The sequence below is a fragment of the Streptomyces sp. 7N604 genome, from assembly GCF_052245475.1.
GTDB lineage: Bacteria > Actinomycetota > Actinomycetes > Streptomycetales > Streptomycetaceae > Streptomyces.
The window spans coordinates 169,702-226,242 of sequence record NZ_JBQQBX010000001.1 but is presented as its reverse complement, the minus strand read 5'-3'; the positions used below and the strand labels follow the sequence as shown (position 1 = coordinate 226,242).

Here is a 56,541-nt window from a genome sequence, read left to right as displayed (position 1 = left end):
GCTGGCCGGGCATGGGCGTTCCCTGCGCGGTGAGGTGTTTCCCCAGCCCCAGTGCGGTCAGCGCGCGGACGCTGTTCCCGGGCAGGAAGAGCCCAGCCCCCATGGCTCGGCTCTCAGGAGAACGCTCGATGACGTCGACGGACATTCCCTCGCGGTGAAGCGCGGTGGCGGTCGCAAGGCCGGCGATGCCGGCTCCGACCACAAGGACTTCAAGGTGACTGGACATGCGAATCTCCTGTACGGCTTACGGGGGTACGTTTTGCACTACGACCTGTTCAGCGGCCCGGTTCTCGGTCGATGGCTGCCAGTTGCGGTCCACGGGCTTGGCCGCAGTGACCAGCACCGTGGGAGAGGACCTCTGGATAGGTGACTGGCCCGCGGAAACTCCGCCCTCAGTTCGCTCAGTTGACGTCACAGGGTCCCGGAGCGCAATGCGAAGGCGACCGCGTGGGCCCGGTTACGCAGTCCGATGCGGTTGGTCATGCCGCTGATGATGTTCTTGATGGTGCGCTCGGAATAGCTCAGCTTCTGGGCGATCTCTGTCGTGTCCAGGCCGTCCGCCAGCAGCCGCAGCACCTCCACTTCGCGGACCTCCAGTCCGGACGGCGTCAGCCCCATCGGCCCCAGCACGTCGCCGTGGACCGTGCCGATGTGGTTGATGAGCCAGCCCTGGACCGAGGCGGGCAGCACGCCGCATCCGTCGGCGACACCTCGGATGGCCTTGGCGATTCTGTCGAGCCCGGCATCCTGACGCCATATCACGCTGCGCAGGCCGAACTGAACCGCCCGCACCACCTGGCCCTCGCACACACTTGCGGTGACCAGCACGATTCCCATGCCCGGATTGACCGAGCGGGCGGACGACGCTTCCATGAGCAGCGTCGTCTCGTCGGTGACGTCCACTGTCAGCATCAGAATCACGTCCGCCCGCTCGTGCTCCTGCGGGGGCAGCACTGTCAGTTCCCGCTGCCTGCTCAGGCAGGAGGCGGCTCCCTCCCCGGTGACCGGGTCGCTGGCGAGGATCGCGATCGAGATCACCCTCAAACGTCCTTCCTGGGACGCATCGCCGTGGCGATGCCAGGGCCACGGCCCGTCGCGGAACATCCCTGAGGGGTGAGGTCGAAGGCACGGAAGTTGCCACCGTCCTCAGGGCCCTCTTCGACTGGTTGCCGGAGGCCAGGCCCTGCCCGTCCGCCTCCGTCCCCACGACCGCCTGACCACCACCGACGAGGAACCCGTTCCGCCACGATCGCCTCCAACGAACAGATCACCCGTCTCTCGCCCGCCGGGATCCGCTTCGCCGAACACCTCGCCGCCGGAACCTTCGACGTCGAGGGCGCGGCCAAGCTGAAGATCACCACCTTCAGCGGTCGTCTGGAGTTCACGCCGCGTGGATTCCCTGGGGCATCAAGCCTTGGCGCAGTGCCCGCAACGCATGGCTGGTGCGGGACTTCACCGTGCCGATCGGGAGATTCAATGCGGCCGCGGTGCCCTCAACACTGCGATCGAGGTAGTACCGGTGAACAAGTACCTCGCGGTGGGGCGGAGTCAGGTCCGCCATCGCCTTCTTCAGCACATGCGAGGTGAGCATGCGCTCGCCTACATCGGGCACCACGTCTACGTCCACGTCCGATGCGCACAGCTCGACCGGACGCGCGTGAGAGGTCCGGACACGGTCGATGGCCAGCCGCCGCACCACGGTGAAGAGCCAGGGACGCGCGAGTCCTTGGGTGGAGATGAGCCGATCCGCGTGGCGCCAGGCCCGTAACAGCGCCTCCTGGACGAGGTCTTCAGCGCTGTGGACGTCACCCAGGGTGAGTGTCTTGGCGAGGCGCAGCAGGTCGGCTTCCGCCGTACTGATCGCCCGCATGAAGTCCTGGCCTCTGTCCGGGACCACCTTCTCGGAGCCTGCAACGTGCTGTGCAACGCTGCAGGACAACGAGGCGACCGCGGGCAATTTCCCGTCTTCCTTCAGAGCGATTGAAGACGACGTGACGTACATGGTGGTTCGACCGAGCCTTTCAGACCACGCCGACTGCTCGAACGGCAGCGGGTCGGCGTACGGATGACAGCTGGGAACGTCCCCTGATGAACCGCCGCGTCGGAACGCCCGAGGACGTCTCGCATGCTTCCGGCCCTCGATGGACGCGCCGTTGCTTTCTGATACTCAGTCAGTTGGTGACGGGCGGAGCGGGCGGCTGAACCCCGGCCGACAGCGGGCCGTAGTAGAGCACGAGGCGGACCGCGCACCGCTGACATGGCGTCTCGCTTCAGCAATGTTCCGCGACGGGCCGCGACCCCGGCCGCCACCCCACATCAGCACGGTCCACGGCGACGTGCTGGGGCCGATGGGGCTGACGCCGTCCGGACTGGAGGTCCGCGAAGTGGAGGTGCTGCGGCTGCTGGCGGACGGCCTGGACACGACAGAGATCGCCCAGAAGGTGAGCTATTCCGAGCGCACCATCAAGAACATCATCAGTGGCATGACCAACCGCATCGGACTGCGTAACCGGGCCCACGCTGTCGCCTTCGCATTGCGCTCCGGGACCCTGTGACGTCAACTGAGCGAACTGAGCGGCGGAGTTTCCGCGGGCCAGTCACCTATCCAGAGCGTTGGCGCTACCTGCCCGTGAGCTCTTTCGACGGTCTGATCCCTACCCAGCGACTCCCGTCGCGCCGCAGCCCCAAGCAGGTCACTCATCTCGAACTGCACCCAACTCGCTTCCCAACTCGCCTAGCCGGGTCCTCCGTGGCAGAGGACCCGGCACACTGCTGGGCAGCCGCCCACTGCGCACCTCGGCATCCGCGTAGCGGATGCCTCGATCATGCCGTCGGTGCCCTCCGGCAACACCAGCGCCCCTTCGATCATGGTCGGCAACGAGAAGGCCTCCGACCTCATCCTCGCCGCTTCCTGACACCGCATCACTCGCGCAGGAGGAGAACCAGCCATGCGTACCGGCATGCTCGTCGGCGGCGAGTGGACCGCTGGGAACGGCACCACCTTCACCACGGTCACCCTGGCCACCGGCGAGGTTCTCGCCGAACTTCCTGCCCCGAGCCGGACGTCGACGCCGCCGTACGGCCGCCGCCCGGGCATTCACCTCTAGCTGTCGTGGACGATCGCGCAGGTTCGCTGGACGCTCGATCATGGCCTGCCCGGCCTGCGGCCCGTAGCATCGCAGGCAGCCGTGGTCACGGCCGCAGCGGCGCGCCGACCGCAGCCCGAACGCGGATCAGCGGAAAGCGGAACATGCGATATCGCCACAGCGAAGGCGCCGCCATGGAGCCCGGCGCGGAACGTCAGTGCTTTTCCTGGGATCAGGGCGGCCGGGCGGCGAGGCCTTGTGCTCGATCTGAGCAGGGGAGAGCCTGAGTGCCGGAACAACTGCGGTTCAGCGTCCTGGGGCCTGTCCGCGGCTGGCGCGGGCCGGACGAGGTGGACCTCGGGCCTCCGAAGCAGCGTGCGGTCCTTGCCATGCTGCTGCTCGGTGAAGGCGCACAGGTCTCGGTCGAAGCGCTGGTCGACGCCGTCTGGGGGACCGGATCGCCGGGGTCCCCGGTGGTTTCGCTGCGTACCTACGTCCATCGGCTGCGTCGGCAGCTCGGCCCCCTGGCGATCCTCTCGGTGGGAGACGGTTACCAGATGCATACGTCGCCCGAATCGCTCGATCTGGCTGCCTTCCGGGACCTCGCTGCCCGTGCCGACCGGGCGCGCCGCGACGGTGATGTCAAGACTGCCGCACGGCACCTGGACGATGCCCTCGCTTGCTGGCAGGGGACCGCGCTGGCCGGAGTCCGCGGTGAGTATGCCCAGGCACAGCGCGAAAGGCTCGGCAGGTTGCGACTGGCGGCCCTGGAGGCGAGCCTCGCGATCCGGCTCGAACTGGGCGAACACGCCTATGTCACAAGTGAGTTGGCGGACTTGGTGGCCGAGCACCCGCTCGACGAACGGTTCCGGGAGATGCTGATGCTCGCCCTGTACCGGTCGGGACGCCAGGCGGAGGCGCTCGCGACGTACAGCGAGGCCCGCACAGTTCTCGCCGGCGAGCTGGGTGTCGATCCGGGACCTGAACTCCGGCACATGTTCGAGCGCATCCTGCGGGCGGACGCCGGACTGACCGCCCCTCCCACGCCCGTGCACCCGGCCGCGCCGGCACCCGACCAGCCGACGCCGACACAGCTCCCCGCCGACCTGCCGGCCTTTGTCGGGCGTGCGGCGCAACTCGCACAGATGGACCTGCTGCTTGACGGCAACGGCGAGGCGCCCACGACCATCGTCGTCAGCGCCATCACCGGCATGGCAGGAGTCGGCAAGAGCACCTTCGCCGTGCACTGGGCCCACCATGTCACCTCCCGTTTCCCCGACGGTCAGCTCTACATCGACCTGAGGGGCTTCGACCCGGCCGGACCGCCGGTCTCCCCGGACCGGGCGCTGCGCACGCTTCTTGAGTCACTCGGGGCCGATCCGCTGAGCCTTCCGCAGGACACCGACGCGCTGGCGGCCTGCTACCGCACACGGCTCACCGGGCGGCGGTTGCTGCTCCTGCTGGACAACGCCCGCGACGCTCAGCAAGTACGCCCGCTGCTGCCGGCGAGCCCCGGCTGCCTGGTGATCGTCACCAGCAGGAACCGGCTGTCCGGCCTCATCGCCACGGACGGAGCCCAGCCCATCACCCTCGACGCGCTCTCTGTGGCGGAGGCGCGCGACTTCCTCGTACGCAGGCTGGGCGCCGACCGAGTGGCTGCCGAGCCCTCGGCCGTCGACGAGATCATCGAACTCTGCGCCCGGCTGCCGCTCGCCCTGTCCATCGCGGCTGCGCGGGCGCTGACTCGCTCGGCCTTCCCTCTTGCGACCCTCGCCGGCGAACTCGCCAACGGTCACAGCGGTTTGGATGCCTTCAGCGACACCGACACGGCGGTCGACGTACGCGCCGTCTTCTCGTGGTCGTACCACGCCCTCACCCCCGCCGCCGCGTGCCTGTTCCGACTGATCGCCCTGCATCCGGGCCCGGACACCTCGTTGGCCGCCGCCGCAAGCCTCGCAGGCCTCACGGTCCCGCACACTCACCAATTGCTGAGCGAACTGGCCCACGCCCACCTCGTGGACGAACCCGTGCCCGGCCGGTACGCAGCCCACGACCTGCTGCGCACCTACGGCGGCGAGCTGGCCCGTACCGCCGACACGCCGGAGGAGCACCACACCGCCCGGGTCCGCGTCCTCGACCACTATCTGCACAGTGCCCACCGCGCAGGGCGGGCGTACTCTCCCGACCGGCCCGCGATCGTGCTGCCTGCCCCCTCCCGGGGCGTCCGGGCCGAGGAATTCGCCCCGGAGCCGGGGCACTCCGGCCCGGCCGCGGCCTGGTTCGACGCCGAACGGGCGGTGCTGGTGGCGGCCATCAGAACGGCGGCCGCTCATGGGCTCGACACGCACACCTGGCAGCTCGCCTGGGCCGTCGGACACTACCTGGACCGGAAGGGGCTGTGGCACGACCTCGAAGCCATACACCACATCGCGATGGAGGCGGCAGACCGTCTCGTCGACCCCTGTGCCCAGGCACACGTCCACCGGGGACTGGCGCGGGCGGCGACCGATCTGGGCCGGGTCGAAGAGGCACGGCACCGCATGGAGCGGGCGGTGGAGCTGTTCACCGCTGCCGGTGACGTCACCGCCTGCGCCGATAGCCACCGGCAGCTGAGCTGGGTGGCCGAGCGGCAGGGTGACCTGAAGGCAGCGCTCTCCCACGCCCAACAGTCTCTCGCTCTGCAGCGAGCTGCCGGCCACAGTGCGCGCACCGCCGCGGCACTCAACGCCGTCGGCTGGTGCCACACCCTGCTCGGGCAGCACCAGCAGGCGCTCGACCACTGCCGGGAAGCCCTGGCGACGGCGGAACTGCACCACCGTCCCTACCTCAAGGCGGACACCTGGGACAGCATCGGCCTCGCCCAGCACCATCTGGGGCGGTACACCGAGGCCGTCACCGGCTACGAACAGGCCCTCGCCCTCTACCGCGAACTCGGCGTCGCCTACGCCGAAGCGGACACGCTGAGCCGCCTCGGGGACACCCACCACGCGGCGGCCGGGGTGGAGTCGGCCCGTGCGGCATGGGCGGAGGCTCTCGCCATCCTGGAACGGCTCGGCCATTCGGGCGCGGAGGCCGTCCGTGCGAAGCTCACGGCCCTCACAGAGAACCGGCCTTGTCACTGACGCGCTCATACAACTCCCTCGCCGGCTTACCCAGGCGCGGCCCCGCGAGCCAGGTGCTGTCGGCCGGACCGATGGACGTGTTGCTCACCAGCGCGAGGGCGCCGTTCGGACCGCGGGCGAACCAGCCGCCGCCGGAGGAGCCTCCGGTCATCGTGCAGCCGATCCGGTACAGCACCGGCTGGTCGGAGTGGATCGACAGACGGCCGGGCCTGTCCTGGCACGAGAACATCCGTTCACCATCGAACGGGGACTCGGCCGGATAGCCCCAGACCGCCATGTCCCCGATGCGAGTGGCCGACGGTGCGCCGAACCAGACCGGCGCCGCCTGACCGATCGTCTCCTGGAGCGAGGCCGGTAGCCCCTGGCGCTGTACATGCATCACCGCATAGTCGAACGGCGAGCCACCACCGCCGGAGGGGGCACCCTCGGCGACCCACTCGGGCGCTACCTCCGCCCAGTCGGCCCACCAGATTCCGAAGGGCGCGATCCGGTCCTCGTCCGCGGCCTGCCGGCCTGCTGCGTCGAGCCCGAGATCGTTGTACGAGGGTACGAAGACGAGGTTGCGGAACCAGCCGTCGCCGGCCCCGGCGTGCATACAGTGACCCGCCGTCCACACCAGCCCCGATCTGCCGGGGCGTGCCGGGTCCTCCACCGCAGTGCCGGAGCACACGCTCGGCCCGTCGGGGGTGTCGAAGAAGATCTTCCCGATCACCGCGGCATTGTCGCGGTACGCCACCTTCTCCGCCGTCGCGGGCACCGGGTCGGGTTCGGGATCCGTGGTGCCGGCGTCCTCGCCGATGCCGTTCGGCACGGCGGTGTCCGCGGCCCGGGCTTCCGACATGCGCTGGGCGGTCCACAGCCCTGGCACGACGGGGTTGGAGAAGGCCGGCAGGCGTGGCGGGGAGTCACAGCCGGCACCTGCAAGGACGAGCAGGAGCGCGGTGACGCAGGCGGCGATCGGTGTGCGGCGTGTCACGGCCCTTTCCATCCTTCGACTCGTGTGGTGCCCGGGGCGGGCGGAACGTAAGGGGGAGTCACCCCACCCGCCCCGGAGAACAGCGGTCAGCCGGCGAAGCGGATCGACCTGATCGTGGTGAACCCGATGTCGGCGAGGTTGCTCACGTTGCCCTCGACCGTGGCGGACCTGCCCTGACAGTCGGCTTCCTCCCAGATCTTGACGGAGCCGTTCGTGCTCAGTGAGCCGAAGTCGCTTCCCCGCCTGACGTTCTGGCAGCCGGGGCCCGCGATGCCCTGAGAGGCGCCGCTCTCGGAGAAGTCGGGCGCGTCGAAGAGGATGACGCTGCTCGCGGGCCTGACCTCCGATGACGCACCGGAGCTGGGCTGGTTGCCGGATTCCGCCTCAGTGGGCCGGCCGGCCCGCTGCCCGTTGGGCGTGACGCCGAACCAGGTGCCGCCCACACCCTGGCCGTTGGTGTCGCCGACCTTGAGATCCTTGCTGAAGAGGTGGACAGGCCAGCCTCCAATGGTGACCTGGAAATTGCCGTCGGTCCGCTTGATGACCCCGATCGCCGAGGGCTTGACCCCGTCGACGAAGATCCGTCCACCCGGAGCGATCAGATACGGCGGCCAGGTGGCGGCGCACTCACCTTCACAGGTGGACTTCGAGGGGTTGGCCGAGTCGTCGTCGAACCGGTACAGCGTGAACCCGGCCCCGTTGACCACCACGGGATTCAGCGTCCCGGCCCGACCGGCCGACAGCTGCACCCACTTGCGAACCACGGGCTTCTTGACGGCTGCTGCTGGTGCGGCAGCTTTCGCCCAATCGCCGGTGTTCTGCTGCGCGTTGTTCTCCTGGGCTGTGCCGCGCTTGAACGCCAGCTCGATCTCGCCGGACGAGGACGCGGCGGCCGGAGCCTTCTCGCCGGTGGCGCCATCGCTTCCGGCGTCGCCGCCGCAGGCGGACAGCAGAAGCATGCCCGTGGCGGTGAGCGCGGCGAGCATGGCGGCACGTCTGTAGAACATGGGAACCCCCGTTTGAGGAAGAGACCTGTTGCTGCGCGGCCTTCGAAGGGAAGGCCGACGGTCCCTGCTACGGACCCGGCCCACGCGGGGTTCTCTCGTGGCGGCCCGATACACAACCGTGACATCCTCTGCGCCCCGCGCTCAGCTGCCGCGGAGCCGCCCGTTACCCGCTACCGATGGCATTTCATTCGGCCAGCGGGGATGGCCGAATTCCCGCTAACGTGCAGGACATGAAATCACCGGTTGACCCGCTGTTCGATGTTCTCGCCTCGTTGAACGTCAGGGCCGGGTCGCTGTCGGGCCTGGAGGCGTGGGGCAGTTGGGCACTGCGCTTCGGTGTCCACGAGCACATCAAGATCGGGGCCGTACTCGGCGGCTTCTGCTGGCTCGGCGCCGACGGAGCCGAGCCGGTGCGTCTCCAGGCCGGTGACTGCTTCCTGCTGGCGGCGCGCGAGTCGTTCGCGCTCTGCGGGGACCTGGATGTGCCATACCAAAGCGGGGAAGAGGTGTACCGAGCCTCCTCCAGCCGCATCGTGCGGATCGGGGAGACGTACCGCACCGCCGACCAGGAGGGGACGCTCATCGTCGGCGGCAGCGTCGACTTCCTCGACGCCACCGTCGCCCTGCTGCTCGACGGCCTGCCACCCATAGTCGCCATCCGCGCCGGAACCGCTCAGGCAAAGGCGATCCAGCCGCTGCTGGAGGTGTTCCTTGAGGAGGTGGGCGCCGTGCGCCTGGGCACCTCCGTGATGTCGGAGCGGCTCACCGAGATCTTGTTCATCCAGGCTCTGCGGGCCGTCGTGGCGGGAACGGGCGCGCCGGACGGGACGGCCCCGCCGGGCTGGCTCGGTGCGCTCGGCGATCCGCGCATCGGCCGTGCGCTGCTGCTGATGCACCAGCAGGCCGACCGCCCATGGACCGTCGCCACGCTCGGTGCTCAGGTGGGCATGTCCCGGGCGAGCTTCGCCGCCCGCTTCAAGGAACTCGTCGGGCTGCCGCCGCTCGTCTACCTCCAGCGCTGGCGGATTCTGGCCGCCGGCCGGGAGCTGCGCCGCAGTGAGCGGACCGTGGCCTCGATGGCCGCCGAATGGGGGTACTCGTCGGAGAGCGCGTTCAGCACCGCGTTCAAACGGGTCACCGGCATCTCGCCGACGCAGTACCGCAGCGCCCCGCTCGCAGCGGTGACGGCGAGGCTGGACGGCTGGCCCGCGGTTCCCTTCCGTGTGCCGTCCGCCATGGACGAACGCGAAGGTTCTCCAGACGCTTGATCATGGTCTGTTCGGTCGGAGCCTCCTAGCGTCGGAGGCAGCCGTGCGGACGTCCGCAGCGCCGTCCACGACCAGAGCACGGATCATCGGAAGGCGGAACATGCAATACGAGCAGTTGGGCGCCACGGGGGTCTTCGTCTCCCGGATCGCTTTGGGGACGATGACGTTCGGTGGGGCGGGGACGCCGCCGTGGAGCCTCGTCGGTGGTCTGGACGAGAAAGCTGCGGACGAGCTTGTCGGCCTGGCTCTCGACGCAGGTGTCAACCTCGTCGACACCGCGGACATGTACGCGGCGGGTGAGTGCGAGGAGATCCTCGGCCGGGTGCTGGGCTCAAGGCGCCAAGGCGTGCTGCTTGCCACCAAGCTCTTCGCCCGCATGGGCACCGGCACCGGTCCCAACGACGTCGGTCTGTCACGCCTGTGGGTCACCCGGGCGCTGGAGGACAGTCTGCGCCGGCTGCGTACCGACCACATCGACCTGTACCAGATCCACAGCTTCGATCCGCTGACCCCGGTGGAGGAGACGCTGGCCGCTCTGGACGACGCCGTTCGGCAGGGCAAGATCCGCTATATCGGCGCCTCGAACCTGGCGGCGTGGCAGATGATGAAGTTCCTCGGCGCCTCGCAGCTGCGCGGGTTGGAGAGCTTCGTGTCCCAGCAGGTGTACTACTCGCTGGCCGGACGGGACATCGAGCGGGAGATCTTGCCGATGGCTGCGGATCAGAAGCTCGCCACGCTGGTGTGGAGCCCGCTTGCCGGCGGGTTCCTGTCCGGCAAGTTCGACCGCAACGGCGCCAGCGATGAGACCGCGCGCCGCGCCCTCGCCGACTTCCCGCCCGTGGATCGGGAACGCGGCTGGGACATCGTGGATGCGCTGCGCGAAGTCGCTTCGTGGCATGGCGTGAGCGTGGCCCGCGTCGCCCTCGCCTGGGTACTCGCCCGGCCGGGAGTCACCAGCGTCATCATCGGCGCGAAGCGCCCCAACCAACTCACCGAGAACCTGGCCGCCGTCGACCTGGTCCTCACCGAGCAGGACCTGGCAGACCTGGACGCGGCCAGCGCACTCCCGGCCGTCTACCCCGACTGGTGGGCGCAGCTCGCCCTCGCGGACCGGCTGCCGCTGCCCGCCTGACCGACGCCGGCCGCGACCGGAGCAAGCGGCAGTCGGCCGTATTCCGGTCGCGGTTCGGCCGCGACCCCGTTTCTGCTCCGCATCCGCCGTCTGCTGACGGCACTACGGACGGAGCGCGACGCAGCCGTGGTCCGCTCGGACGAACGCCCGGTATGAGGTGCTCCAGGAGGAGACACGGCACCTGGTCTTCACTCGGCTTCCGGCCTTGGTCGCCCACCTCGCCCACCGGCATGTCCCGGTTCCCGAGCCGGCGCATCGCGTGTTCGCCGGGACCGAGGTCGAGCAGGCCCACGGCGGCCCTGGAGCAGGTGACTCAGGCTGTGGTGGCTGAGCGTCATCGCGTGAGAAAAGTAACGCACGCGGGATGACAACACGGCCGCCACTGGCGGCACTCCGGTCGAGTCGGTGCGCGCCCTCCGCCACATCCTCTCGACATCACCGCTGGGGACGTTTCAACACCGATCGTGGCGGGCCGGAGGAGCTGTCTCAGCGGGACTCGAGTCGCGTACGCCGGGCGTAGGCACGGGCCGCGCGGACGCGATCGCCGCAACGGGTGGAGCACCAGTGGCGGCGCCCGTGGCGCAGCAGGTAGCGGTTGCAGGGGCTGGAGCCGCAGGCGGCGAGGCGTTCTGCGTCGGGGCAGGTGAGCAGCTCGGCGGCGTTGTCGGCGAGGGCGGCCAGGGCGTGATCGACGTTCTGGGTGATCGGGTGCGAGGCGGCCCGGAGCAGCCCGCGGGTGGGGTCCCAGTGCAGCAGGGCGGCCGCGGGAGCCCTGGAAAGGGCGCCGTTGACGGCGGCGAGAGCGCTCGGCGGGGCGGGGTGCCCGTCCACCCGGGAGGCGAGCAGCGCCCGGATCTGCTCACGCAGCGTCCGCAGCTGCGCCGCGCACGTCTCCTGCAGTCCGGCGCCGGTCGGGGCGAGGTCGTGTTCGGTGAGCCACTGGTTCGCGGCGGCGGGGGTGCCGAGGAGGTCGAGGAACCGGCCGCCGGGCAGAGCGACGGCGCTGTTGGCGAAGTCGAGTGCGCGGTACTGCGCCGCGCCCGGTGCGGGCGGAACTACGGGCTCGGCGGTCAGGGTCTCGTCCATGATTCTCATGTTACGGCTTGTATTCATCCGTGAGAAGCCGTTACGGTCTCTCACGGATAAACCGCTAACTATCCGTGAGGTGTTCCTTGTATACGGCTGCTGTCGGCACGCCCCCTGAGCAGATCCCCGTCCGCGTCTTCGGCGGCCCGACCGCGCTCATCGAGTACGGCGGGCTGAGGTTCCTGACCGACCCCACCTTCGATGCCCCCGGCGACTACCCCCTCGGCCCCGGCCTGGTCCTGACCAAGACCGAGCCCTCCTCCGCCGCGCCCGAGGACCTCGGCCGCATCGATGTGGTCCTGCTCTCCCACGACGAGCATCCCGACAACCTCGATCACTCCGGCCGGGCCCTCCTCGCCGACGTGCCCGTCACCCTCACCACCCCCAGCGGCGCGGGCCGCCTGGGCGCCGACGCCAAGGGTCTTGAGGACTGGGAGTCCGTCGAGCTGGACCGTCCCGACGGCGGCACCGTGACCGTGACGGCCGTACCCGCCATCCACGGTCCTGGGGCGCGCGAGGAGGTCGAACCGATAGCGGGCGAGGTCGTGGGCTTCGTCCTCACCGCAGCCGACCTGGCCACGGTGTACGTCAGCGGCGACAACGCCTCGCTCACCCTGGTCAAGGAGATCGCCGAGCGGTTCGGCCCGGTCGACACCGCCGTTCTCTTCGCAGGTGCTCCGCGCCTGCCCATCTTCGACTCGACGGTTGTGCTCGACAGCGTCCAGGCCGCCGATGCCGCTCAGCTCCTCGGGGCGCGCCGGGTCGTCCCCGTCCACTTCGACAGCTGGGCCCACTTCACTGAAGGCCGCGGCGATCTGGTGGCCGCCTTCACCGCCGCGGGACTGGCCGACCGCCTGCAGCTGAACTGAGCGAACCCCGGCCCGCATCGCGGCATCAGGCCTGTCACTCCTGTCGGCCTCTCTGATGGATCGCCCCTCACGGCCCGCACGTTCCGCCACCCCGGCGAATCTGCGCGGGGCCGGAAAGCTCGTTCGGCTCCTGCACCGCGGACAGCGCGTGCGGGCCCCCGTTCTGTGCTTCCGGGGTCCCGGCGAGCAGTAGCCCCCACGCGGGGTGCTGGGACCCGTAGCGCAGTTTGAGCGCCTTGCTCCGTGCCTTGATCTATGCCGACGACGCCAGCGCGCTGGACAAGCCGCGGCTCGGGGCCGAGCGCGTCCCGAGGATCGCGAACGACCGGTTTCGGCACCGGGGCCCGGACCCTCCTTCGAGGAGTACCTGGGCCACATGGCCTGGTATTTCTGACCGCTGGGAACGTTCCGAGGTGCTCGGTGCAGCCAACCGGTGGAGCTGGTCGCCGCGGCGGCGCGGTGCTGTCATGGGTGGGGGAGACGGCGGGGACGAGCCGGCAGGGCCGCGGAGGCCGGCGCGCCGCTGTCGTCGGCCAGGCGGTCCGACCGCGGCCGCCCCGTCGCACAAACGGAGGAGGCCGATGCCATGCTGCACCGCCGCACGGTCGGTGACGTGATGACCGAGGAGGTCCTCACCCTCCGCCCCGACACACCGTTCCAGGAGGCCGCCGCCCTGCTGGACGCGAACGACATCGCTGCGGCCCCGGTCGTCGACGACGACGGCGCTCCCGTCGGCGTCGTGTCCGCGTCCGACGTGCTGCGGCACGAGACCGGGATGCCCGATCCGCTGGGGCGGGAGGGGAGCGACGAGCGCGCCTGGGGCAAGGCCCGGGCCCGGACGGCGGGCGCGCTCATGAGCAGCCCCGTCTTCACCGCCCGCGCTGACAGGACGATCCCCCGGGCCGCGCGGGAACTCCGCAGGCGGCACGTCAAGCAGCTGCCGGTGGTCGGCGACGACGGGCTCCTCACCGGCATCGTCAGCCGCAGCGACCTGCTCGAGACCTTCGTCCGCTCCGACGCCGAGATCCGCAGCGAGGTCGAGCAGGACGTCCTGGGGCGCATCCTCGGCCTGGACGAGGGCACCGTTGCAGTCGAGGTCCGGGACGGGGCCGTCACCCTGCGGGGTCACGTCCCGGAACCGCGTCTCGTCCCGATGGTCGTGGGCCTGTGTCAGGGCGTTGACGGTGTCGTCGCCGTGGACGCCCAGCTCGCCGCCGCCCGGGAGGGCCTAGGTGTGTTGTCCCGGGCCCGGCCGACTGGTCGGCGCGCGTGTTGAGGTGTCGCGTATTCGTCGCCGCGCGGCCGGAAGATCACCCTGTGTGCTTGCCGCTGTACTGCTTGGCCTGACGCTGAGTTGATCGTCGTCGAAGACGCGGGCCATCTGGGCAGTGCAACAACACGCGACCACGTGCTCCAAGCCCTCGGCCGATTCGCAAGCAGTGATCGACTCAAGGCCCCACTACGCGACCACCGACGAGATCGACACGGCCATGACGGAGGGCTGTGCCCTTTCGACGGGGCCCTTCGAGCTCCTCGACGTGGTCGGCAGCGACGTGTCGCCGGCGATCCAGCGCGAGCTCTACCTGGAGTTCCGCGACTACAGCTGAGCTGCGTCAGTCCAGGCAGAACTCGTTGCCCTCGGGGTCGGTCATCACGATGAAGCCGGCGCTCATCGGGGGAGCGGGCTCGTAGCGACGTACCCGTGTCGCTCCCAGCGCGACAAGCCGGTCGCACTCGACCTCCAGCGCCGCCATCCGCTCCTCTCCCTGCAGTCCGGGAGCCGCACGGACGTCGAGGTGGACGCGGTTCTTGGCGACTTTGTCCTCCGGCACCTGCTGGAAGAACAGCCGTGGGCCGTGCCCGTCCGGGTCCTCGATGGCCGATCTCGTGTTGCGCTGCTCCTCCGGTACGCCGACCCGCGCGAGGAAGTCGTCCCACGCGGCTAGCGGGTCGGCGTCCTCGGGCAGGTCGACTCCGGGCGGGCCGGGGTGGACGTAGCCCAGTACGTCGCGCCAGAAGGACGACAGCGCCCGCGGGTCGTGGGCGTCGAAGGTGACCTGGATGTGGCGGCTCATCGGGTTGCTCCGTTCGTAGCGGTTTCGGCAGGTAGAGGTCGCGCAGCAGGCAGACGTCGGACAGGTGGTGGATCAGCTCGCGGTGGATGTGCAGCACCAGGTCGGCCGTAGGCGCCTCGGGGAAGGGCTCCTTCGCGCCGACCGGGACCCGGAGCCCGGCCTCGCCGAGGCCGCGCACCCGGCCAGCCAGACGTCGAGCTGGGCGTCGAGCTGGTCGAGCGCGGTGGCCGCGCTGCGAGCGTATTCCCAGGTCTCGTACGACGCCGCCGGCGCGCCGAAGTGCGCCGCGTTGCGCGCGGCGAGCACGCCGACGATGACGTGACGAGTCGCCAGGCGATCGTCGGGAAGGCCGCGGGGACCGGCTCGGGAAAGGCGTAGTCCATCGTGAAGTCCCCGGCACCGACCTGCACGGGCGCTGTCGAGCTGCCGCGCGGCCGCACGCTCCAGGCGTCCGGCACTGGCGACCAGAAGTACTCGTCGTCGGTGAGGCCCTCGATCGTTCCCAAGCCCCGCGCCGCCATCAAGGCCGATGTTCTGAATGATCGGTAAGTGGCGCTTACCGAACTCCGCAAGATAGAGGCCTTCCTGGCCGCTGCCGAGGAGTTGCACCTCGCCAGAGCAGCATGACGGCGCCAGTAGATACTCCGAGCTGTGGCTGTGACAGCAATGCCTGGCCCCACTCGGCTCGCGAGTGACCCGAGAAGGAGGAGGCGCCGCTTGCGGACCTCACCTGTCCAGTTCTCCTGGCTGACGCCGTACGGCCTGTCGGGCGTGTCGAGCGGATTCAATCGGCCTGGCAGACCGGGGCCGAGGGCGATGGTCTGCCGCCCAGTTCCTGGGCGACGATGCTCCATTCGCTCTTTGGATCGCAGGGCACATAGATCCGGTATCCGAAGGCCACGGCCCGTACTGCGAGGGACTTGGCCAGGGCAGATTTGCTCATGCCGATTCCGGCGAGCAGGATGGCTTGGCCTCAGCGCCAATGGCCCGCCTGCGTGGACGGGAAGGGTGGCGGCCCATTTCTTGATGTGGCTGTTGATCGGCACATTGCCGAATCGAGTGATGAGGAAGGACGCGAAAGCCAGCAGACCTGACGTGCCGGCGAGCAGCCGTGGGCGGCCTCGCATCAGGGCGGCGAGAGTCAGGGAACTCAGCGTCGGCAGCCCCATCGCGGTCTGCACGGTGATGCCGTTCATCTTCATCAGCTGGACGTGGAAGTCCAGCCGCATGTCGAGTGGTACGGCGTTAAAGGTGGGGATGAGGTCGGCCGCGCTGTAGCCGAACGTTCCGGCGAGCAGACCAGCCGACAGGAGGGCCTATCAGGGTGCACATCGGTGCGTCTCTTTGGAGGTCTCGTGTCAATTCGAGAAGGGGCTGAGTTGGTTGCCCGTGACACATGCCCGTATCTTCATCCGGTGCGGTCCGGGGATCACTTGGCACCTCCGTCCCGGGCCTGCGCCGGCAGTTCCGCCACGACGTCGGTCGTGCCGTCCTCGGTCCGGCGGATCAGGTCGTTCATCACCTCGTCGCCAGTCCCGTCCAGGACTGCCGTGTGAGGCGTTCCATCAGCTCGGGGTCGGTGCCTGCTGTCGGGTCCGGTGATCCGTGCGCGGGCCGGCCTCCGGGAGCCGATGACCTGCGTCTCCGCCTGGGCATCGGCTTCCTCAGCCTCGGCGAGTGCCCGGTAGACGGAGGCGAGGGTCTCCGTCATCGTCTCCCGCGTGACCTCCCGTCACGACGCCATCGCCGCCCCCCTGCGCTCAGGCACCCGACACCACGACGATCGGGAACTGGCAGGCGATCAGCAACGGGCCCAGGTCAAAGACTCACCGTGAACGAGGCCCGGCTCGGTTGCACTTCAGTGCGCTTGTTGGCAAAAGCCTTGAAGGCGCGCGGGTCACACCTTGACCGCCGTGAGCTTCTCCGGGTTGCGGACGCAGTAGATGGCCGTCACGACAGCGCCGCGGATCTCGACTGAGGTCACCTGATCGAGTTCGCCGTCGATGAGCACCGCGAAGGAGTGCATCCCGTTGTAGGTGCCGATGCGGACGTCGAGTTCGCCCATGCGGGCGCCCTTGGCCAGGAGCCCGAGAAGCAGCCTGGCCACCTTGTCGGGCCCGACCACGGGGCGCCGCACCGCGTTCACGACCCCGCCGCCGTCACCCAGGAACACCACATCGGGTGCGAGCAGGTCCATGAGGCCTTGGACGTCACCGGTCGCGGCCGCTGTCATGAACCGTTCGGCGACCGGCCGTGCCTCAGCAGGGGTGGCGACTGCGGTGTGTCGCCTCGCGCGCACGCTGTTGCGGGCGCGCTGGTTCAACTGCCGCACCGAGGCCTCGGACTTGCCCACCGCGGCGGCGATCTCCGCGTAGTCGAAGCCGAACACCTCGCGCAACACGAACACCGCGCGCTGGGTAGGGGTCAGGGCCTCCAGGACCAGCAGCATCGCGGTGGTCACGGCCTCGCCGGTGAGCACATGGTCGACGCCGTCGGGTGCGTCGCCGGCAGCGTCGGTCACCAGCGGCTCGGGCAGCCACGGCCCCACGTACTGCTCCCGGCGGCGGACGGCCGACCGCAGTACGCCGAGCGCCTGCCGGGTGACGATCTGCGCCAGATAGGCCCGCGCGTTCTCCACCGAGGTGTGGTTCACCGACCGCCACCGCAGGTAGCTGTCCTGCAGGACGTCTTCGGCGTCGGCCACCGACCCGAGGATCTCGTAGGCGATCGAGAACAGCAGGGCCCTGTGCGTGGTGAACTCGTTCGTGGGATCCGGCTGCTCGGTCACTTCGAGCCCTGCAGCCAGGCGTAGGTGGCGGTGCGGGCGCCGAACTTCGCGTAGCGACAGACTCGCTCCTTGGCCACGGCCGCGGTGGGCCCGGCGAAGTAGAGCCTGCGCACGGTGTCGTTCCTGCGGCTGACCTGCAGCAGCCCGTCGCGTCGGCCCAGGCTCAACGCCTGTCCGGTGTACCCCATGGAGTAGGGCTTGGGCTTACGGCCTTGGATCATCCGCGCCAGCGTATCCGCTGCGTGTGCGGCCTGAGGCATGGCCGTCGCGCAGGCCGCTCGAGAGCCGGGAACCGCCGCGCAGTCGCCGACGACGAAGATCCGCGGGTCGGTCACGCTGCGCAGATGCTCGTCGACCACCGCACGCCCGTCGGCATCCACCTCAAGTCCACTGCGGGCGGCCAGGTCGGGCACGCTCCCGATGATCGCCCACAGCGTGAGGTCGGAGGTGAAATGCGGGCGCGAGTGGAGACGCACCAGGTCGCCTCGTCCCTCCCCGGCGCCAGGGTCAATCTGCGCGACGGAGTCCTCCACGACCTCTACGTTCAAGCGGTCCAGGCCGGTGCGCACACGCTTCTGCGCTCCTGCCGACAGGCTCGCGGCGATCGTCTGTCCCACGATCCGCACGTGGAGGTCGGGTCGGCCGAAGGCGATCTCGGATGCCGTCTCGATGCCCGTCAGCCCGCCACCGATGACGGTGACCACCCTCCCGCCGGGCAGCCCGGCCAGCGCGGCCCGCGCCTCTTCCGCGCCCTCCCAGGTCCCCACCGGAACGGTGCCCGGCAGCGGTGCGACCGTGCTGCCCACCGCGAGGAACAGGTAGTCGAAGTCGAGACTCGCCCCGTCGCCGAGAGTGACCTGACCGTCGCCGATCTTGTCGGCGGTGCCCACCCGCGTTGCGACCCCTTCGCTCAGCATCGACGTCAGCGGGGTCGCCGCGGCTCCGGTCCCGGCGATCTGCTCGTGCAGCCGTACCCGTTCGACGAAGTCCGGACGGGGGTTGATCACCGTAATCTCCGCTGCCTTCACCTTCTTGGCCAGCCGGTTCGCCGCGATCGTCCCCGCGTAGCCGGCTCCCACCACCACGACCCTCATGTGTGCCTCCTGTTGTGGAATCAGTTCACACACGGGATGCGGCCCACCTCGCGTTTGTGACGGGCAAGCCGAGTGACCTGCATCACCGTCGCGCGGGGTGCCGGGTACCACCATCTGCCCGGCGCCAGCGACCTGGTGCGGACCCCCGCACGAGCGCGAGGCCGTAGGGCGGGTTTCCGCGGGCCCGAGCCTGGAACTCGGGATGGCACCAATTCCGCATCCCCGCCAGGACGTCAGCTGACTCTCCGGACGGCGCGCGGCCGCCCACCGCACCGAGCTGCTGCCGTAGTGGCGGGCCGAGAGGAGTCCCGCCAGATGACAGAGAAGGTTGCCGACCACATCCTCGCCCGCCTGCGCGAGTGGGATGTCGCCCACGTCTTCGGGTATCCCGGGGACGGGATCAACGGCCTGCTGGCCGCATGGGGCCGGGCCGGCGACGAGCCGCGGTTCGTCCAGGCCCGGCACGAGGAGATGGCCGCCTTCCAGGCCGTCGGCTACGCGAAGTTCAGCGGCCGGGCCGGGGTGTGCGTGGCGACATCGGGCCCGGGTGCGATCCACCTCCTCAACGGGCTGTACGACGCCAAGCTCGACCACGTGCCGGTCGTCGCGATCGTCGGGCAGACGCACCGCTCCGCGATGGGCGGTTCGTACCAGCAGGAGGTCGATCTGCACACGCTGTTCAAGGACGTGGCGTCCGACTTCGTGGAGACGGTGACCGTGCCCGAGCAGCTGCCGAACGTCCTGGACCGGGCGGTGCGCACGGCGTACGCCCGGCGCGCCCCCACCGCCGTGATCATTCCCGGGGACGTGCAGGAGCTGGACTACTCGCCGCCGGGCCATGCCTTCAAGATGGTGCCCTCCAGCCTCGACCGCAGCGGCTGGGAGTCCGTGCCCTCTCAGGAGTCGCTGGAGCGCGCGGCGGAGATCCTTAATGCGGGCGACAAGGTGGCCGTACTGGTCGGGCAGGGCGCGGCGGGTGCGCGCGCCGAGGTCGCGGAGGTCGCGGACCTGCTGGGTGCCGGGGTCGCCAAGGCGCTGCTCGGCATGGACGTGCTGTCGGACGAACTCCCCGGTGTCACAGGGCCGGTCGGACTGCTGGGATCCCGCCCCTCGTACGAGCTGATGCGGGACTGCGACACCCTGCTGACCGTCGGCTCAAGCTTCCCGTACTCGCAGTTCCTCCCGGGCTTCGGGAAGGCTCGGGCGGTGCAGATCGACATCGACCCGCACATGATCGGGATGCGTTACCCGTACGAGGTGAACCTGGTCGGCGACGCCCGGGCGACCCTGCGCAGGCTGCTGCCGCTGCTGCGACGCAACACCGCCCGCGACTGGTACGACGAGACGTGCGCCGCGGTCGAGCGTTGGCGCGAGGTGATGCGGCGCCGGGCGCAGCTGTCCGCGGACCCCATCAACCCGGAGTACGTGGCGCACTCCCTGGACCCGCTGCTGCCGGACAACGCGATCCTGACCGCCGATTCGGGCTCGGCGACCAACTGGTACGCGCGGCACATCCGCTTCCGCGGCACGATGCGCGGCTCGCTGTCCGGCACGCTCGCCACGATGGGATGCGCCGTGCCGTACGCGATCGGGGCCAAGTTCGCCCAGCCCGACCGGCCGGCGATCGCGCTGGTGGGGGACGGCGCGATGCAGATGAACGGCATGGCGGAGCTGATCACCGCGGCGAAGTACCGCGACGCGTGGGACGATCCGCGGCTGGTCGTGGGGGTGTGGAACAACCAGGACCTCAACCAGGTGACGTGGGAGATGCGGGCGATGGGCGGGGCGCCGCAGTTCCTGCCCTCGCAGTCCGTGCCCGACGTGTCGTACGCGGCCTTCGCGGCCTCGCTCGGCCTCACCGGCATCCGGGTCGAGAAGCCCGACGGCGTGGAGCCGGCATGGCGGGAGGCGCTGGCGGCGGAGGGGCCCGCGGTCGTGGAGTTCCTGACAGACCCCTCCGTGCCGCCGATCCCGCCGCACGCGACGTGGGAGCAGCTGGAGGCCACGGCCGCGTCGCTGCTGAAGGGGGACCCGGACCGCGTGGACGTGGCAATCCAGGGGCTGAAGGCGAAGGCGCAGGAGTTCCTGCCGGGGCCTTCGGGCGAGTCGCCCACAGGCGGGGGCGATTCATGAGCACGGGTTGGCGGAGCTGCTGATGCCGACGTCACCGGCGAGCCAGGAGCACGCAGAGGCTGTGCCGGGGGATCTGCGGCGCCGACCAACGGTCACGTGCCTCCGCCACCGGCGAGCCGATCCAGAGGCGGTTGTGCTTCGGTGTACAAGTCGTCTGTGGACGTCGAGGAATGGGGAGAAGGGCCTCGCCGCATGGCCATGCCGCCCACCCGCGCCATGTGCACCGCGCGGCGGTGGCGATGGAGTGCGGTGGCGGGGACGGCAGCCGTCCTGCTGGTGACGGTGGGCTGCGGCGCGGTCGAGGAGCGGCGCAGCGCTGCCATGGCGGCCGCTCTGGACTTCGAGCGCGCCGTGCGCGCCGAGGACGCGGCCGGCGTGTGCGAGGTGCTGGCGCCGGGCACTCGCGAGGAGGTGGCGCAGTCCGCCCGGGCGGCCTGCGCTCAGGGCGTGCTCGATGAGGACGTCCCGTCGGCCGGTGACCGACCGGGGGATGTGCGCAGCGTCGATGTCCACGGGCGGCAGGCACGCGTGGTCCTGACCGCGGACACCCTGTTCCTGTCGCAGTTCTCCTCCGGCTGGAAGGTCGTGGCCGCGGGGTGCACGCCGCGGCCGCAGCAGCCGTACCGCTGCACGCTGAAGAGCGGCTGAGGGCGCATGAAGGTCATGTTCACGCTCTGCTTGCTGGTGATCGCCGGCGGCCTGGCGTACTGCATTGCCCTGGGGGTGCTGCACCGGTGAAGCGCTACGTGCGGAAATTCCTGAGGAACAACGGCCTGGGACTGGCGTTCGGCGTCGCATTCTTTCTTGCTCTGCTGGGACAGGCGTTCGCGGGCCACGCGGACTTCAACAATCAGCTCGTGGCCGAGAATCTCCAGCCGATCTCTGTTGGCGACTACATGGCCTCTTCGGACTTCGCTGTCGACGTGATGGAGAACTGGCAGTCGGAATACCTGCAGTTCTTCCTCTACGTCTTCCTCACCGTGTGGCTGGTGCAGCGCGGCTCGCCGGAGTCGAAGCGGACGGACAGGATCGGGACGGAATCCGACGAGGCGCAGCGCGTCGGCCGGCACGCGGGCTCGGACGCTCCCCGGTGGGCGGCCGCGGGCGGGATCCGGCTCAAGGTGTACGGCAGTTCGCTCGGCCTCGTCATGGGGAGCATCTTCCTGCTCTCCTGGCTGGCCCAGTCCATCAGCGGTGTCGCCGCGTACAACGAAGAGCAATTGAGGCAGCTTCAGGCACCTATGAGCTGGCCCGACTACATCTTCTCCGCCGACTTCTGGAGCCGTACGCTCCAGAACTGGCAGTCCGAATTCCTCGCCATCGCTTCCATGGCCATTCTTTCGATCTACCTGCGCCAGCGCGGGTCACCGGAATCCAAACCGGTGGGCGCCGCTCACACCTCCACCGGAGTCGAGGGGTGAGCTCGGCGTCGAGGGGTGAGCTCCTCCACCGGCAGGTATTCGTAGCCGACCGGCGGCAGAGCGTCGTGGCGCTGCGCGGACACGCTTCCTCCTCCCAGGTGCGGTAGCACCTCGGGCTTGTCGGGGAATGGGCGTCGCGAGCGCGATATCAGCGACCCAGCGCCTTGGCGAGCTCGTCCTTGTTCATCGACGAGCGGCCTTCGATGCCGCGCTGCTTGGCCTCGTTGTAGAGCTGGTCGCGCGTCGGGCCCTTCGGGCCCTCGCCCTTGCCGGAGCGCTGGCCGCCCCGCTGGGAGGGCGACTTGTCCTGAATGGAGGTACGGCTGGCGGTCCGGGACTCCCCGCTGCGGGCGCGTTCCTTGTTCACGGTCCTCGCAGCGATCTCCTTTGCCCGCTTGGTCGACGTACCGCGCTCCTCCGCGCCCTTCTTGATCTTCTCGTACTGCCGTTCTCGCTTGGAACTGGATCCTCGCGGCATGATCTCCTCCTCGTGATGTTGTTACGAGTCCCGCGCCGGCACGTGCTTAAACACCCTCGCCGTGTCGCTCGCGGCGGAGGACCGAGATCGATCCAGCGGGCGAGCACACCGTGGTACCGCAAGTGCGTAGAACCATGGAGTCCGGCAACTCGGACGGGTATGTATGTTCCAAGCCATCGCTGGAGCGTGGTGATGGCCCCGCCTCCGGAGGATTTCATGCTGCCGACCATGGGAGCGGAAGAGGAATTCCTCCTGGTGGACGCGGAAAGCGGCCGCCTGGCGCCGCGGGCGGCCGATGTCCTGGACATCGCAGAGCAGGCTCCGGCGGTGTGCGGCGGCGAATTCAAGCACGAACTGCTGTCGACCCAGGTCGAGGCGGCCTCCGGTATATGCAGTCGGCTCGACGACCTCGGCGCCCAGATGTGCTCCGCCCGGGAGATTCTGTCCTCGGCTGCGGAGCGAACGGGCCTCAGGCTGGTGTCCTCCGGGACACCTCCGCTGTCCGGCGAACCGACGCCGGTGACACAGGGGAGCCGATTCCGCCGAATTCTGGAGCTCTACGCCGGGGTGGCCGCCGACTATCAAGTCTGCGGCTGCCATATCCACGTCGGCGTTCCCGACATGGAAATGGCTGTGGCCGTCACCAACCATCTGCGCCCCTGGCTGCCGACCCTGCTGGCGCTGTCCGTCAACTCCCCCTATCACCAGGGCACGGACACCGGCTACGCGAGCTGGCGCATGGTGCAGCAATCGCGGTTCCCCGGATCCGGAGTACCACCGCATTTCGCGTCCGCGGCGGCCTATGAGCACGAGCTCGCGCGGCTGGTCGACTGCGGCTCACTGGTGGATCCGAAGATGAGCTTTTGGCTGGCCCGGCCGTCGTTGCGCTTCCCCACCGTCGAGTTTCGGGCAGCGGACGCCGCTGCGACCGTGGGTGAGGCCCTGCTTCAGGCGGCGCTGTCGCGGGCCTTGGTGTTCACTGCGCTCGCCGCGCTGTCGGCCGGCCGGGAAGCCCCGCCTGTTCGCGAGCAGGTGGCGGCCGCCGCGGTCTGGTCGGCTTCCCGGTACGGCATGCGGGGACCCGCGGTGCACCCGTCGTACGAGCGGAGGGTGCCGGCCCTCGAACGCGTGGCGACCCTCGTGGACCACGTGCGCCCCGCGCTGGAGGAGGCCGGTGACCTGTCGTTCGTGCGCAGCCGGATCGAGGAGATGGCCGTGCGCGGTACCGGTGCCGAACGGCAGCGCGCGGCGGGTGCCGACGGCCCGGGTGCGGTTCTGCGTTACTTGATCGGGCAGACGACGTCCTCATCGCCACCAAGGTCGCCGCACGCTGCCGGGACGGCAAGAGGGGGCACCGGAACACCTGACCCGGGAGGCACGCCGTGAGCGATCTGGCCGACCTGTATCCGACCTCGGCAATCCACCCACCCGACCTGCCGGAGCCGCGCGGTCCGCTGTCGGCCGCGGTCGCGGAGAGCCTGCGCTCGCCGGCTCCCGGTGCCCACCGCAGCTGGCCGGAGGTCGATGGCTGCGATCCCTTCGGTGAGGATCTTCAGCTGGTTCTGCAGCTCTGCTACGAACTGCACTATCGCGGCTTTCGCGGGGTGGATGAGGCCTGGGAGTGGGAGCCGGAACTGCTGGGCTTCCGCGGTCGGGCCGAGCGGGCCTTCCTCGATGCCCTCCGCTCGGGCACGGCAGGCGGTCGTGACGTCGAAGCCGCTCTCGGCGAGCTGCTCGTGGAGCCGGCGCAGGGCACGGGCGTCTCCCACTACCTCAGTGACCACGGGACGTGGTGGCAGATGCGCGAGTACCTGGTGCATCGGTCGATCTACCACCTGAAGGAGGCCGACCCGCACGCCTGGGTCATCCCACGCCTCCAGGGCCGCGCGAAGGCATCGCTGGTCGCCGTGGAGTACGACGAGTTCGGCGGTGGCCGGGAGGAGCGTATGCACTCCCGGCTCTATGCCGATCTGCTGCGCGGTGCAGGCCTGGAGACCGGCTATCTGCACTATCTGGACACCGTACCGGCGCCGTCGATGGCCACCGTGAACATGATGTCGCTGTTCGGCCTGCACCGCGGGCTGCGCGGTGCTCTGGTCGGCCACTTCGCGGCCGCCGAGATCACCACCGCGCCGAGTGCGCGCAGGATGGTCCGGGCCCTGCGGAGGATGGGCGCGAGCCCCGCATGCGTGCGCTTCTACAGTGAGCACATCGAGGCGGACGCGGTGCACGAGCAGGTGATGCGCCACGACGTACTGGCCGATCTCCTGGCCGGGGCGCCGGAGCTGGCCGGGGACGTGGTGTTCGGAATGCAGGCCTCGGAGCTGCTCGAGGACAGGTTGGCCGAGCATCTGCTCAGCGCGTGGAGCCGCGGGCGATCATCACTCCGACAATCCTTCCTGTGAGGTCCCGCCGCCCGTGCCCTCGGGCTCGAGCTCGGTGCGAGGGCGCCGCCGGTGACTCGTGTCGCACCAGGGATACGTGTGACTCCGCCGACATGTGCAGACAGCGACCATGAAGCGATCGGAGGTCACCGTCCGGCCGTTGGGGAGCACCACCTCGACCGGTCCTTCGACGAGAACGGGTCCACCCGGCTCCACGATCACGCGGCGCGCGTCGGGGGCGGGAGCGGCATGACGGGGTCGGTTCGGCTCGGATTCAGGACGAGACGCGGTCGGCACGAATGACCACCAACTCCTCTTCTCGCTGGCCGGCGGGGATGAGGCCCTGCTCCTCCAGCCACGGGGCACGGCTCATGAGCACAGGGCCGAAGGACTGTCGGTGCCGGGCGACGACGGAGGCCTTCAGCCCGGCGTCACACAGCATGCGCAGAGTCACCGCCGGTCGGCACAGGCCTGACTGGACCAATAGCAACATGCCGTTCGGCTCGAGCAGCCGTGGTGCCGCTGCGCACAGCCGGTCGAGGTGGAAGCGTCCGTCTTCTCCGGCATCCCAGGCGCGGGCCCGGCGCCCGCCGGTGGCGGATGCTGCTGGGCACGGTACGTAGGGTGGGTTCGCTGTCACCACGTCGAACCGCCGCCCTGCAGTGCAGGAGGAGAAATCCCCGCGGAGAACGGTGACCCGGAGCCGGTTCAGGCGTGCGTTGCACCGGGCTGCGACGACCGCCGACGAGGACACGTCCACCGCGCAGACCTCCGCGGCGCCCAAGCGCGCCGCGGCCAGGGCGAGCACGCCGGTACCGGTGTACGCGTCGAGGGCCCGTGCACCCTGCGGTATTGCCGAGCTGATCAGGGCTTCCCGCAGGAGGTAGGAGTCACCCTGCGGTGAGTAGACCCCAGGTGGCCTCAGGAGAATCACGCGTTCCGAGTGCCTCCGGTGCCTCGTACCAAACGCCGCCCGCGGTACCGCAAGGTCGGCCCGAGGCGACCATCCCGAAGTGCGAGACGCCTCGGCGCTCGTGATGGGCGGACCTGGCCGCGTGATGTCCGGCGCGCGGGGTACCCGGCGACGCATGCGACCGGGCGTAGCAGACGTGGGTTCGAACACGGTGCGATGATGAAGCCGATGGCGATCGACACCGGACTGCATCTGGCCGCGGGTGGCCGAGTCCCGGGCTGATGCTGCCGAGGTCACGCTATGGCAGTGGGGTCCCGCCTGTGGCGTTGAGGATCTCGGCCGTGATGAAGCTTGCCTCCTGAGAAGCGAGGAATACGAAGGCCGGTGCCATCTCGGCAGGTTGGGCGGCGCGTCCCAGAGGAGCCTGCTTGCCGAACGTCTCGGTGTCCGGCAGCGTCGCGGGAATCAGCGGAGTCCACACCGGACCGGGGGCGACGGCGTTGACCCGGATGCCGCGTTCGGCCAGGCTCCCCGCGAGCCCCTGGGTGAAGGTGACGATGGCGCCCTTGGTTGTCGCGTAGTCGAGTAGGTGGGGGCTGGGCTTGTAGGCCTGCACGGACGTGGTGTTGATGATGCTGCCGCCCGCCGGGATGTGGGGGAGCGACATCTTGGAGAGCCAGAACATGCCGTACAGGTTGGTGCGGAGTACGCGGTCGAACTGCTCGGTCGATATGCCTTCGATCCCGTCTGGCTGAGCCATCTGATAGGCCGCGTTGTTCACGAGCACATCGATCCGGCCGAACTCCTTCACGGCGAGGTCGACCAGGTCTCGGCACGCTTCCTCCTCGCGGATGTCGCAGAGAACGGCTATGGCTCGCCGCCCGGCCTCCTCCACGAGGCGGCTCGTCTCGGCGGCCTCCTTCTCCTCCTCGGCGAGGTGCGTGAAGAGCACGTCCGCACCCTCGCGCGCGAAAGCGAGTGCCACAGCGCGCCCGATGCCGGAATCACCGCCCGTGATGACGGTCCGCAAACCCTCAAGCCGCCTGGAACCGCGATACGAGGCTTCACCGTGATCGGGTCTCGGTGCCATGGGCTCAGTGCCCCCTGGATGGGGCTGATCCTGCTGCGGAAAGGGCGGCTGCGGGTACTGTTCCACGGGATTCTGCTGGTCACGAGCGTTCATGTTCTCTCCCGTCCGGGACATCGCCGGCGCTTTCCTTGGGCACCCGCCGTGGTCCTTCCTCTCCATCGCGAACTCTTCCGAGCCCCGGCTTGCCGTCGCGGTGTCCAGCGCCGGGATTCGGCAGATCGGGGACTTCCACGACGGGAGGCAGATCGGGGGTGAGGGCTTGCCTGTTCTTCCCATTCATGCGACCCGGGTACCCGTCGGGCAGTTGCTCACCCGAGCGAATGACCTTGCGGCTCAGCCCGGGTCGGCTTCGCCAGGGCGGAGGGGCCGCGAGATGCCCAGGCGTACGTGCCGCACGCCTTCGGAGAACGTGACGGATGGGTCGCCAGCGGGTGCCGAGATGCCGGCCGCGGGGGTCAGCGTCTCGTGGAACTCCTCGAGCGTGGCCTCATGAAGCGACCATGGCTCATGCCAGATGGGGGTCTCCCAGAGGACGCCCAGCCGATGGGTGTAGGCGCGCCATCGCGAGGTCAGCCAGACCTCTCGTTCCGACGGATCGATCGTCGCTCCGGGGCGCACGATGAGGCGATACGTCGGTTCACCTCCTCGCCGGGAGCCGCCGTACGACACCGTCCCGTCGTACGCGAGCACGCTGAGATCGCCCAGGTGGTAGGGCGCGCCCACGGTGCGTGCGGCCAGCATCATGGCGCTGCCCACCTCGATGGACAGGAACCACACTCCATGACGTCCACCCGGCGCGCGGACGTACGTACGCAGATTGGTCTCCGGGAAGGGGGAGGCTGCCAGCGCAGGCAGGGGCGAGATACCGAGCGGGCGCAGGTCCGCCATGAGGAACGGGGTGAGGCTCACCCAGGCCGCGCCGTCGTACTGGTCCACGACGAGGCCGTTCGGCAGGATGGCCTGGATGTCCTCCGGAGGGTACGGCCAGTGGAGAAAGGCCTGCTGACGCCACTGGGCTCGGAGGAGCGGCACCCGGACCCGCTGGGCCGCTTCGGAAGAGACCACGTGCGACGAGTGCCCGCCCGTGGCGCAACGAACCTGCGCCCGGCCGATCACCGCTCCCGTGCGCCTGACGTCGGCACCCTCAGGAGAGAGCCCGTCCTCGCGCCAGTCCGGGCCATTCCGGCCTCACCGTCGTCGCCCGCGCCGGTGTCAGGTCGAAGAGCAGCTGGAGCACGAGCGCACAGAGCTGTGTCTCCGCGAGGCATCGGTGCGGATCGTGCCGGCTCCGCTGCGCCGGGTCTCGCGGGTGAGCACGCGTGCCTGCTCGGCCGCTGCATACGCACGGGCCGGAGCCTGCTGCATGGCGTAGCCGATTTCCCGTATGCCGACGAAATCGTGCAAATGTGTATTTATAGATTGCTTGGCAGGTTTTGGGAGGCAAGGGAAATGGCGCGCCCGGTGTGGTCGGGGACTCTGACGTTCGGGCTGGTCACCCTGCCCGTGGCGCTGGTGACGGCGACCGAGTCGCACACGATCCGCTTCCGCCAGCTGGAACGGGGCACCTCCGACCGGGTCCGAAACAAGCGGGTGAACGAGCGGACCGGCAAGGAGGTCCCGTACGACAAGATCGTCAAGGGCTACGACACCGGGGACGACGAGTACGTGATCGTCGAGCCGGACGAGCTCGACGAGATCGCCCCCGGCCGCTCTCAGAGCATCGACGTCGACCGCTTCGTCGATCTCGAGGAGATCGACCCGATCTACTTCGACACCACGTACTTCGTCCAGCCGAAGGAGAAGGCCTACAGCAAGGTCTACGGCCTCCTGCACGATGCCCTCGAGGAGGCCGGCCGCGCCGGCATCGCCACGTTCACGATGCGGCAGAAGGAGTACCTGGTCGCCGTCCATGCGGAGGGCGGCGTCATCGTGATGCACACCCTGCACTGGGCGGACGAGGTACGCGATCCGCACCAGACGCTGGACAACCTGCCTTCCGGCTCCAAGGAGAGCCCGAAGGAGCTGAAGATGGCCACCCAGCTGATCGAGGCCATGACCGCGGAGTGGAATCCCGGCGACTACCGCGACCGCACTCAGGAGCGCGTACGCGAGCTGGTGAAGGCCAAGCAGGCCGGAGAGACGGTGGAGAAGGGCGAGCCGGCGCCGGAGTCGACCAAGGTCGTCGACCTGATGTCCGCGCTGCAGGCCTCGGTCGACGAGGCACAGAAAGGCCGCAAGACCGGTGCGAGGAAGAAATCCACCGGCGGTCCCACCCGGCGAACCGGCGGCAGGAAAACCGCGAGCACGACCGGTGGAGGCAAGGCGAGCGCAGCGAAGAAGAAGGCCTCGACCGCCGACGACCTCGGCCGGCTGACCAAGGCCGAGTTGTACGAGCGTGCCACCGAAGCGAACATCCCCTGCCGCTCCAGCATGAACCGGCGGGAGCTGCAGCGCGCGGTCGTGCGGGCTTCCGGCGCGCGCCGCCACCGGCGTTCCTCGTGTCGACGGAGGCGCGTGGACCGGCAGTACGAGTCGGGCCGCCCCGGCGGGGCGCACCGCTCTCGGTGCGCCCCGCGACGAGCTCGGCGGCTTGCCTGCCGCCGCTGCCCCGAGCACCCCCTAGTCCGGTCGTGGCCCGTTGCCACTGGCTCGGCCGGCGATCGCCAGGACTTGGGGAGCAGCTTCCTTCAGGCGCGTCTTCAGCCACTTGACCTGCGTGAGGGTCTGGCCGTGGAGGGCGGAGACCTCCTCAAGGAGCTCCTCATCGCGTATGGCCTGGGCGACTTGGCCGAGCACAGTCCAGTGCAGGTTCACATCCTCGGCCGTCAGGTAGAGCTGCCGGAGATCGCGCAGCAGGAGGATGCCGGTTTCTGTCCGGGTGCTGAGGAACTTCGACGCCTTGTGGAGTACGGCACCCCTGGCCGCAGCCAGGGGCTCGGAACGGCGCGGCTTGGAAAGGTCCTGGCCGTAGTGCTCAGCGATGACGCGTACGCGTTCGGCGTGGGCATCGCACTGGGTCGCCAGCGTGTGGCACGTGTAGTAGGTGCCGTGGTCGGTCGCTTGGCGTTCGGCAACCTTGCGGTACGCGTGGGCAAGGGCGTTCTCGACGTCGTGGAGCTCGGAGAGCAGCGGTCCGATTCCGGTCATGGTCAGTACCTGCCAGGGGCGACAGCGCGGGCATTCGCGATCTTCTCGACGCGCACGGCGGTCACTTTGTAGATCGGCTGTTTGGATACGGGGTCCCATTCCGTGCGGGTGAGCTCGTTGGGCGCTCGGGTGTGCCGGAAGGAGTCGGCCTGATCGAAATAGCCGTAGTGGAAGGGTGCGAACACCAGGCCCGGCCGGTGCCCGCGGAGGACCGCCGGGGCGTCGATCTCACCTCTGCGGGAGCGGACGCGCACGAGATCACCGTCGACGATGCCGAGCGGCCCGGCATCGTCGGGATGCAGCTCCACCCACATCTCCGGGGCGGCTTCCTGCAGTTCAGGTGCTCTGGCGGTCTTGGTCCGGGTGTGCCAGTGGTACACCCTCCGGCCCGTTGTGAGCTGCAAGGGGAAGTCGTCATCCACCGGCTCGTGCGGCGGTAGATAGGGGGCGGCTTTGATGAGGGCCCGGCCGCCGGGTTCATGGGCTCGGTATTCGTCGGCTTCGTTCTGTGCGCCGGTGATGAGGTCGTGGCCGTAGTCCTCGCAGTAGTCGGCCTGGGTGGCGAAGACGTGGTCGGCGTAAAGCCGCTCGGTTCCCTGCGGCGCGTACTCCGCACAGGGCCACGTGATGCCGCTGCCGCCGCGCAGCTTCTCGTAGGTCAGTGAGCTCTGGTCGCACGGCCGACCGCGCGTGTGGGTGATGAAGGAATTCCAGGCGTGCTCAGGCTCCGTCCACTTCAGCAGCGGCTCTCCGTCCTTGTCGCGCAGATCCATGCGGCGTGCGTAGTCGAGGAGGATGTCGAAGTCGGAACGCGCTTGCCCTGGCGGGTCGACCGCCTTCTCGGAAAGGTGAACGGTGCGGTCGGCGTTGGTGAAGCAGCCGGTCTTCTCGCCCCAGAGGGCAGCGGGCAGCACCACATCGGCAAGCGCGGTGGTCTCCGTCATGAAAGCGTCCGAAACGACGAGGAAGAGCCGTTCCTGTCCGTAGATGGAGCGGATGCGGTGCAACTCCGGAAGGGAGACAGCGGGGTTCGTCCCGGTCACCCACAGGAACTTGACCGATCCGCTTTCGCAGTGGCGGAACATCTCCATGGCATGCGTCGGCGGCGCCCAGTGGGGGATACGCAGGACATCCACGTTCCAGGCCTCGGCGATCTCCTGCATATGGGCGTCGTTCTGCCAGTTGCGGAACCCAGGCATCGTTCCGTTGGCCCCGGTCTCCCGCGTGTTCTCGGCCGTCGGCTGGCCGTTCATCTGAAACACGGTGCAGCCCGGTCGGCCGATCATGCCGCGCAGCAGGTTGATGTTGTTGACCTGTACGGCGGCCGCGGTCGCCTGGTGCGACTGGTAGACCCCTTGCAACACGGTCGACACCAGGCGCTCCCCGGTGCCCAGAATCCTGGCCGCCTGCCGGATGGCGTCCGCCGAGACTCCGCAGATCTCGGCCGCTTTCTCCGGTGTGTACTCCGCGACCATCCCCCGGAGCTCCGCGAATCCGGCGGTGTGCTCACGCACGAATGCGGCGTCGACCCAGTCGTGGCCGATCAGTTCGTGAAGGATCGCGTTGAGCAAGGCCACGTTGGTGCCAGGCCGGATCGCCAGGTGGACGTCCGCTTCCTGGGCCGTCGGCGTAGCCCGCGGGTCGACGACGACCAGGCGCGGACGGTCCGGCCCCTGGAGGCGGTCGAGCAGACGCGTCCACAGCACCGTCTGCGTCTCGGCCATGTTGTGCCCGACGAGGAACAGCGTGTCGCACAGGTCGATGTCGGAGTACGACCCGGGGTTTCCGTCGCTGCCGAAGCTCTCCACCAGCGCCCACTCCGCTGTCGCCGTGCACAACCGTGTGTTGCCGTCCAGGTGCGGCGTGCCGATGCCGCCGCGGGCGATCAACGTCTGGGCGTAGTACTCCTCGGCGAACAACTGGCCGCTGGTGTAGAAGGCCATGGCCAGGGGGCCATGTTCCGAAAGGATCTCCTGCGAACGAGCCACAACGGCCTGCATCGCGGTGTCCCAGTCGGTGGGCCGCAGTTCGCCCTCTACGCGTATCAGGGGCTGGGTCAGCCGGTCCGCAGAGTTGTTGGCCTGCCAGCCGAACAGGCCTTTCGGGCCCAGTCGTCCGTGATTGACCCGGTCCTGGGCTCTGCCGCGCACGCCGACGATCCGCCCGTCGGCGACGGCAATGTCCAGGCCACAGCCGTTGGAGCACAACACGCATGCGGACTGCACCCACCGCTCGATCCGGGACTCCTCGAGCGTCAGGTGCTGATCGACCCGCTCCGGCCACTGCTCACCGGGAGCGTAAGGCGTCCGATCACCCCAGACATCGACGATCCTGCTGGCCATTTCCCGTTCTCCCGTCAGCCCGCAAGCACGGTTCCAGGACCTCCGGTCCGTTGAGGAGCCGGACGCCGGAGGGCCCGGGTACCCCGCAGCATGAGGAGCGCAAACCAGGCTTGCCCGCGACTGGCCCCGGCGCCGACGGCCGCACTGCCCATGCAATGGCCCCTCGAGGCGTCGGCCTGCGCCATGGCAGGCGAGCCGGGCTGGTGTGGTGATTCAGAGTTTGCGGGTATCCCGGGGCTCGACGTAGGGCTCCTCGCCGGGTGGGTGGCCGGTTTCGATGGCACGGCCGCGTTCGAGTTCGGCGTTGAACTCCAGGCCGAGCAGGATGGCGATGTTGGAGATCCACATCCAGATGAGGAAGATGATGACCGCGGCCATGCTGCCGTAGGTCCTGTCGTAGCTGCTGAAGTTCGCCACGTACAGCGCGAAGAGGGCGGAGGCGACGAGCCAGATGAGCACGGCGATGATGCTGCCGGGGCTGACCCAGCGGAAGCCGCGTTTGACGTTCGGGGACGCCCAGTACAGCAGCGCGACGATCAGCATGAAGAGCAGAACCATCACGGGCCACTTGGCGATGTTCCACACCGTGACGGCCGTATCGCCGAGCCCCAGGATATCCCCGGTCCTTTTGGCCAGGGTGCCCGTGAACACCACGCCCACCGCGATGGCGGCCAGCAGCACCACCACGACGACGGTGATGGCGAAGCGGATGGGCAGGGTCTTCCACACAGGCCGGCCTTCGCCGATGTCGTAGACGGCGTTGGAGGCGCGCATGAACGCCGCGATGTACCCGGAGGCCGACCACAGGGCGACCACAATCCCGATGATCAGCGCGATGCTTGCTCGACCCTGGTTGCCCTCCAACTGCTCCAGGATGCTGGTGAGGATGTCGCGGGCAGCGCCCGGGGCCAGGCTGCCCAGATTGTCGATCAACGGCCTGATGCTCGCCGTGCCCAGCAGTCCCAGAATCGACACCAGCGCCAGCAGAGCGGGGAAGATCGCCAGCACCCCGTAGTAGGTCAGAGCGGCCGCCCAGTCGGTGAGGTTGTCGCCCTTGAACTCCTTGACAGTACGTTTGAGCACTCCTGCCCAGGACTGCTTGGACAGATCCGTCGGCTTCTCGGCCGGCGGCTGCGCATTCGCCCCCGGGCGGGACGCACCGTTGTCCTGTGCATTGCCTCTGTCCTCTGCATTGCCTCGCGCCACGACTCACCACCTCCGCTCCGGGCCGCCGTACGGGCGCGGGGCGGAACCCGGCCCGCGCGGTGACCGCCGCCGGCCATCCACCCACCTCTGGTCTGCTCGCGTGCCTCCCCGGCCACGGCCTCCCCGGCCTGCCGGGCCTGCTCGGTTGCCTCCTGGGCCTGCTGTACGGCGGTACCGGCCACCTCACCAGCGGTCTGCTTGGCCTGACCGGCGGTAGCCGATGCCTGCTCCTTCGCTGACTGCCCGGTCTACTGGGCACGACCGGCAGCGCCATTCGCGGACTCACCACTCATGGATTCCTCACTTCTCCAGGGGGAGGGGACGCGCAACCCCGGAGAGCGACGAAGCCGTACTCCCCGGGTCTCGCTGTCACCATCCCCCTGGGCTGGTGCTGTGAGCTGCGCATACGCCCGTCTTTGCGCGCTCACTCCGGCCCCGGGTAGCCGCCGCACGCGCAGGCGAAACGCAAGGCACCGCACGCCGAGCCCTCCAGGCTTGATCGCAATCTCACGGGCGACGGCACCTTCCGCAAGACCACGCGGAGCAAGCTGCCGAGCACCGGCGGGATCAGGCCCCAGGCCCAGCAGTCGCTCTGGTTCAAGAGGATCGTCCCGATCCCCGGCACCCGGAAACTCATGGCGGCGGGGCACATGCGGGTCAACCAGAGCGGCAACCCGATGGACGAACCCCTGATCGCAACCCTCGAGCTCCAAGAGGGGCTACAGAGCTACTGGAGCTACAGGATCTGCCGTACGAAGAGGCCCGCCGCGGAGTCCTCGATCGGTTCGGTTGGTGCATAAATGCCTATTTGCCCCAAAGGTTCCATACTGTATTCGTGGCTCTCATCCCCCCGATCGAACCGATGCTGGCCAAGGCCACCGACACCCTGCCCGTGCCGAGGGCCCTGCCCGGCGGCATCGCCCTGGAGCCGAAGTACGACGGCTTCCGGCTCCTGGTCTTCCATTCCGCCGGAACGACGCAGCTGCAGTCCCGCTCCGGCAACGATCTCAGCACCGCCTTCCCCGAGATCACCGAAGCCGCCGCGGCGCTGCCTGAAGAGGTCGTCCTCGACGGCGAAGCCGTGATCCTGATGGAGGGCCGCCTGCAGTTCGGCGCGCTGCAGCAGCGCGTGAACCGCCCGCTGGCCACGACCCGGCACTTGGCCCACCTCCAGCCCGCCCACTACCTGGCATTCGACCTGCTTCAGCGCGGCACGGCCGAGCTCCTCCACGAGCCGTACCGGGCCCGCCGCGCCGCTCTGGAGGATCTGTTCGCCACCCACGACCTGGGCGCGCCGTGGACCCTGACCCCGGTGACCGACGACCGGGAGCTGGCCGAGCAATGGCTGACCCTGTGGGGACCCGTCGGCGTCGAGGGAGTCGTGGCCAAGGGCTGGGACCAGGCCTATCACCCGGGCCGCCGCGGCTGGATCAAGGTGCGGGCCAAGGAGACCAGTGAAGCCATCACCGGCGCCGTCACCGGCCCCGTCACCGCCCCGCTCACGCTGCTGCTCGGCCGCTACGACACGGACGGCATCCTCCGGCTCGCCGCCCGCAGCACACCGCTCACCGCCTCCCTCCGCAGCGAATTGGGCCGCCTGCTCACCGCCGGGGGCCCCGGGCATCCGTGGGCGGACGTACACATCACCGCGTCCTGGAGCAGCCGGGAGCCACTGGAGTTCACGCCGGTCGAGCCCGAACACGTCGTGGAATTCCACGGCGACACGGCCGTCGACGCCGGCCGATGGCGCCACGCAGTCCGGCCCCTGCGACTGCGCACCGACATCGCCCCCGCCGACGTCGCGCCCTTCGGTGAAGGCCAGCGCCCCGTCAGCGGGTGAACGCGGTCGCGCTCGTTGGCCTTCGGCCAGGACAACACCGCCGCCGCCGAGCAGCTCATAGCAGCTCATGGAACTCACCGCCGAATGACTACCTGTTACCGATCCTGGATGCCGCATGTCAGGGTCGGTGTGTTGGCAGAGTGGTCAGTGGTGCCGCACGCGCCGCAATGCGGTCGATCGCGGTCACTCGCGGGCTTCGCCCGGCCCAGCCCCACGGAGGGCCAGCGCGACGAGGTGTCCGGCCCCGGATGCCGCCACGATCAAGGTGAGTCCGGGCGCGGGCAGCGACTCGGCCACGTGCAGGAGCGGGGAGACGGCGCCGAATTCCGCGCCGAGGGAGGGCCCGGCGGTGTCGGTGAGGGGCACTCCTGCCGCAGCCAGCGAGGTGCGGATCGCCGTGTCCACCGGGGTCGCGCCGACCGGCCCGCAGAATCTGTACCGCAGCTCGCCCGGGCCCGCGGCCAGGGCGGTCACCCGTCGTACCGCGGCGGCCAGGGCCGACGGTTCCGGGGTTCCGTCCGCGCGTGCGGGCACGAATCGTGACACCCCGTCAACCACCACTCCCAGCGGTGCGGTCGCGCTCGAGTCGAGCACCAACGCGGTGGCGCCGCCCAGGGCCTGGCCCACGACGGTCTCTTCGGTCGCGGTGGCCAGCACGCGGCTCGCCCGGCCCCGGCGCAGGGCGGCCGCGGCGAAGAGCACGGCCTCCAGGCCGGATACGACCGGGTTGGTGAGCGTCACGGAGAACGCCCGGGCGGCCAGCGCGATGGCCAGCTGGCTGGCCGGGATGTTCACTGAGAAGCCCGGCAACTCGGCCGGGCTCAGGCCGGCAGTGCCTTCCTCCCGAATGGTCCGGTCAAGGCGCGCGTGGAGCGCGGTGATCGCATGGTGTGTGCCGGTGCAGATGCCGAGGCGTTCCGGTACGTGGTCCTCCGGCAGCTTGTCACCGTGGCGGCGGCCCAGCGCCTGGTTGGCGGCTGCGAGCAGGTAACGGGTGGCGGGCGTGAGGTACTTCCAGCCGCGTCTGCCCAGATGTGCCACTGGATCGAACCAGTCGGGCTCCGGGGCCGGGGGTCTCCCGGCACTCTCGGTTCGGCCGGCCTGCCCAGCTCTCCCGCTCGGGTCCGTCGGTTGCCGTACGCCGGGTGCCACCACGGCCGTACCGGTGATCAGCACGCTCATACGGCGGCGCCCAGCACCAGAGCGGCGTTGTTTCCACCGAAGCCGGTGGCACTGACCACCACGCGCGGCTCGGCGAGCGGAGTCGGCCCGTCCACCGGAACATCCAGCCGACACCGCGGGTCCGGATCGGACACATGCGCGTTGGGCGGTACCGCATGGTGCCGGAGGATCAGCGCCGCGGCCACGCAGCCGAACACCCCGGCGGCACCCGCAGTGTGCCCGATCACCGCCTTGATGGCGTACGCCGGAACAGCCGCGGCCCCGGCGCCCAGTGCGGTCGCGATGACCTCGCTCTCCACCTCGTCGTTCACCTCGATGCCGGCGCGATGCAGCACCGCAGCCCCGGGGGGCCCGCCGGACCGGTCCAACGCGGTGGTGACGGCCCGGTGCAGCTGGCCGCCGTCCGGTTCGGGCGCGGTCGGATGGTAGGCGTCGCAGCTCCAGCCGTCCCCCTCCAGCACGGCGTACGCAGGCGCACCGCGCCGACGGGCGTGATCGGCGGATTCCAGTACGACCGCGGCCGCGCCCTCCCCGGTCACCATGCCCTGCCGGCCGGTGTCGAACGGCCGGCACAACTGCCGGTCCAGCAGCCCGAACCGGTCGAGTGCGGCGAGCGCGACGCGCGAATACCCGTCGGTGCCGCAGGCGATCACCACATCCGCCCGCCCGTCCCGGATCAGCTCCGCGCCCCAGCTCACCGCGTAGACACCGGCGGAGCAGGCCGTGCTCAGGCTCTGATTCGGACCGCCGAGGCCGTGTTCCTGGGCCACTTCCGCCGCAACCACGTACGACGACGCCGACTGATCTGACTGATCGACTTCGCCTGACTCAGCCAGGTCGATGTCGCCCAGCGTGGTGCCCACGGTGAGTGCGGCGTCGGTCCGATGCTCCGGGGCCAGGCCTGCGTCCGCCACGGCCTGGCCGACCGCGCTGGACGCCATCGCGCTGGCCCGGCCGAGCGGGCCGGAACGACCGAGGGGCGGCTCTGTACCCGCGCATCCCGTGCTGACCCGGTACACGTTCGGGCGGTCCCCGGTGCCGTGGTTGTCCGGCGCGGGCACGGGCAGGTGCGCCGCGCGCAGCAGGCCGTCCCAGAGCTCCGCCACGGTGTCGCCGAGGCAGCACACCACGCCCAAACCGGTGATCACGACAGGTGTCATCAGGTCCTCCAGAACCTTTCCGAGGGGACGCTCGGGAGGCTAGCCCGCCCCCCTGGCCAAGATCGATAGGCGGCGGTATTCCGACCCCCCATCGACCCCCGTCAGGAGTTTGACTCGTCGTCCAGCGTGCGACATTGTCGAACAACGTTCACGGATGGACGGGGCGTCATCACCGGACCACGAACGGGACTGAGCACGGCGGGAGTTGGCGACGGTGTCGCCGCGAGGCCGTTGTTGCCGGGGCGGGGGGTCGGCGGCCGACTTGTCCGTCCCCACCGCACGGCAGAGGAGGCGTATCCATGCGTGATGCACTCGCAGAACAGCGGATCTTGACCCGTGAGACCCTCGGCAGGGGGACGTTCGATCTGGTGGTGATAGGTGGCGGGATCGTCGGCATCTCCATCGCCTGGATGGCCGCCCGCTCCGGTCTGCGCGCCGCCGTCGTCGACAAGGGCGACTTCGCCTCGGCGACCTCCAGCGCGTCCTCGAAACTGGCCCACGGCGGCCTGCGCTACCTGGCCATGGGCAATGTCAAGCTCGTCCACGAGAACCACACCGAGCGGCGGGCGCTCGGCAATTACGCCGCACCGCACCACGTCCGCCGGCTGCCTTTCCTCGTACCGCTGTACTCCGGTGGCCCGCACGGGCGGTTGAAGATCGGCGCCGGCATGGTGACGTACTCGGCGCTGTCCCTGTTCAACGACGGCGTCGGCCGGGTGATCTCGCCCAGCCGTGCCCGCGAGTACGTGCCCGCGCTGCGCACCGAGAACCTCCGCGCGTGCGGCCTCTACTGGGACCACCAGATGAGCGACGCACGCCTGGCCATGACCGCCGCGCGGGCCGCCGCGGAGGCGGGCGCGGTCCTCCTCAACCACGCCGAGGTCATGGGGCTGCGCAGGACCTCCGGCCGCGTCGGCGGAGTCGAGCTGCGGGACTGCCTCGACGGCACGGAGTTCGGGGTCGACGCAAAGGTGGTCGTCAACGCCACCGGACCGTGGGTCGATCATCTGCGGCGGATGGAGGACCCGGGGGCCGCGCCGAGCGTGCGGCTGTCCAAGGGCGCCCATCTCGTCGCACGGCAGAACGGGCCGCATCGCGCCGCGATCACCGTCCCCATCGACGACGTGCGGGTCTCCTTCGCCATCCCGTGGGAGGACCACCTCCTCGTCGGCACCACCGACGAGGAGTACCTGGGCGACCCCGCGGGCGTGACGGCGACCGACGCAGACGTGGACCAGATCCTCGGCGAGATCGGACAGGCCATCCCCGACGGGCAGTTGAGCAGGTCCGACATCGTGTACTCGTTCGCCGGGCTGCGGGTGCTCCCCGGAGGCAGCGGGGATACCAAGAACGCCAAGCGCGAGACCGTCGTCTCGGTGGGGTCCGGGGGCATGGTGAGCGTCGCCGGCGGCAAGTGGACGACCTTCCGGCACATCGGCACGATGGTGCTCCAGCGCATCCGGCATCTCCTTCCCGACCTCCAGGTGGAGCGCGGCCCGGCACTCCTTCCTGGGGCGGCACAGCCGGAGCCCGTCCATCGGCTCGTGCGCGCCTCGATGCCCGAGCTGCCCGAGGACGTGACGGCACATCTGGTGCGCCACTACGGCACGCGCAGCCATGAACTGCTCGCGCTCGGCGTGAAGGACCCGGGCCTGCTGGAGCGCGTGCACCCGGACGGTCCCGATATCTGGGCCCAGGTCGCCTACGCGATCGACCGTGAGTGGGGCTATGACGTCGACGACGTGCTCCGCCGCCGGACCACGCTCGCCGTCCGGGGCCTGGACACCCCCGAGATCCGCAAGCGTGTCTCCGAGCTGATCGGGACCTGACCAGGACATCGCCTGACATGTGCAAGGGAAGCAAGAACACGGGGGAGCACCATCTTTGCACGCTGAACATGGCCCGGCAGTGCACCGGAGGAGCCGTGGCGCAGACACGGGCACCCAACCTGTCACCCCGGTGCCGACGGCCCGGCTGCGCGGCCGCCTGCCGTATGGCTATCGGCTGGCTGTGTCCGACAGGGAGTCAGGGGCCGGCCAGGGACTCGTCCCGGACGAACGGACGGCGCCGGTGGTCCGGCGGATCTTCCGGGAGTACCTCTCCGGCAAAGGGCTCCAGCGCATCGCGGAGGGCTTAAACCGGGACGAGATCCCCAGCCCTGGGGCGTACGGGCGCGGCGCGCCGCCGTCCGAGGCGGCGTGGTCCAAGGGCACGGTGCGCGCGATCCTGGTGAACCCGCGCTACGCCGACCCCCCACCGGCCGGTGGCACGGACGGTGAGCGTGCGGTGTCCGACACGATCGTCCCGTATGAGGTGTTCGATCAGGTGCACCAGACGTTCGCCGCCCGCCGCCGGGTCCACCACGAGCCGGGAACGGCCACCGGGAGGCAGCGGTATCTGCTGCGGGGGCTGCTGCGCTGCGCCAGGTGCAACCGGCTCATGCAGGGGACCCGGAACAACGGGGAGCCCTATTACCGGTGCCGGTTACCGGCCGAGCACGCAACGGCGAACCTCATCGACCATCCCCGCAATGTGTATCTGCGGGAGAGAAACGTGCTCGGCCCGCTCACCGCGTGCCTCCGCACGGTCTGCGCGCCCCGTCAACTACTGGCGCTGGCCGGGGACCCCGGCCCTGGGCGCCTCCGTGCCTTGGTCATCGAGGCGGCCGACCACTACGCACAGGCGCTCCAGGAGGCCAGGGGCGAGTCCCTGGCACGGGTGTTTCGCACTCTGGGGCTGCAACTCGTCTATTCCGATGCCGACAACCTGCTCAAGGTGAAAGCCGTACTCGCGCCCGGCCGCATGGTGGTACGGGGAACTGTCGAGCTGTGACCGGGGGAAGGATTCCGGGGTTTTCCCAACACCCATGATCCGGCGGCTGCGTGAGGCTTCTCGAGTAGCGTTCGGAATATGAGCACTGACATCACGGTGGACAAGGACCAGTTGCGTAATCTGGTGGCCGACACGCTCGATGTGACTCCGGAAGCCATAACGGATGAAGCGCGCTTCAAGGAGGACCTGCAAGCGGATTCGCTCATTGCCCTGGAATTGGCCGTCACCCTCGAGCGCCGGTACACGGTCGAAATCAGCGAGGAGGAAATCGGCCGGGTCCGCCGGCTGCCGGATGTGTACGAGCTGCTCGTGCGGAAGCTGCAAGGCCGTGGCTGAGCCGGGGCTGTTCCTGCTGATCGAGACCCAGGGCCACTGGTCTGGGCCGCACGCCGGGCGGTTCCTGGACGACGCCGTGGCGCTCGCCGGGACGGACACGTCCGTGACCGTGTTCCTGGCCCAGGACGGCGTGTTCGCCGCCGTACCCGGCGCTGTGCCCGCGCTGCCCAGGCTCGCCGAGCTGGGCGGGCGGATCTGGGTGGACGACTTCTCGGTGGCGCAGCGGGCGCTCACCGTGGGCGAGTTGTCCGAGCATGTCACCGCAGTGGGCATGGATGCCGTCGCCCGTGCCCTGCTGGCCGACGGCTGCAAGGTGGTGTGGCACTGATGGCGCCCAAGACCGCCGAACGCCGGTGGGACCTGCTGCTCGTGATCACCGGAACGCCGCACCAGGACGACATGGCCACCACCGCACTGCGGCTGGCACAGGCGGTGCTGGACGAGGGCGGCACGGTACGGGTGTGGGCCTGCGGCTACGCGACGATGCTCACCCAGACCGCGCTCGGCGACACCAAGCCGCGCAACGTACGCCGCCCGGACCGGGACTATCCGTCGAGCGCGGGGATCATCCGCCGGATGCTGGTCGCCGGCTCCGGCCGGTTCGCCTGGATCGGATGCACTGCGTGCAGCGCGGAACGCGGCGCCACCAGTCACATGCCGGAGGTCCGGCTGCGGTCGCCGATGCGGTTCGTTCCCACGATCGAGGCTGCGGTCAAGACCGTCTACATAGGGGGGATCTGATGCCTTACCGGCTGCTCGGTGTCGTGGACCGGGCGTACCGAGGCGCGGTGGAGGCGCAGTTCTTCGATGTGCTCTACGGCCTCCTGGACTTCCGGAAGCAGTTCGGCCACGCGGACCTGGTGCTGCGCGGCCAGGCGGTGACGCTGGCTGTGGACGAGGACGGCTACCGGCCGGAGCTGGAGCTGGGTTCGCTGCGCATGGACACCTTGCCGGACTACCGGCGCACGGTGCGGGAGGTGGTCGCGGAGGGAGTCGCCGTCCTGGTGGACGAGGCGGACCTGCGGGCGCTGGGATTCCGCCCCGGCCGGCTCATCTCCGGCGTGACCTGCCTCGACACCACAGAGCTCGCCGCGCGGTGGCCCGAGTACGACGGCGTGTGGTTCGTATGAGCGCCGCATTCGCGACCGCCGCGTTCGCGGCTCCGCTGCGGGCGGTGGACCGGGTGGAGACGACCTTCGGGCCGACGGGGACCCGGCTGCGGGCGTACAAGAAGGTCTCCGCGGACGACCCCTACATGGCGGGCCACTTCCCCGGACTGACCATGCTGCCGGCGATGTTCCTGCTGGAGGGGCTGCGCCAGGCGGTGGCGCAGGGGCTGGCTGACGACGGTCCGCCGGAGCTGCTCGAGGTGAGGTCCGCCCGGATGCTGGCCCCGATGCCGGCCGGCGACGAGATCGGCATGGACGTGGCTGTCGAGCCGCTGGCCCAATCGGCGGACGCGGGCATCCGATGGGCGCTGACCGCTCGGTGCGCACGCCGGGACGGCACCCCTGTGGCGGTCGTCAAGGCTGTGGTCGGGACACCCCGTACGGACGGGTTGCAGGCCCCTGCGCCGCCGCCCGCCCGTACGGGCCGGCCGCCCTCGGCGGACCACGCCAGGATCCGGCAGCTGCTGCCGGTGAGGCACCCGATGCTGCTGGTCGACCGGGTGGCCTCGGTGGAGGCCGGCCGCGAGATCTGCGCGGTGAAGGCGGTCACCGGCAGCGAGCCGTGCTACCAGGGGCTGCCGGAGGGGCTATCCGGGAGGGAGTACGCCTATCCGCGCTCGCTGTCGCTGGAGTCGTTCGGTCAGGCCGCGGCGCTGCTGTGGCTGGAGACGGTCGGCGGGGGAGGGGTACCGGACGGAGTGCTGATGCTGGCCGCGATCCGGGACTGCCGGTTCGAGGGGGCCGTGTATCCGGGCGATGTGCTGCGCCATGTGGTGCGGCTCGATCAGCTGGTCGGAGACAACGCCTTTTTGTCCGGAGAAATTTGGGTGGATGACCGCTGTCTCGCGTCGATGGGTTCGCTGATTGCGGTGAACCGGCCGCGTACGCAATTGATGTAAACACCCATGGTCGCTTGGCCTCGGAACTTCTCGCTCGCTAGCGTTTACCAACAGAAAAGCAACTCGCTGATACCTGAAGAAGGGTGACAAGAAAATGTCGGTGGCGACCAGGCGGCAGCAGCTCGAAGAAATACGCGAGATCGTGGCGGAAGTGCTGGAGTTGGAGCCGGAGGAGATTACGGACACCAGCCTGTTCATCGAGGAGCACGACGCGGACTCGCTTCGGGCGATCGAAATTCTGGCCCGTCTCGAGAAGAAGTACCGGGTGGAGATTCCGCAGTCGGACCTGCCCAGGATGGTGCACCTGACCGCGGTGTACGAGGTGCTCGCCGAGCACGCCGGCTGGACGGCCTGAACCAGTGCGCCGCGTCGTCATCACCGGTGTGGGACCGGTGTCGAGCATCGGGATCGGGGCCGCCGCCTACAGTGTGGCCCTCCAGGCCGGCGCCAACGGCGTCTCGCCGATCGCCGGCTTCGACAGCAGCGGATTCCCCTACTACATGGCGGGGGAGGTGCACGAGTTCCGGCCTGAGCGGATGCTCCGGCGGCTGTCCGCCGATGAGTGGGGCCGTACCAGCCTGTTCGCGGCGGCCGCCGCCCGGCTCGCCGTGGCGGACGCGGGCATCGACGAGGATGAACTGGCCGCGGCGCGAGCCGGTTCCAGCATGGGCACCACCGGCGGCGAGTCCCAGGTGCTGGAGCGGCTCACCGACCAGTCCCTCACGGCGGGGTTCGACGGCCTCGACGCCGGTCTCGTACGCCAGGTGTCCAGCGCCCGGTTGTCGCATGCGGTCAACCGGGAGCTGCGGCTGACCGGCGACGCCGTGACGCTGTCCACGGCCTGCTCGGCCAGCAACTACGCGCTCGGCTACGCGTACGACCTGATCCGCACGGACGAGGCCGACTACATGCTCGCGGGGGGCGCGGACTCCGTGGGACGCTGGTCGCACGCGGGCTTCTACCGGCTCGGCGCGCTCACCGAGAAGGCGTGCTCGCCGTTCGACAAGAACCGGTCGGGGATCATCACCGGCGAGGGCGGAGCCGCCCTGTTCCTGGAGAGCCTGGAGTCGGCGCAGGCCCGCGGGGCGCGGATCTACGCCGAGGTGCTCGGCTACGGCCTCAACTGCGACGCCACCCACATGGTCGCCCCGGACCGGGACAGCATCGCCGCGTGCATGCGGCTGGCCCACCGCAATGCCGGGACCGCGCCCGCCGACGTGGACTACATCTGCGCCCACGGCACCGGCACTCCGGCGAACGACCTGGTGGAGGCCGGGGCCGTGGTCGAGGTCTTCGACGGGAACCCACCGCCGATCAGCTCCACCAAGTCGATGCTCGGCCACACCATGGGTGCGGCCAGCGCGCTGGGCGCCATCGCATCCGCGCTGGGCATCGCCGAGTCGTTCATCCCACCCACCATCAACTACAACACCCCGGACCCTCAGATGCCCGAGATCGATCCAGTGCCGAATCAGGCCCGGCGTACGGAGGTGCGGATCGCACAGGTGAACGGATTCGCCTTCGGCGGCAACAACGCCATCGTCATGCTGGGGCGGGCCGCATGACCACAGCGCCCGAACTCAGCCCCGACCCCGCGCACGTCTCGACCGGAGCGCTGGCCGTCACCGGTTTCGGCGTCCTGTCCGGTCTCGGCCACGGACCCGAGCCACTGGCGGCCGCGCTCGCCGCAGGAAGGAGCCAACCGGCCGATGTGAGCGGACTGTTCGACGAGCCGTTGCCGCGCCCCGACGCCCACGCGCTGGTGGACTTCACGGTCCGCGACTACCTGGGTCGCAAGGGCACCTCATTCTTCGACCGCAGCACCTCGCTGGCCATGGTCGCCTGCAAGGCCGCGCTGGCCGACACCGACCGCCTGGTCGACGAGGGCAACCGCGCCCGGACCGGCATCGTCCTCGGGACCACGGTCGGCAGCGCGAAGTCCACCAGCGACTACAGCAGGGACACCTTCGTCCAGGAACGGCCCTACCTGGTCAACCCGTTGCTCTTCCCCAATGCGGTGATGAACTGCGCCGCCGGCCAGTCGGCGATCTGGTACGGCCTGCGAGGGCCGAACGCCACGATCGCCGGCGGTCCGCTGGCCATGCTGGGCGCGCTGCGCTACAGCCGGAATTTGCTCCGCTGCGGGTACGCCGACGCGCTGCTGACCGGATCAGTGGAGGAGTTCAGTCCCCAGTCGGCCTGGGCGGTGCACTATGCGCAGTCCACCGAGGGCGGCAGCCTGCCGCCGGGCGAGGGTGCCGCGGTATTCATGGTCGAGAGCGCGGACGCAGTGCGGGCGGCAGGCCGGCGCATGGATGCCGAAATTCTGGCGGTTGAGGTCGGCAGCTTCGCCCCGCCCGGTCCGGACGGGGCGTTCACCGAGGGGCTCGCGGCATGTCTGAACCGGGCCCTGGAACGGGCCGGGGTGTCCGCGGTCGAGATCGCCGCAGTGGCCACCGCGGCCAACGGCATGATCCGGCAGGACGTGGCGGAAGAGGCCGCGATCCGGTCCGTCCTCGGCGTCGGCGTGCCGCGGCTGCGGGTCAAGGAGGTGACCGGCGAGGCATTCAGCGCATCGGGTGCGTTCCAACTGGCCGCGCTGCTGGCCTGGCACCGTGCCGAACCCGAGCAGGACGGTCAGGTCTCGGTGATCACCACCCGGACTGCGGACGGCGCGGCGGGAGCCGCCGTGGTCAGGGGGTGGAGCCGGTGACGGTCGCTATCACAGGCAGAGCGATGCTCACCTGCTTCGGCGACCTGGACGCCACGTACAGCGCGCTCCTGGCCGGACGGACGGGTGCCTCGCCCCTGCGCCTCGGCGATCCCGCGAAGCTGAACCTCGGCTACGGGTACGCCATCGACGACGGCGAGCCTCGTGACGCGGGCGGCAAGGGTGACGAGGCCGGCGAAGGCGACGACGGCGCCCAGACGTCACGGGACACGCAGCGGGTGGGGCACTGGCTGGCCCGCTGCGTGGCCGAGGCCCTGCGCGACGCCGGGGTGAACCCGGCCGGGCGCCGGGTGGCCGTGATCGTCGGCACCGGTCTGCGGGAGCTGCGCAGCGTCGAGCGGTGGTACGGCGACGGCGCCGGACTGCGCCTGGCCGAGCTGCACTTCGGCGAGGCGGTGCGCTCCGTCGCACCGCACGTCACCGAGGTGCACACGCTCTCCAACGCCTGTTCGGCATCCGGTTACGCACTCGCCCTGGCCATGGACCTGCTCGCGCTCGGCGAGGCCGACGCGGTGGTGGCGGCCGGCTGCGACACGATGACCGAGAGCATGCTCACCATGATCGGCCGGGTCGGCGAGACCACGGCCGACATCGTGCGGCCCTTCGACGCCGACCGGCAGGGGGTACTGCTCGGAGAAGGGGCGGCCGCCGTCGTCCTGGAGCCCGATCCGGAGCCGGAGGACGGCCGGACCGTGCACGGCGTGCTGCGCGGAGTGGGCCTGGGCTGCGACGCGTACCACGAGACCGCGCCCGACCGGGGCGGGATCGTGGCAACGATGCGAGACGCACACCGGCGAGCTGGAGTGACGCCGGATCAGATCGACCTGGTACTCGCCCACGGCACCGCCACGGAACTGGGCGACCCGACCGAGGCGGCCGCTCTGCTGGAGGTGTTCGGCCCCGACGGGCCGCAGGTCACCGGCATCAAGGGAGCCATCGGACACACCTCCGGCGGCGCTGCGCTGATGAGTGTCCTGGTTGCGCTGACCGCGCTGCGCGAGGGCACGGTGCCCCCGACCGCCGGGCTTCGGACCCCGGCGCCGGAGGCGGAGTGGCTGAACCTGGTCCACGGCGGCCCGGTGCCCGCGCGCGGGCACCTCGCCCAGGTCAACGCGTTCGGGTTCGGCGGAGTCAACGCGGTGACGATGGTGGAGGCCGGCCATGCCCGGTAGTGCGCAGCCGACGTCGGTGGCCGTGGGCGGCTGGTCCGTCCACGTCCCGGGGCTCACCGCGGCGGACCTGCCGGGCTCCCCGGACGAGCCGGCCTGCAGCCCCGATCAGGCCCGGCTGGTATTGGGCCGCAAGGGCCTGCTCGGCAAGGAGCCGGCGACCCGGCTGGCGCTGTGCGCGGTCCACCGGGCGCTGGGCCTGCCCCCCGGCCCACTGCCGGAGCCGCTCCCGTACGCCCCCGGCACCGCGGTGGTCGTCGCCTCGAACCTCGGCAACGCCGAGACGGTGTGCACGGTGCTTTCCCAGATGCGCGAGCGCGGCGGCTCCGCGGTCAGCCCCCTGGATGCCCCGAACGCCTCCAGCAATGTCATCGCGAGTTCGGTCGCGATCCGGTACGGCTTCACCGGCCCCAACCTGACCGTGTGCAGTGGCGCCACCGCAGGACTGGACGCGGTGCGGCTCGGGATGCTCCTGGTGCGTGCCGGTCGGGCCCGGCGGGCGGTCGTGGTGGGCGTGGAGCCGGCCGACCCGGTGGCCCGGCGGCTGGCCGCACTGCGCCCGGACCCGCCGGGGGAGCTCACCGCCGCGGCCGGCTGCGTCCTGTTGGGCGAGTGGCCGGAGCAGACCGGTGTGTGGTGCGGCCCGGTGGTGCGCAGCCGCCGGCCGGTCCCTGCCGCTGACGCGAAGATCGGTGAACTGTACGGCGCCGAGGGCGTGGTGCGGCTCGCGGTGGCGGCGGCGCGGCTGGCGGCGGCTGCGGGGCCTGAAGCGGCCGGCGCGGCGGACACCCCGGTCGAGGTCGGCTGCGGCGACCCGGAAGACGGCTACGCGAGCACACGGCTGGTGCGGGAGACGCCGGTGGGAGCGGCGGCATGACCGAGTGGACGAGGGTGGCCGCCGACGACGGTCTCGAAGTCTGGCGCGGCCCAGGAGACGGCCCGCCGCTCGTGGCCGCGCACGGTATCGAGGACTCCTGGAGCCGGTGGCGCCCGCTCGCGGAACAGCTGACCGGGTTCACGACGTACGCGCTCCAACTGCCGTGGCACGGCGGCAACACCTACACCTGGCGGCAGCACGGCACCCCGGGGCAGTGGCTGCGCAGGGCACTGGATCTCGTACCGGAGACCCCGACAGTGCTGCTCGGCCACTCGTTCGGCGCGAACGCCGCGCTGGAGCACCTGGCCACCCCGGGCGGGCCCCGCCGGCCCGCGGCTCTGGTGCTGGCCGCGCCGTTCTACCGGCCGGCGGGCTTCCCGGTGACGCCGGGGCTGCGGCAGCGTTCGCTCGCGGCGTTCCGCAAGGTGCTGAACGACGGACTGCGCCTGTCGCTGGGGCCGAGAGGCGTCCAGCTCGATCCGGATATCCGCACGGCGATGGGCCGGAAACTGCTGGACCGGGCGGTGCCCGCCGGATTCCCGGTGTTCTTCGACGAGTTCGTCGCCTCCGGTCGCCTGAACCTCGCCCGGATCCCGGTGCCGACTCTGGTCCTCGCCGGCGTGGACGACGAGTCGCTGACCCCGATGCGGGCCGCCGAACTGGAGCGGGCGATGCCGACGGCGACGGTCCGGCTACGACCGTCGTACGGGCACTTCTGCCATGTGGAGCAGGCCGGCCGGATGAGCCGGGACACCGGCGAGTTCCTGCACGGTGTGCTGAATGAATCCTCTGACCTTACCGAAGGAGAGAAAGTCGTGGCCGAGTTGCTCGACGGCGAGCCCACCAGCTATGTGGGCATGCCGCGCTACGAGGGCGTGAACATCCGTACCTGGGTCGGGTTCAAGCACTTCATGTACCTGGTCGAGGAGGCGGTGCTGCAGTACTTCCGCGACCGCGGAGTGGGTGCACGCTGCCTCTACCACCGCTTCGGTCTCGGGCTGGAGATCGTGGACTCCTCCGTGCAACTGCCGGTGGCGCTGGAGGCGGACGAGCAGGTGTACGCCACCGTCGTCTCGGCAACCCCCAAGCCCGGCAAGGGCGCTCCGTTCGCGGTGGAACTGGTCGTCGAGCGGGACGGCAGGACCGTGACCGCGCTCAAGGGCAAGGTGCGGGTGGCGCTGGTGACCGTCAAGGACGGCGCGGGTGGGGAACCGGTGCCGGCGTTCCTGGAGCCCTACGTCGTATCCGATGTGGCCGCGCTGGAGCAGCCGGGGGCTGTGCCGCTCCCGGTCGCGGACGGCCGGGATCCCGCAGACGTGCTGGTCCCCGCCGGCTCCGGGGCGCTGCTGTGGTCGTGGCGAGCCCCCTACTACTACTGCCACTTCTCCGACCGGCTCCAGCACTCCGCCTACGTACGGACCTTGGAGGAGGTGGTGGACCGGTTCCTGCACTCCCGGGGCCTGGCGGTCGGCAAGCTGCTCGACGAGCGCGGCTGGATCCCGGTGGTCTCCCGGGCTCGCGTACGGCTCCTGGCCGATGTCTTCATGGAGGAGACCGTGCACACGGTGTTCCGGGTGGAGGAGATCCTCAAGGACACCATGTACACCGCGCGGATGGACTGCTACGTACGGCGCGGCGACGGTCTTGAGCGCACCGCGACCGGGACCATCATGCACGGCTATGCGATCAGCCGCGGCGAGCGGGCGGGCACGGTGGCGACGCTGGACGAGGCCACGCAGGCGGCGCTGCTGGGCGGCGGTGCGGCATGAGCGTACGGAATGCGAGCGCTGGGAACACGAGCGCAAGGAATACGGGCGCAGGGAACACGGGCGGGAGGAAGAGGAAGCCGCCGCGCCTGTACTTCTCGCTGCGCAGCCCCTTCAGCTGGATGGCGGTGCGCCGGCTCGAGGAACGCCTCCCCCATGCCCAGGAACTCATCGAGTACATCCCCTTCTCCGAGCCGGACGCGCACAGCAGGGCCGAACTGGAGGCGCGCGGCGGCGAGTTCCACTACGTGGCGATGAGCAAGGCCAAGCACCTCTACATCCTGAGCGACACCAAGCGGCTCGCCGCGAAGTTCGGTTACGACATGAAGTGGCCCGTCGACAAGGGTGACGAGTGGTGGGATCTGCCGCATCTGGCCTGGTTCAAGGCCAGGGAACTCGGCGTGCAGCGCGCGTACTACGCGGCGGTGATGGCCGCTCGCTGGGAGCGCGGCGAGGACATCTGCGAGCGTGCCCGGCTGCGCCGCATCTGTGACGAGGCAGGGCTCGACGGGGCGACGCTGGTCGCCGCTCCGGAGGAGCCGCACATCCGCGAGCTGGGTGTGCAGGCGCTCATGCGGATCTACGAGGACGACGTCTTCGGTGTCCCGTACTTCAAGGCCGGTCGGCACCGGTTCTGGGGACTGGACCGGCTGGAGGGCTTCCTGACCGCGCTGGGCGACACGGGAGGGGGCCCGGCCCACCCAGTGGCGGGGATACCGCAGCCGGTGCTCGACAGGACCGGCTCCATGGACCAGGACACCGCGGGCGGCTGCGGCTGACGGCCGTTGCCCCGCCGACTGAAGGGTTGAGTGAAGTGACGGAACGACGTACGGCTATTGTCACGGGCGGCTCCCGGGGCATCGGGCGGGCTGTGGCCGTCCGGCTCGCCGCGGATGGCTACGACATCGCCTTCTGCTACCGCAGCGGCAACAGCGCGGCGGCTGAGACCGCGAGGCTCGTGCGCGAGAAGGGCGCGCAGGTCTACCACGCGGCCTGTGACGTCGCCGACCACGACGCCGTACGGGAATTTGTCGCGCAGGCCACCCAGCGACTCGGGAATGTCCATGCGCTCGTGAACTCGGCCGGCATCGTCAAGGACAACCCGATGGTGCTCATGCCGGTGGAGGACTGGCGCAGGGTCATCGACACCAACCTCAGCGGCACCTTCAACTTCTGCAGCAGCGTCGTCTTCAACTTCATGAAGCGCAAAGAGGGGGTCATCGTCAACGTCTCCTCCATAGCGGGCGTCGACGGCAACCCCACGCAGACCAACTACTCCGCGTCCAAGGCCGGCATCCAGGGCATGAGCAAGGCCCTGGCCAAGGAGGTCGCGCCGTACGGCATCCGGGTCAACGTGGTCGCGCCCGGCTTCATCGAGACGGACATGACGGCGGCGCTGCCGGAGCAGGTGCGGGCCAGGGCGCTCGAGGCGATCCCGATGCGGCGGAACGGCGAGGCCGCGGAGGTGGCCGAACTCGTCTCGTTCCTCGTATCGGAGAAGGCCGGATACCTCACCGGCGAGGTCATCAGGATCGACGGGGGTGTCACGCTGTGACCGGCGCCGACCGCATGTGGACCGCGGTCGGCACGTCGCACCTGTACGGCGAGGAACTGGCCCTGTACTCCTCGCGCTTCTCGGGTCCCGCCGCCACGCACTCCCAAGAGGGCCTGCCCGCCATGGCGTTCATCCACGGCCTGGAGGACGGGTGGGCCAACTGGACGCCGCTCGCCCGGCTGCTGGCCGACCGGTTCCGCTGCCATTCGGTGGAGCTGCCATGGCGGACTGGGAGCACGTACCGGTGGCGGGCCCGCGCCACGGCCGCCCAGTGGGTCGAAGCCGGTCTGGGCCTGGTTCCCGAGCCGGTTTCGGTGCTCGTGGCCCACTCACTGGGAGCCAACTCGGTCCTGCAGTGGCTCGCCACCGGGGTGCAGCCGCGGTACGACGCGATCGTGCTGCTCTCACCGTTCTACCGGTCGCCATCGCTGACGGTGAACTGGGGGCTGATGGGCGGTTTCCGGGAGGACTTCGAGTCCGTGATGAAGGCGGGGTTGCGCGCCCGGCTGGGTGCCCGAGCCGAAACGATGGACCCGGGCCTTTTCGACGGCATGGCACAGAAAGCACTGGACCGCATCGGACCGCAGGGCTTCCTCGCACTGCTGGACCAGTACGTTTCGGCATCCGACCTCCCGCTGTCCCATGTCACGGTCCCCACCTTGGTCATCGCGGGCGATCAGGACCCCGGAATCGCCGGGGACCGGGCGGAGGCGCTCATCGCGGACATGCCCGGGGCGGAGCTTCACCTGGATCCGCGGCTCGCACACTTCTGCCAGGTGGCACAGCCGGACATCGTGGCTGATCTGATCTGCGCCTTCGCTCGAACCTGATCGGACGACGAGGTGCTCGGCTCGTCTTGGTCCGGTTCCCCGAATGTCGCTATGACTGCGGATCGGGCACCGGCCACACCCTTGGGGGTCGTCGGCGCGGGAGACGCGGTGTCTCCGGCCAGCGTTTTGACCATGTTCATGATCGCAGTGATCTGTTTGCCGCTCTTCTCGGCGTAGTGGGTGTCGCCGCCGTAGGCCCACCAGTTCCAGCAGCCGCGCGGGTTGTCGCTTGCGGTCGTGGCCTGCGGGTACAGGACGATCATGTCGTTGGTGTCGGCGTATTCGTTCAGGTAGGCCTGGCCCATGAACGTGTTCCCGATCAGGCCGTAGTACTGGTAGCAGCCGTGGAGGGCGACCATGAGCTTGCATGAGCCGGACCCGCAGGACTGCGGGACGTAGGCGAACCCCTCGTTGCCCATGCTGATCGCGGCCGCACTGCCGCCCGGCGCGTAGCTGTTCTGGTCGAACTGGATGAGTTTGCCGTTCAGCGGGGCGCCGGCGGCGGGCTTCACGGTGCCGAAGAGGTGGGTGAGCATGTCCTTTTCGGGGTCGGTGCCGCAGTTGTTCATGTAGGGCGCGGCGGTGGAGGAGCAGGGGACCTCTCCGAGCGGGCTGACCCAGCCGTGCCCGGCGCTGGAGGTCGTGTCGTAGGAGACGTCGGCGCCGAAGTCTCGGTAGTACGTGGCCAGATCGTCGTTGACTGCCCGGTCGACGGTCCGGTCGGAGCTGCCGTGGTAGAGCCAGACCGGGTCCCCCGACAGGTTCGCGACCGGGTCCAGACTGCCGGCCGTCGCGCGGTCGCGGGTCTCCTGCTCCAGCTGGGCCGGGGTCTTGCGGGGCAGGTAGGTGTCCATGCACGCGTAGAGCGCGGTGTTGAGGTTGCCCTGCGAGCAGTCGTACGCGCCGGCGGTGAAGATGCCGGCGCCCTTGAAGACACCGGAGTGGGCGACGTGCAGCTGGTTGGCCATGTATCCGCCGGACGAAACCCCCGACACGTAGACCGAGTTGATGTCGTACTGCTGCAGGGACCCCGGAGTGGGGTCGGGGACCTCGGCCACGGCGCTGGTGCCCGTGGTCGCCGTCACCAGGCCGAGGGCCGCTGTCATCGTCAGGAGCGTCCGTTTGAACCTCATTCATGTCTCCAGGTAGGGGGTGGGTCCGCCATCCTGGAGGCTCTCGGTGTACGTGACGACGTGGGGCTCCGACTCATCCCGAGGCTCCGGCCTGGTGTACGACACCATTGTCCGAAGGCGAGTTCGGCCGGCGGTGTGGTCCCGGGTGTGACATGTGGCCGCCTGCGGGTCATACCGAGCGCGCGGTGTGACCCGTGCACATGGTCAAGCCCGGTTGACTCCGGAAGGGTGAGGCTTGCTGCCGGAGAGACCGCAACGTCACAGAGTTGTGAGGCAACATCCGAGGGATGTGAGGTGACATCCCGAGAAAGAGCGACGCAATACGTCTCCGCCCTTCGCCCGCCAATTTCCTTCGGCGCGCGAGGACTTTCTGCCTGCCTATGACACAGACGTCAACATATGACGCACCGGCGAGATAACCCATACGTGTCACGGTCATGATCCACACGTGAAAACGCCGGACGTGGGAGGTCCGGACCAAGGCGGGCAGGCGTCAACCACCACCAACGCGGGGAGCATGGTTACCTGTTGACTATCCGGTAATGCCGTCGCTAATTTCGGCAGCGCGCCGCCGATCCGGGCATCGCTCCGGGCAGGAATCCCCAAGCCCGAACACCCAAGCGTATGCCCGAATTATCTCCCTTTCCCCCCACTGCACCACCAAATTTTTCGGAGATTACATGACCTCCGCTGCGCACCTCGACGACCTTGTCATCGGAATCAGCCCATTCGGCGAACCGGACGCCAGACTCGTCACCGCGGTCAGCCGCGCCGGCGGGCTCGGCGTGCTTGACCTCGGTACGGGCGACCGGCAGGCCCAGGAAGCGCTGGAGCGCATCCGCAGCTGGACGGCCGGTGGTCGGTACGGGGTCCGGGTAGCCCCCGGCTGCCGGCTCACGCCCGCGGACCTCCCCGTGGGTCCCACCCAGGACGGCGGCACCAGAGCGCACACGGTGGTGCTCGGCGTCGATTCTCCATGGGCGGTTCGCGACATCGCAGGCCCTTACCGGGTGCTGGCCGAGGTCACCGGCCTGGACGAGGCCCTCGCCGCCGTTCAGGCGGGGGCCCACGGCCTGATCGCCCGGGGCAGCGAGAGCGGCGGCCGGATCGGAGAACTCGGTACCTTCGTCCTCCTCCAGCAGCTGCTCGGCGAGCGGGCGTTAGCCGTACCGGTCTGGGCCTGCGGCGGCATCGGTCCGCGGACGGCCGCGGCTGCCGTGGCCGGCGGAGCGGCCGGGGTCGTCCTGGACACCCAGCTGGCACTGCTCGCCGAATCCGGCCTCCCGGAGGAGGCGGCCTCCGCGATCCGTGCCATGGACGGCTCGGAGACCACCGTGCTCGGCGGCCACCGGGTGCTCCAGCGCCGCGGTCCCGGCGCCGCGCCTCCCACCGCCGACCGTGCGGACGGGCACGGCGGACAGGGCGCCGACGGCCCGGAGTCCGCCCGTATCGCCGCCCTGCTCGGGGTGCGCGACCTGCGCACCCGGCTGCTCCCCGTGGGCCAGGACGGCTTCCTCGCCGCGCGCTTCGCCGAGCGCTGGCATGACGTCGGCCGGACCGTCCGGGCCATGGCCGACGCCGTACGGGACGCGGTACGGGACGACTCGGGCGCCTCGGCGCTCCGTCCCGGCGCGCCGATGTGCGGCACGCTCGGCACCCGGCTGCCGATCGCACAGGGCCCCATGACCAGGGTCAGCGACCAGGCAGGGTTCGCCTCCGCCGTCGCCGCGGACGGCGCTCTGCCGTTCATCGCGCTCGCCCTGGCCGGGCGCGAGCAGGCGCGCACCATGCTGGAGGAAGCCGGAGCCGTCCTCGCCGGACGGCCCTGGGGGGTCGGCGTGCTCGGCTTCGCCCCGGATGAGGTCAGGAACGCCCAGCTCGAGGCCATACGGGAGGCCCGCCCCAGCCACGCCATCGTTGCCGGTGGACGGCCCTCCCAGGCCGAGGCCCTGGAGAGGGACGGGATCACGACATTCCTGCACGTTCCCTCGCCGGGGCTGCTCCGCCAGTTCCTGGCGGCCGGTGCCCGCCGATTCGTCTTCGAGGGCTCCGAGTGCGGCGGTCATGTCGGCCCGCGGAACAGCTTCCCGCTCTGGGAGGCGCAGATCGCGGTGATCGAGGACTTCCTGGACAGCGGCAGCAACAGCAACAGCGGCAGCGACGTCGAGGGTGACGGCAGCGGTGGCGGCAGCAGTGCGCCCGGCCGGATCGAGTTCTTCTTCGCCGGCGGAGTCCACGACGAGCGGTCCGCCGCGATGGTCGCCGCGCTCGCCGCCCCGCTGACGCGGCGCGGCGTCGCCGTGGGCCTGCTGATGGGCACCGCCTACCTCTTCACCGAGGAGGCGGTGGTCCACGGCGCCGTACAGCCGCTCTTCCAGCGTCAGGTGGTGTCGGCGCGGCGCACCGCGCTGCTCGAGACCGCCCCGGGGCACGCCACCCGGTGTGTGCCCAGCCCCTTCACCGACAGCTACCGCGCCGTCAAGGAGCGGCTGCAGGAGCAGGGAGTGCCTGACCGGCAGCGCTGGGAGAGTCTGGAGCGGCTCAACGTCGGCCGGTTGCGGGTCGCCAGTAAGGGGGCGGAGCGCGGCGCGGACGGGGAGTTGGTGCCGGTCGACGAGGACCGCCAGCTCACCGAGGGCATGTTCATGGCCGGACAGGTCGCTGTGCTGCGCTCGGACACCACCACCATCAGCGGGCTGCACCGGTCGGTCGCCTCGGCGGCCGCGGACTTCCTCACCGCAAGCGCGGCGGCGCTCCGCGAGCGGCTGGGTGAGGGTACGGCCGGGGAGCGCGCCGAACCGGGAGCCCCCGCGCCGCTGGACGTGGCCGTGGTCGGCATGGCCTGCATGTTCCCGCAGGCTCCCGACCTCGCCTCCTTCTGGGCCAATGTCCTCGGCGGCATCGACGCCGTCACCGACGTGCCCGCCGAGCGATGGGATCCGGCCGTCCACTACTCGGCGGACAGGCACGCCAGGACCGGCACGGGCAACAGGACTCCCGGCACCGGCGTCAAGGACGGCGGCAGCGGCGCGACGAACTCCAAGTGGGGCGGCTTCCTGCCGCCGATCCCCTTCGATCCGCTGCGCTACGGCATCCCGCCGGCCTCACTGAGCAGCATCGAACCGGTACAGCTGCTCGCGCTGGAAGCCGCCGCCCGGGCTCTGCACGACGCCGGATACGGCGACCGGGACGGGCGGACCTTCGATCGCTCCCGTACCTCCGTCGTCTTCGGCGCCGAAGCGGGCAGCGACCTGTCCAGCGCCCAGACGCTGCGCGCCGTCCTGCCGTCCTACCTCGGCACGGTGCCGCAGGGCCTGGCAGCACAGCTGCCCGCGCTCACCGAGGACTCTTTCCCCGGCATGCTCGCCAACGTCATCTCCGGGCGGATCGCCAACCGGCTCGATCTCGGCGGCGCCAACTACACCGTGGACGCGGCGTGCGCGTC

Annotated in this window: 53 protein-coding genes and 2 pseudogenes (2 of these 55 cut by a window edge); 34 read left to right on the top strand and 21 right to left on the bottom strand. The window is 69.9% G+C overall.

Features of this window, described 5'->3' with window-relative positions; genetic code table 11:
• From ACTWP8_RS01020 to ACTWP8_RS01010, 3 genes are all read right to left on the bottom strand, one after another.
• Positions 1 to 226 carry the 5' end (the start) of an FAD-dependent oxidoreductase gene (locus ACTWP8_RS01020; protein WP_443320223.1) on the bottom strand. It extends 899 nt beyond the left edge of the window, so 226 of the gene's 1,125 nt are visible here — the first part of the coding sequence; its start codon is at positions 224 to 226; the stop codon falls past the left edge of the window.
• Between the two features lie 185 nt (positions 227 to 411).
• A complete protein-coding gene (locus tag ACTWP8_RS01015; RefSeq protein ID WP_443320222.1) occupies positions 412 to 1,038 on the bottom strand; it encodes a helix-turn-helix transcriptional regulator in 627 nt (208 codons plus the stop codon).
• Positions 1,039 to 1,381: 343 nt separating this feature from the next.
• Positions 1,382 to 2,002, bottom strand: coding sequence for a sigma-70 family RNA polymerase sigma factor (locus ACTWP8_RS01010; protein WP_443320221.1), 621 nt, complete (start codon positions 2,000 to 2,002; stop codon positions 1,382 to 1,384).
• Positions 2,003 to 2,366: 364 nt separating this feature from the next.
• On the opposite strand from ACTWP8_RS01010, the pseudogene ACTWP8_RS01005 reads away from it, so the two are divergent.
• From ACTWP8_RS01005 to ACTWP8_RS00990, 4 genes and pseudogenes are all read left to right on the top strand, one after another.
• Positions 2,367 to 2,555: pseudogene (locus ACTWP8_RS01005) on the top strand (response regulator transcription factor); the annotation flags it as partial.
• 246 nt (positions 2,556 to 2,801) lie between these two features.
• A complete protein-coding gene (locus ACTWP8_RS01000; RefSeq protein ID WP_443320438.1) occupies positions 2,802 to 2,915 on the top strand; it encodes a GMC oxidoreductase in 114 nt (37 codons plus the stop codon).
• 33 nt (positions 2,916 to 2,948) lie between these two features.
• On the top strand, positions 2,949 to 3,107 hold the full coding sequence (locus tag ACTWP8_RS00995; RefSeq protein WP_443320220.1) for a hypothetical protein: 159 nt from the start codon (positions 2,949 to 2,951) through the stop codon (positions 3,105 to 3,107).
• Between the two features lie 266 nt (positions 3,108 to 3,373).
• Positions 3,374 to 6,208, top strand: a complete 2,835-nt coding sequence (locus ACTWP8_RS00990) for a BTAD domain-containing putative transcriptional regulator (RefSeq protein ID WP_443320219.1) — start codon at positions 3,374 to 3,376, stop codon at positions 6,206 to 6,208.
• Here ACTWP8_RS00990 and ACTWP8_RS00985 read toward each other — a convergent pair.
• Positions 6,183 to 7,184 (bottom strand): trypsin-like serine peptidase, encoded by a 1,002-nt coding sequence (locus ACTWP8_RS00985; protein ID WP_443320218.1) that lies wholly within the window; start codon positions 7,182 to 7,184, stop codon positions 6,183 to 6,185. The genes ACTWP8_RS00990 and ACTWP8_RS00985 overlap by 26 nt on opposite strands.
• Positions 7,185 to 7,270: 86 nt before the next feature.
• Entirely contained in the window at positions 7,271 to 8,191 is a 921-nt protein-coding gene (locus tag ACTWP8_RS00980; protein ID WP_443320217.1) for a hypothetical protein, read from the bottom strand.
• A gap of 230 nt (positions 8,192 to 8,421) precedes the next feature.
• Between ACTWP8_RS00980 and ACTWP8_RS00975 the strand changes: the two genes are divergently transcribed.
• Positions 8,422 to 9,459: an AraC family transcriptional regulator gene (locus ACTWP8_RS00975; RefSeq protein ID WP_443320216.1), complete on the top strand. Its 1,038-nt coding sequence runs from the start codon at positions 8,422 to 8,424 to the stop codon at positions 9,457 to 9,459.
• A gap of 100 nt (positions 9,460 to 9,559) precedes the next feature.
• A complete protein-coding gene (locus ACTWP8_RS00970; RefSeq protein ID WP_443320215.1) occupies positions 9,560 to 10,591 on the top strand; it encodes an aldo/keto reductase in 1,032 nt (343 codons plus the stop codon).
• A 486-nt stretch (positions 10,592 to 11,077) separates the two neighbouring features.
• Here the strand turns inward: ACTWP8_RS00970 and ACTWP8_RS00965 are convergent, their stop codons facing one another.
• Positions 11,078 to 11,677 carry a CGNR zinc finger domain-containing protein gene (locus ACTWP8_RS00965; RefSeq protein WP_443320214.1) on the bottom strand — a complete coding sequence of 200 codons (600 nt, stop codon included), beginning with the start codon at positions 11,675 to 11,677 and terminating at the stop codon, positions 11,078 to 11,080.
• 86 nt (positions 11,678 to 11,763) lie between these two features.
• Here ACTWP8_RS00965 and ACTWP8_RS00960 point away from each other — a divergent pair, with 86 nt between their 5' ends.
• From ACTWP8_RS00960 to ACTWP8_RS00950, 3 genes are all read left to right on the top strand, one after another.
• Positions 11,764 to 12,546, top strand: coding sequence for an MBL fold metallo-hydrolase (locus ACTWP8_RS00960; RefSeq protein ID WP_443320213.1), 783 nt, complete (start codon positions 11,764 to 11,766; stop codon positions 12,544 to 12,546).
• 586 nt (positions 12,547 to 13,132) lie between these two features.
• Positions 13,133 to 13,822 carry a CBS domain-containing protein gene (locus ACTWP8_RS00955; protein ID WP_443320212.1) on the top strand — a complete coding sequence of 230 codons (690 nt, stop codon included), beginning with the start codon at positions 13,133 to 13,135 and terminating at the stop codon, positions 13,820 to 13,822.
• A 163-nt stretch (positions 13,823 to 13,985) separates the two neighbouring features.
• A complete protein-coding gene (locus ACTWP8_RS00950; protein WP_443320211.1) occupies positions 13,986 to 14,153 on the top strand; it encodes a 3-hydroxyacyl-CoA dehydrogenase family protein in 168 nt (55 codons plus the stop codon).
• Positions 14,154 to 14,159: 6 nt separating this feature from the next.
• Here ACTWP8_RS00950 and ACTWP8_RS00945 read toward each other — a convergent pair whose 3' ends face one another.
• A complete protein-coding gene (locus tag ACTWP8_RS00945; RefSeq protein ID WP_352038507.1) occupies positions 14,160 to 14,621 on the bottom strand; it encodes a VOC family protein in 462 nt (153 codons plus the stop codon).
• 64 nt (positions 14,622 to 14,685) lie between these two features.
• Between ACTWP8_RS00945 and ACTWP8_RS00940 the strand changes: the two genes are divergently transcribed.
• Positions 14,686 to 14,943 carry a hypothetical protein gene (locus ACTWP8_RS00940; RefSeq protein WP_443320210.1) on the top strand — a complete coding sequence of 86 codons (258 nt, stop codon included), beginning with the start codon at positions 14,686 to 14,688 and terminating at the stop codon, positions 14,941 to 14,943.
• 355 nt (positions 14,944 to 15,298) lie between these two features.
• Here ACTWP8_RS00940 and ACTWP8_RS00935 read toward each other — a convergent pair.
• From ACTWP8_RS00935 to ACTWP8_RS00920, 4 genes and pseudogenes are all read right to left on the bottom strand, one after another.
• Positions 15,299 to 15,585, bottom strand: a pseudogene (locus ACTWP8_RS00935) (ATP-binding protein); the annotation flags it as partial.
• 465 nt (positions 15,586 to 16,050) lie between these two features.
• A complete protein-coding gene (locus ACTWP8_RS00930) occupies positions 16,051 to 16,332 on the bottom strand; it encodes a hypothetical protein (protein ID WP_443320209.1) in 282 nt (93 codons plus the stop codon).
• A 186-nt stretch (positions 16,333 to 16,518) separates the two neighbouring features.
• A complete protein-coding gene (locus ACTWP8_RS00925) occupies positions 16,519 to 17,409 on the bottom strand; it encodes an RNA polymerase sigma-70 factor (protein ID WP_443320208.1) in 891 nt (296 codons plus the stop codon).
• Complete coding sequence (locus tag ACTWP8_RS00920) at positions 17,406 to 18,503, bottom strand: NAD(P)/FAD-dependent oxidoreductase (protein WP_443320207.1); 1,098 nt, start codon at positions 18,501 to 18,503, stop codon at positions 17,406 to 17,408. The genes ACTWP8_RS00925 and ACTWP8_RS00920 overlap by 4 nt, the downstream gene beginning before the upstream one ends.
• A gap of 315 nt (positions 18,504 to 18,818) precedes the next feature.
• Between ACTWP8_RS00920 and ACTWP8_RS00915 the strand changes: the two genes are divergently transcribed.
• From ACTWP8_RS00915 to ACTWP8_RS00905, 3 genes are all read left to right on the top strand, one after another.
• Positions 18,819 to 20,636 (top strand): thiamine pyrophosphate-requiring protein, encoded by a 1,818-nt coding sequence (locus ACTWP8_RS00915; protein WP_443320206.1) that lies wholly within the window; start codon positions 18,819 to 18,821, stop codon positions 20,634 to 20,636.
• Positions 20,637 to 20,828: 192 nt separating this feature from the next.
• Positions 20,829 to 21,284: a hypothetical protein gene (locus ACTWP8_RS00910; protein ID WP_443320205.1), complete on the top strand. Its 456-nt coding sequence runs from the start codon at positions 20,829 to 20,831 to the stop codon at positions 21,282 to 21,284.
• Between the two features lie 86 nt (positions 21,285 to 21,370).
• Positions 21,371 to 22,057: a DUF6766 family protein gene (locus tag ACTWP8_RS00905; RefSeq protein WP_443320204.1), complete on the top strand. Its 687-nt coding sequence runs from the start codon at positions 21,371 to 21,373 to the stop codon at positions 22,055 to 22,057.
• Between the two features lie 148 nt (positions 22,058 to 22,205).
• On the opposite strand, the gene ACTWP8_RS00900 is transcribed toward ACTWP8_RS00905, so the two are convergent.
• Complete coding sequence (locus ACTWP8_RS00900) at positions 22,206 to 22,535, bottom strand: plasmid stabilization protein (RefSeq protein ID WP_443318023.1); 330 nt, start codon at positions 22,533 to 22,535, stop codon at positions 22,206 to 22,208.
• A 192-nt stretch (positions 22,536 to 22,727) separates the two neighbouring features.
• Here ACTWP8_RS00900 and ACTWP8_RS00895 point away from each other — a divergent pair, with 192 nt between their 5' ends.
• Both ACTWP8_RS00895 and ACTWP8_RS00890 read left to right on the top strand, forming a co-directional pair.
• Positions 22,728 to 23,921 carry a carboxylate-amine ligase gene (locus ACTWP8_RS00895; protein ID WP_443320437.1) on the top strand — a complete coding sequence of 398 codons (1,194 nt, stop codon included), beginning with the start codon at positions 22,728 to 22,730 and terminating at the stop codon, positions 23,919 to 23,921.
• Positions 23,918 to 24,940 (top strand): iron-containing redox enzyme family protein, encoded by a 1,023-nt coding sequence (locus ACTWP8_RS00890; RefSeq protein WP_443320203.1) that lies wholly within the window; start codon positions 23,918 to 23,920, stop codon positions 24,938 to 24,940. Before ACTWP8_RS00895 ends, ACTWP8_RS00890 begins: the two co-directional genes overlap by 4 nt.
• Here the strand turns inward: ACTWP8_RS00890 and ACTWP8_RS00885 are convergent.
• The 4 genes from ACTWP8_RS00885 to ACTWP8_RS00870 all read right to left on the bottom strand — a co-directional run bounded on the left by ACTWP8_RS00885 (position 24,917) and on the right by ACTWP8_RS00870 (position 27,987).
• Complete coding sequence (locus ACTWP8_RS00885) at positions 24,917 to 25,141, bottom strand: CDGSH iron-sulfur domain-containing protein (RefSeq protein WP_443320202.1); 225 nt, start codon at positions 25,139 to 25,141, stop codon at positions 24,917 to 24,919. The genes ACTWP8_RS00890 and ACTWP8_RS00885 overlap by 24 nt on opposite strands.
• Positions 25,142 to 25,193: 52 nt before the next feature.
• A complete protein-coding gene (locus ACTWP8_RS00880) occupies positions 25,194 to 25,853 on the bottom strand; it encodes a HemK2/MTQ2 family protein methyltransferase (RefSeq protein WP_443320201.1) in 660 nt (219 codons plus the stop codon).
• Positions 25,854 to 26,130: 277 nt separating this feature from the next.
• Positions 26,131 to 27,015: an SDR family oxidoreductase gene (locus tag ACTWP8_RS00875; protein WP_443320200.1), complete on the bottom strand. Its 885-nt coding sequence runs from the start codon at positions 27,013 to 27,015 to the stop codon at positions 26,131 to 26,133.
• A gap of 240 nt (positions 27,016 to 27,255) precedes the next feature.
• Positions 27,256 to 27,987, bottom strand: a complete 732-nt coding sequence (locus tag ACTWP8_RS00870; protein WP_443320199.1) for a YqjF family protein — start codon at positions 27,985 to 27,987, stop codon at positions 27,256 to 27,258.
• Between the two features lie 186 nt (positions 27,988 to 28,173).
• Here ACTWP8_RS00870 and ku point away from each other — a divergent pair, with 186 nt between their 5' ends.
• Entirely contained in the window at positions 28,174 to 30,141 is a 1,968-nt protein-coding gene (gene ku, locus ACTWP8_RS00865) for a non-homologous end joining protein Ku (RefSeq protein ID WP_443320198.1), read from the top strand.
• Here ku and ACTWP8_RS00860 read toward each other — a convergent pair.
• Both ACTWP8_RS00860 and ACTWP8_RS00855 read right to left on the bottom strand, forming a co-directional pair.
• Entirely contained in the window at positions 30,072 to 32,411 is a 2,340-nt protein-coding gene (locus ACTWP8_RS00860) for a molybdopterin oxidoreductase family protein (RefSeq protein ID WP_443320197.1), read from the bottom strand. The two genes, ku and ACTWP8_RS00860, sit on opposite strands and share 70 nt — an antisense overlap.
• Before the next feature lie 213 nt (positions 32,412 to 32,624).
• Positions 32,625 to 33,494 (bottom strand): YihY/virulence factor BrkB family protein, encoded by an 870-nt coding sequence (locus ACTWP8_RS00855; RefSeq protein WP_443320196.1) that lies wholly within the window; start codon positions 33,492 to 33,494, stop codon positions 32,625 to 32,627.
• 958 nt (positions 33,495 to 34,452) lie between these two features.
• Here ACTWP8_RS00855 and ACTWP8_RS00850 point away from each other — a divergent pair.
• Positions 34,453 to 35,457 (top strand): ATP-dependent DNA ligase, encoded by a 1,005-nt coding sequence (locus tag ACTWP8_RS00850; RefSeq protein WP_443320195.1) that lies wholly within the window; start codon positions 34,453 to 34,455, stop codon positions 35,455 to 35,457.
• A 183-nt stretch (positions 35,458 to 35,640) separates the two neighbouring features.
• On the opposite strand, the gene ACTWP8_RS00845 is transcribed toward ACTWP8_RS00850, so the two are convergent.
• Both ACTWP8_RS00845 and ACTWP8_RS00840 read right to left on the bottom strand, forming a co-directional pair.
• Positions 35,641 to 36,498, bottom strand: coding sequence for a beta-ketoacyl synthase N-terminal-like domain-containing protein (locus ACTWP8_RS00845; RefSeq protein ID WP_443320194.1), 858 nt, complete (start codon positions 36,496 to 36,498; stop codon positions 35,641 to 35,643).
• A gap of 137 nt (positions 36,499 to 36,635) precedes the next feature.
• Positions 36,636 to 37,799 carry a beta-ketoacyl-[acyl-carrier-protein] synthase family protein gene (locus ACTWP8_RS00840; protein WP_443320193.1) on the bottom strand — a complete coding sequence of 388 codons (1,164 nt, stop codon included), beginning with the start codon at positions 37,797 to 37,799 and terminating at the stop codon, positions 36,636 to 36,638.
• A 299-nt stretch (positions 37,800 to 38,098) separates the two neighbouring features.
• On the opposite strand from ACTWP8_RS00840, the gene ACTWP8_RS00835 reads away from it, so the two are divergent.
• From ACTWP8_RS00835 to ACTWP8_RS00760, 16 genes are all read left to right on the top strand, one after another.
• A complete protein-coding gene (locus tag ACTWP8_RS00835) occupies positions 38,099 to 39,628 on the top strand; it encodes a glycerol-3-phosphate dehydrogenase/oxidase (RefSeq protein ID WP_443320192.1) in 1,530 nt (509 codons plus the stop codon).
• Positions 39,629 to 39,809: 181 nt separating this feature from the next.
• Positions 39,810 to 40,631 carry a recombinase family protein gene (locus ACTWP8_RS00830; protein WP_443320191.1) on the top strand — a complete coding sequence of 274 codons (822 nt, stop codon included), beginning with the start codon at positions 39,810 to 39,812 and terminating at the stop codon, positions 40,629 to 40,631.
• A gap of 78 nt (positions 40,632 to 40,709) precedes the next feature.
• On the top strand, positions 40,710 to 40,967 hold the full coding sequence (locus tag ACTWP8_RS00825) for an acyl carrier protein (protein ID WP_443320190.1): 258 nt from the start codon (positions 40,710 to 40,712) through the stop codon (positions 40,965 to 40,967).
• Positions 40,960 to 41,295, top strand: a complete 336-nt coding sequence (locus ACTWP8_RS00820) for a hypothetical protein (RefSeq protein ID WP_443320189.1) — start codon at positions 40,960 to 40,962, stop codon at positions 41,293 to 41,295. The genes ACTWP8_RS00825 and ACTWP8_RS00820 overlap by 8 nt, the downstream gene beginning before the upstream one ends.
• Complete coding sequence (locus tag ACTWP8_RS00815) at positions 41,295 to 41,708, top strand: hypothetical protein (RefSeq protein ID WP_443320188.1); 414 nt, start codon at positions 41,295 to 41,297, stop codon at positions 41,706 to 41,708. Before ACTWP8_RS00820 ends, ACTWP8_RS00815 begins: the two co-directional genes overlap by 1 nt.
• Positions 41,708 to 42,097, top strand: a complete 390-nt coding sequence (locus ACTWP8_RS00810; protein ID WP_443320187.1) for a hypothetical protein — start codon at positions 41,708 to 41,710, stop codon at positions 42,095 to 42,097. The genes ACTWP8_RS00815 and ACTWP8_RS00810 overlap by 1 nt, the downstream gene beginning before the upstream one ends.
• Positions 42,094 to 43,035, top strand: a complete 942-nt coding sequence (locus ACTWP8_RS00805; protein ID WP_443320186.1) for a hypothetical protein — start codon at positions 42,094 to 42,096, stop codon at positions 43,033 to 43,035. Before ACTWP8_RS00810 ends, ACTWP8_RS00805 begins: the two co-directional genes overlap by 4 nt.
• Before the next feature lie 94 nt (positions 43,036 to 43,129).
• Positions 43,130 to 43,390, top strand: coding sequence for an acyl carrier protein (locus tag ACTWP8_RS00800; protein ID WP_443320185.1), 261 nt, complete (start codon positions 43,130 to 43,132; stop codon positions 43,388 to 43,390).
• A 4-nt stretch (positions 43,391 to 43,394) separates the two neighbouring features.
• On the top strand, positions 43,395 to 44,600 hold the full coding sequence (locus ACTWP8_RS00795; RefSeq protein WP_443320184.1) for a beta-ketoacyl-[acyl-carrier-protein] synthase family protein: 1,206 nt from the start codon (positions 43,395 to 43,397) through the stop codon (positions 44,598 to 44,600).
• On the top strand, positions 44,597 to 45,748 hold the full coding sequence (locus ACTWP8_RS00790) for a beta-ketoacyl synthase N-terminal-like domain-containing protein (RefSeq protein ID WP_443320183.1): 1,152 nt from the start codon (positions 44,597 to 44,599) through the stop codon (positions 45,746 to 45,748). Before ACTWP8_RS00795 ends, ACTWP8_RS00790 begins: the two co-directional genes overlap by 4 nt.
• Complete coding sequence (locus ACTWP8_RS00785; RefSeq protein ID WP_443320182.1) at positions 45,745 to 46,938, top strand: beta-ketoacyl synthase N-terminal-like domain-containing protein; 1,194 nt, start codon at positions 45,745 to 45,747, stop codon at positions 46,936 to 46,938. The genes ACTWP8_RS00790 and ACTWP8_RS00785 overlap by 4 nt, the downstream gene beginning before the upstream one ends.
• Complete coding sequence (locus tag ACTWP8_RS00780; RefSeq protein ID WP_443320181.1) at positions 46,928 to 47,812, top strand: beta-ketoacyl synthase N-terminal-like domain-containing protein; 885 nt, start codon at positions 46,928 to 46,930, stop codon at positions 47,810 to 47,812. Before ACTWP8_RS00785 ends, ACTWP8_RS00780 begins: the two co-directional genes overlap by 11 nt.
• The gene (locus tag ACTWP8_RS00775; protein ID WP_443320180.1) at positions 47,809 to 49,581 is read left to right on the top strand and encodes an alpha/beta fold hydrolase; all 1,773 of its coding nucleotides are present in this window, start codon (positions 47,809 to 47,811) and stop codon (positions 49,579 to 49,581) included. Before ACTWP8_RS00780 ends, ACTWP8_RS00775 begins: the two co-directional genes overlap by 4 nt.
• A gap of 86 nt (positions 49,582 to 49,667) precedes the next feature.
• Positions 49,668 to 50,357, top strand: coding sequence for a 2-hydroxychromene-2-carboxylate isomerase (locus ACTWP8_RS00770; RefSeq protein WP_443320436.1), 690 nt, complete (start codon positions 49,668 to 49,670; stop codon positions 50,355 to 50,357).
• A 35-nt stretch (positions 50,358 to 50,392) separates the two neighbouring features.
• Positions 50,393 to 51,133: a 3-oxoacyl-[acyl-carrier-protein] reductase gene (gene fabG, locus ACTWP8_RS00765; RefSeq protein WP_443320179.1), complete on the top strand. Its 741-nt coding sequence runs from the start codon at positions 50,393 to 50,395 to the stop codon at positions 51,131 to 51,133.
• Complete coding sequence (locus ACTWP8_RS00760) at positions 51,130 to 51,963, top strand: alpha/beta fold hydrolase (RefSeq protein WP_443320178.1); 834 nt, start codon at positions 51,130 to 51,132, stop codon at positions 51,961 to 51,963. Before fabG ends, ACTWP8_RS00760 begins: the two co-directional genes overlap by 4 nt.
• Here the strand turns inward: ACTWP8_RS00760 and ACTWP8_RS00755 are convergent.
• Positions 51,876 to 53,069 carry an extracellular catalytic domain type 2 short-chain-length polyhydroxyalkanoate depolymerase gene (locus tag ACTWP8_RS00755; protein WP_443320177.1) on the bottom strand — a complete coding sequence of 398 codons (1,194 nt, stop codon included), beginning with the start codon at positions 53,067 to 53,069 and terminating at the stop codon, positions 51,876 to 51,878. The genes ACTWP8_RS00760 and ACTWP8_RS00755 overlap by 88 nt on opposite strands.
• Positions 53,070 to 53,776: 707 nt before the next feature.
• Between ACTWP8_RS00755 and ACTWP8_RS00750 the strand changes: the two genes are divergently transcribed.
• Positions 53,777 to 56,541, top strand: partial view of an SDR family oxidoreductase gene (locus tag ACTWP8_RS00750; RefSeq protein WP_443320176.1) — the beginning only. It continues 4,540 nt past the right edge of the window; 2,765 of the gene's 7,305 nt are visible here — the first part of the coding sequence; the start codon lies at positions 53,777 to 53,779; its stop codon lies beyond the right edge, outside the window.

What these genes read in the sequence shown, in the direction of transcription:
- ACTWP8_RS00835 (WP_443320192.1), top strand. Translation starts at nt 38,099, where the DNA reads ATGCGTGATGCACTCGCAGAACAGCGGATCTTGACCCGTGAGACCCTC.
- ACTWP8_RS00810 (WP_443320187.1), top strand. Translation starts at nt 41,708, where the DNA reads ATGCCTTACCGGCTGCTCGGTGTCGTGGACCGGGCGTACCGAGGCGCG.
- ACTWP8_RS00815 (WP_443320188.1), top strand. Translation starts at nt 41,295, where the DNA reads ATGGCGCCCAAGACCGCCGAACGCCGGTGGGACCTGCTGCTCGTGATC.
- ACTWP8_RS00790 (WP_443320183.1), top strand. Translation starts at nt 44,597, where the DNA reads ATGACCACAGCGCCCGAACTCAGCCCCGACCCCGCGCACGTCTCGACC.
- ACTWP8_RS00755 (WP_443320177.1), bottom strand. Translation starts at nt 53,069, where the DNA reads ATGACAGCGGCCCTCGGCCTGGTGACGGCGACCACGGGCACCAGCGCC.
- ACTWP8_RS00975 (WP_443320216.1), top strand. Translation starts at nt 8,422, where the DNA reads ATGAAATCACCGGTTGACCCGCTGTTCGATGTTCTCGCCTCGTTGAAC.
- ACTWP8_RS00970 (WP_443320215.1), top strand. Translation starts at nt 9,560, where the DNA reads ATGCAATACGAGCAGTTGGGCGCCACGGGGGTCTTCGTCTCCCGGATC.
- ACTWP8_RS00875 (WP_443320200.1), bottom strand. Translation starts at nt 27,015, where the DNA reads ATGAACGCTCGTGACCAGCAGAATCCCGTGGAACAGTACCCGCAGCCG.
- ACTWP8_RS00805 (WP_443320186.1), top strand. Translation starts at nt 42,094, where the DNA reads ATGAGCGCCGCATTCGCGACCGCCGCGTTCGCGGCTCCGCTGCGGGCG.
- ACTWP8_RS00920 (WP_443320207.1), bottom strand. Translation starts at nt 18,503, where the DNA reads ATGAGGGTCGTGGTGGTGGGAGCCGGCTACGCGGGGACGATCGCGGCG.
- ACTWP8_RS00840 (WP_443320193.1), bottom strand. Translation starts at nt 37,799, where the DNA reads ATGACACCTGTCGTGATCACCGGTTTGGGCGTGGTGTGCTGCCTCGGC.
- ACTWP8_RS00930 (WP_443320209.1), bottom strand. Translation starts at nt 16,332, where the DNA reads ATGACGGAGACCCTCGCCTCCGTCTACCGGGCACTCGCCGAGGCTGAG.
- ACTWP8_RS00965 (WP_443320214.1), bottom strand. Translation starts at nt 11,677, where the DNA reads ATGGACGAGACCCTGACCGCCGAGCCCGTAGTTCCGCCCGCACCGGGC.
- ACTWP8_RS00915 (WP_443320206.1), top strand. Translation starts at nt 18,819, where the DNA reads ATGACAGAGAAGGTTGCCGACCACATCCTCGCCCGCCTGCGCGAGTGG.
- ACTWP8_RS01010 (WP_443320221.1), bottom strand. Translation starts at nt 2,002, where the DNA reads ATGTACGTCACGTCGTCTTCAATCGCTCTGAAGGAAGACGGGAAATTG.
- ACTWP8_RS00980 (WP_443320217.1), bottom strand. Translation starts at nt 8,191, where the DNA reads ATGTTCTACAGACGTGCCGCCATGCTCGCCGCGCTCACCGCCACGGGC.
- ACTWP8_RS00825 (WP_443320190.1), top strand. Translation starts at nt 40,710, where the DNA reads ATGAGCACTGACATCACGGTGGACAAGGACCAGTTGCGTAATCTGGTG.
- ACTWP8_RS00860 (WP_443320197.1), bottom strand. Translation starts at nt 32,411, where the DNA reads ATGGCCAGCAGGATCGTCGATGTCTGGGGTGATCGGACGCCTTACGCT.
- ACTWP8_RS00800 (WP_443320185.1), top strand. Translation starts at nt 43,130, where the DNA reads ATGTCGGTGGCGACCAGGCGGCAGCAGCTCGAAGAAATACGCGAGATC.
- ACTWP8_RS00995 (WP_443320220.1), top strand. Translation starts at nt 2,949, where the DNA reads ATGCGTACCGGCATGCTCGTCGGCGGCGAGTGGACCGCTGGGAACGGC.
- ACTWP8_RS00780 (WP_443320181.1), top strand. Translation starts at nt 46,928, where the DNA reads ATGCCCGGTAGTGCGCAGCCGACGTCGGTGGCCGTGGGCGGCTGGTCC.
- ACTWP8_RS00955 (WP_443320212.1), top strand. Translation starts at nt 13,133, where the DNA reads ATGCTGCACCGCCGCACGGTCGGTGACGTGATGACCGAGGAGGTCCTC.
- ACTWP8_RS00775 (WP_443320180.1), top strand. Translation starts at nt 47,809, where the DNA reads ATGACCGAGTGGACGAGGGTGGCCGCCGACGACGGTCTCGAAGTCTGG.
- ACTWP8_RS00900 (WP_443318023.1), bottom strand. Translation starts at nt 22,535, where the DNA reads ATGCCGCGAGGATCCAGTTCCAAGCGAGAACGGCAGTACGAGAAGATC.
- ACTWP8_RS00910 (WP_443320205.1), top strand. Translation starts at nt 20,829, where the DNA reads ATGGCCATGCCGCCCACCCGCGCCATGTGCACCGCGCGGCGGTGGCGA.
- ACTWP8_RS00945 (WP_352038507.1), bottom strand. Translation starts at nt 14,621, where the DNA reads ATGAGCCGCCACATCCAGGTCACCTTCGACGCCCACGACCCGCGGGCG.
- ACTWP8_RS00895 (WP_443320437.1), top strand. Translation starts at nt 22,728, where the DNA reads ATGGCCCCGCCTCCGGAGGATTTCATGCTGCCGACCATGGGAGCGGAA.